Raw genomic sequence first — 56,268 nt, forward strand, 5'->3', positions numbered from 1 at the left:
GCGGTCGGCCCGGAGGCCGATCGTGGGGTGGCGGGTGTCGAGTCACGCGGTGGAGAGCTCATCACCTGCATTGTCGTCATACCCGTACAGGTGTGCCAGAGCACGGCCCAGATACCCGGGAGAAACAATTTTCTCCTTCTCCTGTATCTGGAGAACCAGACCCCACTCCTGAGCGTCGGAACACCTGAGGACACCGGGCGGGCGATCGAGCGACGTGGGGGTTCACTCGGCCGCACCGCCCGGTAGCCTCGCCCTCGTGTCTTCCCCCGCTGCCGCCCCGTTGACCGTCCGCACCATCACGCCCGACGAGCACCTGGCCTTCCTGCGTGAGCAACGCTCAGCGAGCTTCCTGCAGACGCCGGCCTGGGGCGCGGTGAAGGCCGAGTGGAGGCGGGAGTCGATCGGCTGGTTCCGCGGCGATGAGTTGGCCGGGGCCGCGCTGGTCCTCTACCGACAGCTGCCCAAGGTGAAGCGGTTCCTGGCGTACCTGCCCGAGGGTCCGGTGATCGACTGGAGCGACCCCAACCTGGCCGCCTGGTTGGCGCCGATGGTCACCCACGTGCGCAAGGCCGGCGCGTTCGGCGTCAGGATGGGGCCGCCCGTGGTGACCGTCCGCTGGTCCGCCGCGCAGGTCAAGGAGGGCATCGCCTCGGACGACGTACGCCGGCTCGGCGAGGTCGCTCCCCTCGAGCGCGGGATGGTCGGAGCCGGAGTGGTCAGCCAGCTGAACCAGCTCGGCTGGAGGCTCCAGGTCGCCGAGGGTGGCTTCGCGGCCGGCCAGCCGCAGTTCAACTTCGTGATCCCGCTGCGTCACGAGGACGGCACCCCCCGCACCGAGGACGAGGTCCTCACGGGGATGAACCAGCAGTGGCGGCGCAACATCAAGAAGGCGGCCAAGGAGGGCGTCGAGGTGGTGCGCGGCACGATCGACGACCTCGCCCTGTTCCACGAGCTCTACGTGCACACCGCCCAGCGCGACCACTTCACCCCGCGGCCCCTGGGCTACTTCCGGACCATGTTCGAGGCGCTGGGGAGTGAGGGTGGCGAGGACCCGACGGTCGAGATCCGCCTCTACCTGGCCCGGCACGAGGGCGCTCTCGTCGCCGCGACCATCTGGATCCGGGTCGGGACGCACAGCTGGTACTCCTACGGCGCCTCCTCCACCGAGAAGCGCGAGGTGCGCGGCTCGAACGCCGCCCAGTGGGCGATGATCCAGGACTCGCTGGCCGCCGGCTGCGACGTCTACGACCTGCGCGGCATCACCGACACGCTCGACTCCGACGACGCCCACGTCGGGCTGATCCAGTTCAAGGTCGGCACCGGCGGCGAGGCCGTGGAGTACGCCGGCGAGTGGGACTTCCCGATCAACCGGGCGCTCTACAAGGCGTTCGACCTCTACATGCGGAGGCGCTCATGAGCGTCACCCTCTACGTCGACGCGGCCCGGTTCCGCGCCAACCAGCACCGGATTCTGGCCACCCAGCCCGAGCTGGTGCCGGTCGCGAAGGGCAACGGCTACGGCCTGGGCAACGCCCGCCTCGCCGAAGAGGCCCGCGCCCTGGGCGTCGACACGCTCGCGGTCGGCACGTACGCCGAGCTGCCCGCGGTGGCCGACCACTTCCCCGCCTCGCTGCTGGTGCTGACCCCGTGGCGTGACTTCGAGGCACCCACCGAGCCGAACCCGCGGGTGATCCACACGGTCGGTCGGCTCGAGGACCTGAAGGGTCTGTTGGCCCGCGACCCCGAGGCCCGGTTCGTGCTCGAGCGGCTGACCTCGATGCTGCGCCACGGCTTCACCCCGCGCGAGCTGCGGGCCGCCGGTGACTTCCTGCAGAGCAACGAGTCGGCCGGCTTCGAGGGCATCGCCTTCCACCTGCCGATGGGCGGCGCCTCCCACCTCTCCGAGGTGCAACGGCTGATGACCGACGCCGTGGCCGCCGGGCTGCCCCCGACCACGATCTGGGTCAGCCACCTGACCGACGCCGAGCTGGCCCAGTTGGGGCGTTCCTGGCCCGACTACACGATCCGCCCGCGCATCGGCACCGACCTCTGGCTCGGTGACCGCGGCGCCTTCGCGGTGCGAGCCACCGTGCTCGACGCCCACGAGGTCGAGCGCGGCGACCTGTTCGGCTACCGCGGCCGGGCCGCGCCCAAGACCGGCACCGTCCTGGTGGTCAGCGGCGGTACCGCGCACGGCATCGGACTCGAGGCCCCGACTGGTGCGAGCACGATCAAGGCCCGAGCCGGGGCGATCGCCCGGGGTGGGCTCGACGCGGCCGGTTTCGTGCGGTCGCCGTACAGCATCGGCGGCAAGCAGCGACTCTTCGCCGAGCCGCCGCACATGCAGGCCAGCATGCTGTTCGTCCCGCAGGGGGCACCGGTCCCCGCCGTCGGCGACGAGATCGACGTGCGCGTGCGCTACACCGCGACCGCGTTCGACCGCGTCGTCATCTCCTGATCACGGGCCCGGACCGGGTCGTGGTGGGGGCGCAGGACGTCGCGCACCACGATCGCGACCAGATAGAGCTCGCACGCGATGCGCACCGCGATCGCCAGCCAGTAGAACCCCGGGTCGTCGCCGGAGCCCGGCTGCAGGTAGCCGCCGAGATACCACCACACGCTGGCGAAGTAGAGCAGCTCGCCGGACTGCCAGATGATCTGGTCACGCCAGCGCGGCCGGGCCAGCACTGCCAGCGGCAGGAGCCAGAGCACGTACTGCGGTGAGTAGACCTTGTTGACCAGCAGGAAGCCGGCCACGATCAGGAACCCGAGCTGGGCCAGCCGCGGCGTCTCCGGGGCGGCCAGTCCGATCAGCAGCACCAGGGCACACCAGGCGATGAAGAAGATCCAGGAGGACGTGTTGATCTCGTGCCAGCTGAAGGACAGGCCGGCCTGGTCGAGGACCATCCAGACACTGCCGAGGTCGGCCCCGCGCTTCTCGTTGAAGGTCCAGAACACCTTCCAGGCCGATTCCGAGGAGAGGTACGCCGGCGCGTTGGCCAGCACCCAGGCGAACCCGGCCGAGACGGTGACCTTGAGCAGGTCGGGCAACCTGCGTTGTCGCACGCAGATGATCAGCAGACCGCCGATCAGGAACAACGGGTAGAGCTTGGTGGCCGTGCCCAGGCCGATCATCACCCCGGTGAGCACCGGTCTGTCACGCGACCACGCCCAGAGCGCGCCGGCGACCAACGCCACCGCGAGCAGGTCCCAGTTCACCAGGGCGTTGAACAGCAACGCCGGTGACAGCGCGAAGAGGGCGGCGTCCCAGGGCCGGTGGCGATGGGTGCGGGCCAGGAACCAGGCGGTGAGCAGGGTGGCCAGGCCCAACAGCACCGCACTGACCGCGACGTACGTCGTGAGCTCGTCGAGCACGTCCGGGTCGGCGTACAGGTCCCCGAGCGGCAGCTGCGATCTCGCCGAGACGTCGGGGGAGCCACTGACCCAGTGCGTGGCCCAGGCCGCGCCCCACGCGAAGTAGGAGATGCCGACCGGGTACTCCATCACGTCGAAGCGGGCCCGGGACTCCTCGTCGGAGGTGTAGGGCCAGTTCAGCTCGACGAACCCGCGGCCGACGTACAGGTAGGGCAGGTCGGAGTAGCACATCTGGGCATACCGGTCCTGGCCGTTCATCCAGTTCTCGGAGTAGCAGGGACCCTTCTGCACCATGCCGAGCGCGAAGACCACCGCGGCCATCGCCAGGATCACCCGCACCGGGGTCCACCAGCGGTGCGGGGCCGCGTGCTCGCCGACGGGGCCGCCGACGCTCTCGCTCAGCGCCGCGGCGACCGAGTCCTCACGGGTCGGGGCAGCCACGTCCTGAGGGTGGGACTCAGAATCGGGAGGGCTCACCCTGGCTCATTCGCTCCGGGTGGCCGACTGCCGCGGCTTCGTGCCGTTTCCGTTGCCGTTGCCGGTGTCGCCACTCGCGGGATCGCTCGGGCAGTTGAGGACGGTGCAGGGCTCACCCGGGTCGCTCGTCGGCGGATCGGTGGTCGGCGGCGTCGTCGTCGGCGGGGTGGTGGTCGGCGGCGCGGACGTCGTCGGCTTGTCCGTCGGCTTCTCGGACTTCGTCTTCGACGGCTTCGGCTTCTCGGACTTCTTCGGCGGCGGGGGCGGCGGCGGCACGTAGGGGGCGTGGCCCTCGTCGGGCGCCTCACCGTCGACGAAGACCGGCTCCGGGAAGTACTCGACCTCCTTGCCGTCCATCAGGCGGCTCATGATCGCGGTCCAGGTCTGGGTCGGGTACGTCGCCCCGTAGAACGGCTCGAGGTAGCCCTCGAGACTCTCGTTGCCCTTGCCGCGCACGTACATCACGGCCGTGGCCATCTGCGGGGTGTAGCCCACGAACCACGAGGACGACACGTTGTCGTCGGCGTTCGTCGCCGTGCCGGTCTTGCCCGCGGCGGGACGGCCGAGCGACTGGGCGTTGGCACCGGTGCCGTTCGTGACCACCTCCTGCAGCGCGTAGGAGACGTCGGCGGCGATGTCCTCGTCGAGCACCCGCTTGGTGTGCACCTTGTGGCGGTAGAGCTCGGTGCCGTCGCGGTCCTCGACCCTCTCGATCATGTAGACCGGTGCGGCCTCACCGCCGTTGGCGATCGTGGCGTAGGCGTTGGCCATGTTGATCGGGCTGACCGTCGCCGAACCGAGCGCGATGCCGGAGTTGGCCTGCAGCCCCGGGGAGTCGCGCAGGTTGTCCATCGTCCCCTCGCGCTTCTTCCACTTCGGGATGCCCATCGCGTTGGCCATGTCGAGGATCTTCTGCGGGCCGTCGGGCATGGAGTCGGTCAGGTCGGCGTACACCGTGTTGATGGACTCCTCGGTGCCCTTGATCAGGTTGACCGACGACCCGTAGTCGGTGCCCTGGCCGTCAGGGCCGGTGCCCTCGTTGCGGGGGCCCTTGGTGCCGTTCTCGAAGTAGAACGGCGAGTTGCCGTCGAAGGTGTCCTTGAGGGAGAAGCCGGCCTGGATGCCCGCGGCCAGCGCGAACGGCTTGAACGACGACCCGGGCTGGCCGCCGGAGACGGCCCAGTTGATCTGGGACTTCAGGTAGTCCTGGCCGCCGTAGAAGCTGCGCAGGGCACCGGTTCCGGGTTCGACGCTGGCGCTCGCGACGTGGAGCTGCTTGAGGCCGTCGGGACGCGCCTCGGCGATGCCTTCCTCGGCAGCCGCCATCGCACTCTTGTCGAGGGTGGTGGTCACCTTCAGTCCACCGCCGTTGATCTGCTGCTCGTCGAAGCCGAGGCGGACCAGCTCCTTCTTGATCATCTCGAGCATGTGGCCGCGTTGGCCGGCGTAGGACCCTTCGGACTTGATCTTGGGGAACTTCGGCAGCCGGCGCTCGGCCCGGACGGCCTGCTCCTCGGTGATGGAGTTCATGTCGGCCATCTCGCCGAGGACGTAGTGGAACCGCTCCAGGAGCGCGGCCCGGTTGGCCTTGCCGTTGGCCGGGTCGAACAGGGTCGGGTTGTTGATCACCGAGGCGAGGACGGCGCTCTCTCGCAGCTTGAGCTTCTTGGCCGGCTTGTCGAAGAAGGCGTGCGCGGCGGCGTCGATCCCGTAGGCGCCGCGACCGAAGTAGATCGTGTTGAGGTAGCCCTCGAGGATCTCCTCCTTGCTCTGCTGACGCTGCAGCTTCAAGGAGACGATCGCCTCCTTGACCTTGCGGGTGTAGGAGCGCTCCTGGCTGAGGTAGAGAATCTTGACGTACTGCTGGGTGATCGTCGAGGCACCCTGCTGGGCGTTGCCCTTCGCGTTGCTGAACGCGGCCCGGAGGATGCCCTTGGGGTCGATCCCCTTGTCGGTCCAGAAGCTCTGGTTCTCGGCGGCGACGACGCCGTCCTTGATGCTGTCGGGCATCTCCTCGAGCGAGATCGAGTTGCGGTTCTGTCGGGCGTAGCGGCCCAGCTCGGTCTTGCCGTCCTGGTAGTAGACGTGGGTCGTCTCGGTCTGGAAGTCGGCGTTCGGGTCGGGGATGTCGATCGTGTTGTAGAGGACGACGAACGCGATCGCGCCGATCAGCACCAGCACGAGACCGCTGATCGAGGTCCACTTGAGCGTCTTCTTCACGCGTCGCTTCAGCGGTGTCTCCTCGGGCTTCTTCGCGGATGTCTGCTTCGGCGAAGAGGCACCGGCTTTGCGCTTTCCAGTCACGTGCGGGTCTCCGTGGGGGTGCGTCGTACCGCCGGGGGCACGGGTACGTCATGGGCCGATGGGAAAGAGTACGCGGCCCACCCTGGTTCACCCCGATCTGCGACGCGCAACACCCCGCGTTCACCCGCAGTTTCACGTGTCGGCGATATATCGCTACGATAGGTCGGTGGCAAGGCGCGGAGAGACGATCGAGCTGGCAGTCCTGGGACTGCTGCACGAGTCACCCATGCACGGATACGAGCTCCGCAAGCGCCTGAACCTGATGCTCGGATGGGGGCGGGTGCTCTCCTACGGCTCTCTCTACCCGGCGCTGAAGAAGATGCTGCGCTCCTCGTGGATCGAGGAACGCACCGTCACCGTCAAACCGGGAGCCGTGGTCAGCCGGCGGCCCCGGATCGTCTATCAGTTGACCGAGACCGGTGATCGCGAGTTCATCCGGTTGATGTCGGAGGTCGGTCCCACGGCGTGGGAGGACGACAACTTCGACATCCGGTTCGCCTTCTTCGGGCGCACCGACATGGAGATCCGTCTCCGCGTGCTGGAAGGTCGGCGTACCCGTCTCCAGGAGCGGCTCGACAGGGTCCAGTCCCAGCTGGCCCTGACCCAGAAGGAGATGGACCAGTACGCCTCCGAGCTGCAGCGTCACGGCGTCGAGTCGGTGGAACGCGAGGTCCGCTGGCTCTCCGACCTCATCAACGCCGAGCGGAACCAGCAGCAACCACCGGTCGAACCACAGACCTGAGCACCACCAGCACCACCCGAGCAAGACAGCACGAGCAGTCAGCAGGAACAAGCAGGACAGGCCCGAGGGCAGCATGCCCCGTCAAGAGCAGGAAGAGGAAACCGAATGGGTTCGGTACGCGTAGCAATCGTGGGAGTCGGCAACTGCGCCACCTCCCTGGTCCAGGGCGTCGAGTACTACAAGGACGCCGACCCGGAGAGCACGGTCCCCGGGCTGATGCACGTGAAGTTCGGCGACTACCACGTCTCGGACGTCGAGTTCGTCGCCGCCTTCGACGTCGACGCCAAGAAGGTCGGCTTCGACCTCTCCGAGGCCACCCAGGCCTCCGAGAACAACACCATCAAGATCGCCGACGTCCCGCCCACGGGCGTCATCGTCCAGCGTGGCCCGACGCTCGACGGTCTGGGCAAGTACTACCTCGAGACCATCGACCAGTCGGATGCCGAGCCGGTCGACGTGGTGCAGGTGCTCAAGGACAACAAGGTCGACGTCCTCGTCTCCTACCTGCCGGTCGGGTCCGAAGAGGCCGACAAGTTCTACGCCCAGTGCGCCATCGACGCGAAGGTCGCCTTCGTCAACGCGCTGCCGGTCTTCATCGCCTCCGACCCCGTGTGGGCCAAGAAGTTCGAGGACGCCGGCGTCCCGATCGTCGGTGACGACATCAAGTCGCAGGTCGGCGCGACCATCACGCACCGCGTGATGGCCAAGCTGTTCGAGGACCGCGGCGTGACGCTGGACCGCACCTACCAGCTCAACGTCGGCGGCAACATGGACTTCAAGAACATGCTCGAGCGCGAGCGCCTGGAGTCCAAGAAGGTCTCCAAGACCCAGGCCGTCACGTCCAACCTGACCGGCTCCCTGGCCGGCCTCAAGGACAGCCGCAACGTCCACATCGGTCCTTCGGACTACGTGGCCTGGCTCGACGACCGCAAGTGGGCCTACGTCCGCCTCGAGGGTCGCGCCTTCGGTGACGTTCCGCTGAACCTCGAGTACAAGCTCGAGGTCTGGGACTCCCCGAACAGCGCCGGCATCATCATCGACGCGGTGCGTGCCGCCAAGATCGCCAAGGACCGCGGTCACGGCGGTCCGGTGATCCCCGCCTCGGCCTACCTGATGAAGTCCCCGCCGGTCCAGATCGAGGACACCGAGGGTCGCATCCAGCTTGAGAAGTTCATCGCCGGCGAGTGACTCACTGACACCACAGAACCGCCGCTCATCCTTCGGGGTGGGCGGCGGTCCTCATTTCCCCACCACTCGTGCGTTCTGGTGTCGCGAGTTGTTGATTTTCGTTCTTCGAGTTGTTTGTTTTCGTACGTCGACGCGGTACGTCGTACCGATCGCGAACGGAAATCGCCGACTCAACTGACGAAGATCAACAACTCGACGCGCGAAACTCAACAACTCGTGACGTCACCCCACGACTCAGGCGAGCAGCTCGGCGAGCACCTCACCGAACTGCGTGAGCGCCCACTCGAGCTCGTCCTCGGTGATCACGATCGGCGGAGCCAGGCGCACGGTCTGACCGTGGGTGTCCTTGGCCAGGATGCCGCGCTCGAGCAGCCGCTGGCAGACCTCGCGGGCGGTGGCGACGTCCGGGTCGATGTCGATGCCGGCCCACAGGCCCTGGCAGCGGACCGCGGTCACGCCCTTGCCCTCGAAGCCGCGCAGCCCGGCGCCCAGGCGCTCACCCAGTCGACGGGCACGCTCCTGCATCTCGCCGGTCTCGAGCAGCTCGACGACGGCCAGCCCGACCGCGGCGGCCAGCGGGTTGCCGCCGAAGGTCGAGCCGTGCTGCCCGGGCTGGAGCACCCCGAGCACGTCCTTGTTGCCGACCACGGCGGAGACCGGGACGATGCCGGCGCCGAGGGCCTTGCCGAGCAGGTAGAGGTCGGGCACGACACCGACGTTGTCGCACTGGAAGGTGGCGCCGGTGCGGCCGAGCCCGGACTGGATCTCGTCGGCGATGAACAGGACGTTGTTCGCCGAGGTGATCTCGCGGACCCGAGGCAGGAAGTCGGCCGGTGGGATGCCCACCCCGGCCTCGCCCTGGATCGGCTCGACCAGCACTGCGACGGTGTTCTCGGTGATGGCCGCCTCGATCGCGTCGGCGTCGCCGTACGGCACGGTGGTGAAGCCGGGCGTGAACGGTCCGTAGTTGTCGTGCGCCTCCGGGTCGTCGCTGAAGCTGACGATGGTGGTGGTGCGGCCGTGGAAGTTGCCGGCCATCACGATGATGTCGGCCTGGTCGGCGGCCACGCCCTTGACCTCGTAGCCCCACTTGCGGGCCACCTTGATCGCGGACTCGACGGCCTCGGCGCCGGTGTTCATCGGCAGGATCATGTCCTTCTTGGCCAGGCGCGCCAGCGCCTCCGCGAAGGGACCCAGCGCGGCGGAGTGGAAGGCCCGGCTGGTCAGGGTGACCTTGTCGAGCTGCTCCTTGGCGACCTTGGTCAGCTGCGGGTTGCAGTGCCCGAAGTTCACCGCGGAGTACGCCGCCAGGCAGTCGAGGTAGACCTTGCCGTCGATGTCGGTGACGGTCGCGCCACTCGCCTCGGCGACCACCACCGGAAGCGGGTGGTAGTTGTGGGCTGCGTGGGCATCCACGACCGCGATGGCGGCCTGCTGTGCCTCACTGACTCCGGCGAGTTCGTCGTGGTTGGTCATGTCGGTGACGATAGTCACCCCGACCGGGAAATGACGAACCTGCGACCCGGCAAGATCAGCCCGCCGCCGCGCCACCCGTGACGGAACGCAACTGCCTCACGGAATCAGGTCGCCGATGCTGCCGAGGAGGCTGCCGCTCTTCTTCTCCGGGGCGGGCGGCGGACGCCACTCGTAGGCCTGGACCACGACGAAGCCCGGTCCGTGGAGAACCATCTGCAGCGCCTCACCCGAGCCACCGCGCAGCATCGAGCCCATGTTCATCGAGCTGTGCGTGGTGGGGGTCAGGTTGGCCGACCAGCAGACCGCGGCGTTGCGGTCGACGTACACGGGCTGTTGGGAGCAGTCGAGGACGATCGGCTTGCCGACCACGTTGATCGCCAGCGTGCCCGTGCCACCGACCGTGGTGTTGAACAGGCCGCCGGTCATCAGGCCGGCGCCCTTGACCCGGTTGATGTCCCAGGTCAGTGAGGAGTCGAAAGCGAGGAGGTTGCGGAAGTTGACGCTGATGCCCTCGTTCTCGAGGTGGAGCAGGTGGACGTAGCCGGCCTCGTCGGCGAAGTAGACCTCGCCCTGCCCGGAGACCCGCATCAACGAGACGTCCTCACCGGTGACGACCTTCTTGGCCAGCTTGCCCATCGAGCCGGACTTCTCGTGATGGAAGGCGAGCTGCCCCAGGAAGCCGACCATCGTGCCCTTGGTGGCCAGGACGTCGGGACCCAGGCCGACGCGCAGGGTGCGGTTGTTCTGCAGGGCCCAGCGCTCCTCGCTGCGCACCGGCAGGTTCTCGGCCTCGAAGATGCGGCTCTTCATGTCACTTGCCTCCGGCGGCGACCGGCGTCCACTCATAGGACTGGACGACGACGAACCCGGGCCCGTGGAAGACGTACTGGATGGCCTCGCCCGAGCCGCCGCGCAGCATCGAGCCCATGTTCATCGAGTTGTTGATGCCGGGGGCCAGGCCCGCGGACCAGCACACCGCCGAGTTGGGGTCGACGAAGACCGGTTGCTGCGAGCAGTCGAAGACGGTCGGCTTGCCGATGCACGCCACGGCCACGGTCCCGGACCCACCGACCGTGGTGTTGAACAGGCCACCGGTCATCAGGCCGGCGCCCTTGACCCGGTTGATGTCCCAGGTCAGTGAGGAGTCGAAAGCGAGCAGGTTGCGGTAGTTGAGGCTGATCCCCTCGTTCTCCAGCTCCATCAGGAAGACGTAGCCCGCGTCGGAGGCGAAGTAGACCTCCCCCTGCCCGGAGACCCGCATCAGTGAGACGTCCTCACTGGTGACGATCTTCTTGGCGAGCTTGGCCATCGAGCCGGACTTCTCGTGGGTGAACTGCACCTGGCCGGTGTAGGCCACCATCGCGCCCTTGGCCGCCAGAACGTCCGGGCCGAGGCCGACCCGCAGCATCTGGTCGTTCTGGAGGGTGAACCGCTCCTGGCTCTGCACGCGGAGGTTCGCCTGGTCGAAAAGGTCGCTCTTCATGGCGCCAAGCATGCCCCCATCGACCCCACCGACAAACCCTCGGTGCCCTCAGGCAGAGCGCTCGGCGTCGGCCTTGATCCGCTTCAGGGTCTGTCGCATGCCGCCACGCAGCTCCAGCTGGAAGGACTTCTGCCCGCCCATGACCGCCTTGATCAGGCTGTCGGAGATCTTCGTGGTCCCGTCCGGGACCTGACGCCGTTGCACCACCCGGGTGCCCCCGGCGATGGGCTCGAGCGTGAAGGACCAGACCGAGCGGTTGTCCTTGATCCGGAACGCGAACTCCCGCTCCGGCTCGAACCGGATCACCTTCGACCGGGTCGGCCAGACCAGGAGTCCGCGCCGGTTGATGTTGACCGTGCGGGTGCCCAGCGAGATGCCGTCCCCGCGGACGATCGTCTTCACCACCTGGGGGCTCCACGTCGCCATCCGCGGCAGGTCGGTGACCAGCGCCCACACGGCGGCCGGGTCGGCGTCGATCTCGATGGTCTCTTCGAGCAGTTCCAGAACCTCAGTCATGACGAGGGACGCTAGTGCAGGAACAGGAACGTGTTACCGGAGGGTCACAACGTGGGATCAACCCGCCGAGGCGACCAGCTCGTTCGGCACCACGGGGAGGTCGAGGGTGTCGGTCACCTTCCCCGACCCCAGGTCGACCACGTGGATCCTCGACGCGGCCGGGTCGGTGACGTACGCCGTCCCGTCGAGGACCTCGAGCGCCGGTCGCGGCTGCTGCCAGTCGACCGGCTCCCGCCACGCCTTGAGCACCGGGATCGCCGCGGTGATCTTCCCCGAGGTCACGTCGATGATGCGCAGCCTGCCGTCGGTGCCCAGCACCAGGCCCTCGCCGTCCGGCCCACGCCCGAGTGAACGGAACGTGTAGCTCGACGCCACGTCGACGAGTCGGACCCGCGCCGTGCGCGTGTCGATGAGGGAGACCCGGGTCGGTCGCTCGAGCTCGGCGTCCGGGTCGGTCTTGTAGTCGCCGAGCAGGACCGGCGAGGCCCCCGAGCCGGCCTGGTTGCCGATCCGGCCGTAGGCGTCGGGGCTGTCCGCCTTGGTGATCGTGCGGCCGTCGACGAGCAGCGCGCCGTCCTCGCAGCCGAAGACCGCGACGTCGCCGGCGAACGCCTCGCCGTGGACGCCCGGGCAGTCGTCGCTGGCGGCGAGCTCGTTGCCAGCCGCGGTCACCAGGCGTACGCCGGTGCGGGTCTCGCTGTCGCCGACGGTGTGGATCAGGTTGCCGTCCTCGAGTCGTACGGCGACACCGTGGTGCGCCTGGTCCGTGGCACCCGACTCGGTCTCGGGAGTGCCGTGCTCGAGGTCGTGGGGGTCGAGCTCGGTGAAGCTCCCGGTGCCGTCGTCGAAGAGCACCGTGTGGCCGCCGTGGTGCACGACGTGACCCGGCTCCTCGGCCTCGACGACGGTGCCGGTCAGGTGCGGCTCACCGGTGAAGGAGTGGCCGTGGTCGCCGTGACTGTGCGTCCAGCTGCCGAGGTCGAGGGCCTCGAAGCCGCGGCCGGTCGAGAGCAGGACGTGCCGGTCGTCGCCGGCCGGGTTGGCCCGCACGAACCCCTCGACGGGCTGGTCCAGGAGCACCTCGCCGTCCCGGGCCCGCAGGACCAGGACACCGCCGTCGTAGGTCACCGCAAGGCGTGGCTCGGGGCCGGCCACCTCGACCGAGCCGCGGTCGGGGTCCGACGAGGAGGCGGCCTCAGGCTCTCGCTCTCCGGTCGCGGTGCCACAGGCGCCAGCGATCAACGTGGCCAACAGGACGGGAATCATTCTCAACTTCTTCATGAGAATGATTCTCAGATTTGTTGAGAACGATTGTCAACTGAGGGGGTCGGGCGCCGGACGCCGGTGCGCCCGGCTCCCCCCGGTCTAGGAGGCAGGTTCGATCCCGGCCACCCGCCACGTCGACCCATCCCTGAGCATCACGAGGCTCACGTCCTTCGCGTCGGACCGAGCCTCGTCGGACGGCGAGCACTCCTCGGCGTCGGGCTCGTCGAAGCACTCCTGGGGAACGCTGACGTGACTGTCCTCGATGACGATCACCGCGACGTCGTCGAGACCGAGGCCGTCGAGGCCGGCCTGGCTCCCCACGCTCTCGACCTGGCTCTCGATGATGCCCACGTCATCGGCGCTCAACACCTTGTCCGGCTCCTCGGGCAACTTCAGGACGTCGTGCTCGAGCGCCCAGTGCTGGTCGTGCAGATAGTCCGCAACGTCGGTGCGCTTCGGGGAGAGGTCGGTCCAGAATCCCTCGGTGATGGTGTCCCGGTACGCATCCGCGTCGTCGTCACGCACGGCCGCAGCGAACGCTGTGTACGCCTCTTCGGCACTCGCGTGCCCGGCGCCGGTCTTGTCGTTCGAGTCGCCGTTGCCGCCGTCGTCGTCACCACACGCGGACAAGCCGAGGGCGAGGACGGCGCAGGCCAGCGCGGCGCCTGCCCGAGTGGAGGTACGGCGGGCTGGCACGGCGGCTCGATTGGTCACGAACGAAGGTTGTCCACACCGGACAGCGGTCAAACGCGGTCGGCCCACCACTGCACCAGCGCGGCGGTGGCGGCCTCCTCGGACTGCGGGCCCTCGTCCATGCGCAGCTCGAGCAGGAACTTGTAGGCCTCGCCGACCTCACGGCCGGGCGCGATCCCGAGGATCTCCATGATCTGGGTGCCGTCGAGGTCGGGCCGGATCGAGGCCAGCTCCTCCTCCTCGGAGAGCCGTTCGATGCGCTCCTCGAGGTCGTCGTACGCCTTGCGCAGCCGGGTCGCCTTGCGCTGGTTGCGGGTCGTGCAGTCGGCGCGGGTCAGGATGTGGAGTCGCTCGAGCTGGTCGCCGGCATCACGCACGTAGCGGCGTACGGCGGAGTCGGTCCACTCACCGTCGCCGTAGCCGTGGAACCGCAGGTGCAGCTCGACCAGCTTGGCGACCGCCTCGATCTGGTCGTTGGAGAAGCGCAGCGCCTTCATCCGCTTCCGGGTGATCTTGGCGCCCACCACGTCGTGGTGATGGAAGGTGACCACGCCACCGTCCTCGAAGCGACGGGTCTTCGGCTTGCCGACGTCGTGCATGAGCGCCGCGAACCGGGAGACGAAGTCGGGGCCCTGACCGAGCCGCGCCTCCTGGTCGATCGACTGCTCCAGCACGATCAACGTGTGCTCATAGACGTCCTTGTGGCGGTGGTGCTCGTCGCGCTCGAGGGCCAGCGCCGGCAGCTCAGGGAGGACGTACGCCGCCAGCCCGGTCTCCACGAGGAGGGTCAGCCCACGACGGGGGAACGGCGCACAGATCAGCTTGACCAGCTCGTCGCGCACCCGCTCGGCCGAGATGATCTCGATGCGGCCGGCCATCGCGGTCATCGCGGCGACCACGTCCGGCGCCACCTCGAAGCCGAGCTGGGCCGCGAAGCGCGCGGCGCGCATCATGCGCAGCGGGTCGTCGGAGAAGGAGTCCTCCGGGCGACCCGGCGTGCGCAGTGTGCGCGAGGCCAGGTCGACGATGCCGCCGAAGGGGTCCTCGAAGGCCCGCTCCGGCACGGTCAACGCCATCGAGTTCACGGTGAAGTCGCGGCGACCCAGGTCACCGACCAAGGAGTCGCCGTAGGCCACGTCAGGTTTGCGGGAGTCGGCGTCGTACTTCTCGGAGCGGTAGGTGGTGATCTCGACCTGCCACTCCCCCTTGCGGCAACCGATCGTGCCGAAGGCGCGGCCCAGGTCCCAGATCGCGTCAGCCCAGCCCTTGAGCAGCTTCTCGGTCACGTCCGGGTGGGCGGAGGTGGTGAAGTCGAGGTCCTCCTGAAGCCGCCCCAGCATCGCGTCGCGCACCGGCCCGCCGACCAGGGCGAGCTCGTGCCCGGCATCGCGGAAACGGGTGCCCAGCTCGTCGATGATCGGGGCGATCCGCTCGAGCTCCCGGGCGACGGTCTTCTCGACGTCACTGATCCGGATCGGGGAAGGCATGGCAGTTGGCACGGGAGACAGAGTAGTCGCCCGGCAGGCCGATAGAGTCGGCGCCGTGATCCGACCGCTGGCTGCCCTGAGCATGCCCGTGGTCTCTGTCGCGGCGGCCCTGATGCCCACACTGGCGCTGAGTGTTCCGGCCACGGCCACTCCCACCCACGCCTCCGCGACCACCCCCGCGACCACCCCCGCATCGGCGCCGGCTTCAGAGCCCGCGACGTCGCGGGTGTCCGGCGAATGGCCGACGCCCCAGCCCGCCGTGGAGCCCAGGCCGCCCGTGGTCTCTCGCACGGCCCAGGCTCGCGCGACCCCAGCCGTCGAGCCCGACCCTCTCCGCATCACGATCGACTCGATGACACCGTCGGTGATTCCGCGCAAGGGGCCGATCCGGCTCAGCGGCACAGTCACCAACACCAGCGACGACCTCTGGCGCGACGTCAAGATCTACCCGCGCATCTCCTCCTCGCCGTTCACCACCTCCGCAGAGGTCGGCCTGGCCGCGGAGTCCGACCCCCGGCTGCCGTTCGGCGATCGGATCACCACCGAGGGCAACTTCGACGAGCGCATCACCAGTCTCGAACCCGGGCAGTCGCGCACCTGGACGATCCGCGTCACGCGGGAGGTCTGGAGCTCACGGATCATCGGCACCGAAGGGATCTACCAGATCGGTGTCCAGGCCCTCGCCGCGACCGAGGACGGGGAGCGCCCGGCGAACGCGATCGGCCGGGCGCGCACGCTCATCCCCCTCGTCGACGCCGGCCACTCGGCCGTGCCGACCTCGCTGGTGGTTCCGGTGCGTGGCGCCGTACGCCGGCACGCGGACGGACGGGTCGCCGACCCTGAGAAGTGGGCCGCCATGCTCGAGAACGGGCGGCTCGCCCACCTCGCCGACATGATGGACGACTCCGCCTCCGCGCCGGTCACCTGGGCGGTGGACCCGGCCGTCGTCTCGGCCGTCGAACAGCTCGCCACCGGCAACCCCGCCCGCGAGCTCGGAGCACCCGACGAGGAGGAGCCCACCGGCGAGGACGAGGAGGCCGAGGCGGGGGCACCCACCACGTCCGCCCAGGCCTGGCTCGACGAGCTCACCTCGCTGTCCTCCACCAACGAGGTGCTCTCCCTCCCCTACGGCGATCTCGACGTCGCCGCCGCGTCGACGTACGACAGCCGGCTCTATCGCGTGGCCCGCAACCTGTCCGACGACGTGTTCAAGCGGTTGAAGATGTCGACCGTCCCTGCGGTGGTGCCGCCGTCCGGTCTGCTGCCCGCCGACGCGTTCGACGAGATCGAGCCGGCGACCACGATGCTGATGTCGGAGGAGGCGATCCCTGGGGTCGCGGAGGATCTCGAGGCCGACGAGTCGTTCGGCCCCTCACAGCTGACCTACGACGGTCACACCATGTCGTTGTACGACGCAGCCCTGCTCAACGTCCCCGAGGAGGAGGAGCAGAACGCGGTGACGGTGCGTCAGCGCATGCTGGCCGAGGCAGCGATCCGCTCGCTCTCCGGAAGCACCGAGCCCCTCGTGGTGAACCTGCCCACCGACTTCGACCCCGGGACATCGGGCGAGCAGCTCTTCGACGGACTCCAGCAGCCCTTCCTGGACCTGCGTCGGCTCTCGGCCAACACCGGCGGCACCACGCGCAACGTCCGGCACCTCGACTACCCGACCCGCCAGCAGGAGCGTGAGCTCGGCGGCGGCGCCTTCGGATCCGCACAGGCGCTGATCAACGCCGGCGCCACCCTCGACGACATCGTCGCCGGCAGCGACGGCATCGAGCGTCGCTCTGCCGAAGAGGCGCTGACCTACACCTCCTACATGGTGCGCGACGCCCAGGTCGCGGCCGAGCAGCTGGCCGGGAACGCCACCACCTGGTTGACCGCCCGGCTCCGGCTGATCACCATCGACGCACCGTCATTCGTGATCCTCTCCGCGGCCAGCGGACCGTTCGCGGTGAAGATCACCAACGGTCTCGACGTCCCGGTGACCCTGTCGCTCGAGGCCCGCACCCGCGACAACGTGGAGATCCGCGCCCCCGAGCGGATCGAGGTCGGCGCCAACGCGTCGCGCAGCATCCAGCTCAACGCGACCACCCACTCGATCGGGGTGCACCCGGTCGACCTGGTCGCCGTCGACAGCACGGGTCGCGCCCTGGGCAGCTCGGAGGAGATGAGTGTGCGCTCCAACTCGGTCGGCAAGGTGATCTGGGTGATCCTCGGGGTCGGGGTCGGCATCCTCTTCCTGGCCATCCCGGTCCGTCTGATCCGCCGCTACCGGAAGTCCCGCACTTCATGACCGCCTCGAAGTCCGTCCTCGGCAACAGCGCGATCATGGCGGCCGGGACGATGGTCTCCCGCTTCAGCGGACTGATTCGTTCGATCCTGCTGGCAGCGGCGCTCGGCACGGCCGGCCACGCCGACCTGTTCAACATCGCCAACACGATCCCGAACATGCTCTACATCCTGCTGGCGGGAGGCGTGTTCAACGCCGTCCTCGTCCCGCAGCTGATCCGGGCGATGAAGAACGACGCCGACGGTGGCGAGGCCTACACCAACCGCATCATCACCCTGGCCGGACTCTTCCTGGCCGGGGTCACGGCGGTGCTGGTCATCGCGGCGCCCTGGGTGATGGCGCTCTACCTCGACGCCGGCCATGCCGGGGCGGAGCGCGAGAGCGTGATCGACTTCGCCCGCTACTGCCTGCCGCAGGTGTTCTTCTACGGCATGTTCGTGCTGGTCGGGCAGGTGCTCAACGCCCGCGGCAGGTTCGGGCCGATGATGTGGGCCCCGATCGCCAACAACGTCATCTCGATGGTGGTGCTGGTGGCCTACCTCGTTGTCTTCGGCCCGTCGTCGACCGGCGCCTACAGCACTGGCGAGGAGCTGGTGCTCGGTCTCGGTTCGACCCTGGGCATCGCCGCCCAGTTCCTGATCCTCGTGCCCTACCTCAGGCAGGCCGGGTTCACCTACCGCCCCCGGTTCGACTTCCGCGGTTCCGGACTCGGCCACACGTTGAAGCTGGGCACGTGGACGGTGCTGTTCGTGATCGTCAACCAGATCGCCTACACGGTCGTCGTACGACTCGCGTCGGGCGGCACCGCCGACGGTGCCGGCGGCACCGGCTACACGATCTACTCCGGCGCGTTCCTGCTGACCATGGTGCCGCACGGCATCGTGACGGTCTCGCTGGCGACCGCCGTGCTGCCCGCACTGTCGGCCAGCGCCGCGGATGGGCGTCCGGCCGACCTGGCTCGCACCCTGTCCGACACCCTGCGCACCAGCCTGGCCTTCATCGTGCCGTTCACGATGCTTCTCCCCCTGCTCTCCCACGACATCGCCCGCGTCGTCTGGGGGTACGGCGCCGCGGCCGAGTCCTACGAGGACTACGCACCCACGGTGGCCCTCTTCGCCCCGGGCATCCTCTTCTTCACCGTGCACTACCTGATGCTGCGCGGGTTCTACGCCATCGAACGCACCCGCACCGTGTTCTGGGTGCAGTGCGTGATCGCGGTGGTCAACATCGCCCTGGCCGTCGTGCTCGTCGCGGCCACCGGCGCCGTCTTCACCGCCCCCGCCCTGGCCCTGGCCTACGCCGGTGCGTACGGCGTCGGCGCGTGCGGGTCCTACCTGCTGCTGCGTCACCTGCTCGGCGGCATGCAGACCCCGCGACTCGTGCGGTTCCTGGTGCGGATCGTCCTCGCCGGCGGCGGGGCGGCCCTGGCGGCGTACGCCGTGGCCCGTGGTTTCGAGGCGCTCTTCGGCGCCGGTGACGGACTCGTCTCGTCGGTGCTGTTCCTTGCCCTGGTCGCGGCCGTCGACGGCGTGGTCTTCCTCGTCGTGTCCCGCCTGATGCACATTCACGAGGTCAACGAGCTCGTCGAGACCGTGACGCGGCGCCTGCCGCTCCCCCGTCGCGGCTGACTTGCGTCCTACGATGAGTCCGTGCCCACGAGGGCACCCGCGATGAGGAGGGAGTCGTGATGGAGGGGTCGAGGCGGCCGGGCGACGTGATCGCCGAGCGCTACCGCCTGATCGACCTCCTCAACGAGGCGCGCGGCGCGTTGTTCTGGCTGGCCTGGGACAACGTCCTGGCCCGGCACGTCGCCGTCCACATCATCAGCGAGGACGACCCGCGGGCCGACGAGCTGCGGGCCGCCGCTCGCCGCTCGGCCCGCATCCTCGACCCGCGACTGCTCCGCGTCCTCGACATCGGCACCACATCGGGCGCCTGCTACGTGGTCAACGAGTGGGGTGAGGGCGTCTCACTGAACAACATGCTGGCCGAGGGACCACTGGCCCCGCGCCGGGCGGCCTGGCTGATCGGCGAGGTCAGCGAGATGATCGCCCACGCCCACGCCGCCGGTGTTGCGCACGGCCGGTTGGTGCCCGAGAACGTCATGATCGACAACCGCGGCACCGTCAAGGTGATCGGCTTCGCCGTCGACGCCGCGCTGCACGGACTGCCCGAGGGTCGTACGTCGACCGAGGTCGTCGACCTGGCCGGGCTGCTCTATGCGGCCCTGACCGGCAAATGGCCGGGCATCTCGACCTCGTCGGTGAAGTCGGCGCCGCAGCAGCACGGTCGCGCGCTGCGGCCCCGGCAGGTGCGTGCCGGGGTTCCGCGCACCCTCGACACCCTCTGCGACGAGGTGCTCAGCCCCTATCCGGGCCCGCACGACCACGGCTACGACTCGGCCGGAGCCATCGCCGCGGCCTTGATGGACTACGTCGGTGACCCGACCGCGATGGCCGAGGCCGAAGCCGCTCGTCACCGCGGCAACACCAACCCGCGGCTGCCCCGCATCGAGGCGCTGGTGCTCGCCCCCGATCCCGAACCGGAACCGGAACCCGAACCCGAGCCCGAACCCGGGCCGGTCACCGCGCCCGAGCCGGCGGAGGAGACCGTGGCCGGAGTCCCCGTGTTCTACGACGACGACGTGGACGATGTCGGCTGGGCCAGCCCGAACCCGGTCCCGCCGCCGCCCCCACCGCCCTTCGAGGAGACCCCCGAACGACCGCTCTTCGCACCCGACCCACCCGAGGGGCGGGCGACGCGGACGCCGCGCCCCCACGAGAACCACGACTCCGCCGCCTACTGGCCGTGGGAGACCGGCACCGGGACCGTTCCTCCGTCGCTGGATGCCGAGCACGACCACGAGGACGACGACTCCGTCCCCGGACGCAACTGGATGCGGACCGCCTGGATCATCGCGGCCTCGCTCCTGATCCTGGTCGCGATGCTCTACGCCTTCAACCGTGGCCGCGACTCGGGTGATGACTCCGACGCCGACGACGACGGGCGGGCCACGGGCACCACCGCCGGCAACGTGGTCCTGAAGCCGGTCGGGATCTCCGATCTCGACCCGTTCGGCGACCCGCCTGAGGAGAACCCCGACCTGGCCCGACTGGCCATCGACGGCAAGCCGTCCACGGTCTGGCAGACCTCGGGCTATCGGCAGGACTTCGGCCCCGGCGGTCTCAAGCCGGGCGTCGGACTCGTCATCGACCTGGGATCGAACAAGAGCATCGCCTCGGTGAGCGTCGAGGTGGGCGCCGACCCCACCGCCCTCGAGCTGTACGTCGCCTCCGGCCCCGAGGCGCCCGCGTCCGTCGACGGACTGGATCGTGTGGCCGGGGCCACCTCGGCCGACGGGCGCGCTCTCCTGCGGCCGAAGGAGGCCGCGCCCGGCCGCTGGGTCGTGCTCTGGCTGACCTCGATCCCCGGCGGCGAGGGCCAGCACCGCGGACAGATCTCCGAGATCCAGGTACGCGAATGACCCTGCCCGGCCCCCGCAGCGACCACGATCTGCTGCGCGCCCATGTCGACGGCGACCCGGACGCCTTCGGTGAGCTGTTCGGCCGGCACCGTGACCGGCTGTGGGCGGTGGCACTGCGCACCATGGGCAACCCCGAGGAGGCCGCCGATGCCCTGCAGGACGGCCTGATCGCCGCCTTCCGGCGTGCCGCCAGCTTCCGTGGAGAGGCCGCCGTGACCACCTGGTTGCACCGGGTGGTGGTCAACGCCTGCCTCGACCGGATCAGGGCCAACAAGGTGCGTGCCGCCGGAGCCCTTCCCGACGATCTCGAGACCTACGCCGGTCGCGGCTCGCTGAGCACGTCCGACCAGGGGCCCCTGCCCGAGGAGGCGGCCGACGTCTCGGAGCGCCGCCGAGTCGTGATCGAGGCCCTGCTGACCCTCCCCGAGGAGCAGCGAGCCGCGTTGGTGCTCGTCGACATGGAGGGCTACGGGGTCGCCGAGGCAGCCGAGATCCTCGACTGCGCCGTGGGCACGATCAAGTCACGATGCGCCCGTGGACGAGCCCGCCTGGCCCCACTGCTCGGGGTGCTGCGTCACCCGGAGGTGAGCCCGGACACCTCACGGAACCCACCGGCCACCTCGCCCGTCTCATCCTCGGACCCGCCGCGCGGTCCACCCGCCTGACTCCCGGTCTCTCGTCCACCCCAACCGTCCACGCCACCCGTGCCCGCCCTTCCCGTCCAGGAGGTGAATCGCCATGACCGAGCCGGAGCTCACTCCCGCCCAGAACGAGGCGGTACGCCGTCTCCTGTCCGACGCACGCCACGACCAACCCCTGCCCGACGACGTCGCCGCCCGGATGGACGACGTGCTCGCCGGACTGGCCCGCGAGCGCGCCGGTGGCTCCCCTGCCGAGACCGCGGACGGCTCCCGGGCTGACGACACTGGCGGCGCCCGTGCCGGAGTCGCTGCCGGCCCGGTCGTCGTACCCCTCGCCGAGCGGCGTGAGCAGGCCCAGCGGCGGCGCTGGCCGGCCGTCCTCCTCTCCGCAGCGGCCGTGGCCGCCATCGCCTTCGGGGTCACCCAGATGCTGCCCGGCTCCACCGACAACGACGGTGCCCAGGCGCCCGACGTCCAGAGCAACTCCGCCGAGGGGCACGCGAACGGCGACTCGGCCCCCGACATGTCGGCGTCCGAGGGACCACCGCGGGCGACGCCGTCAGAGGACGCCGGTCGCAGCCCCCTGGCGTCGGGTCCGATGCCCCGGGCGATGGACCTCAAGGAGGCCGAGGCCGAGCTCCGCGTCGAGCTGGGCAACGTCGAGTTGCGGGCCGGCAAGGCCTACAAGTCCGAGGTCACCGACAACAGCTCGTCGTTGAGGATCCGGAACTGTGGACCCACGCCACCTGTGCCCGACAGCTGGCTGCAGCCCGCGACCTACCGCGGCCGTGACGCCCTCGTGGTCTTCCACTCGCCCACCTCCAGCGGCCGCACCGTCGACCTCTACACCTGCGGCACCGGCGGCGGCCGATTCGTCGATTCGGTCACCCTGCCCGCCGGGGAATGACCCGCCCGTAGGATCGGTTGCACCCGACGTACCCAGATCGACCACCAGGATCGACCAACGGCCAGGGAGGCCTGCGCACCATGAGCACCGACGTCCGCAACGTGATCATCATCGGCTCCGGCCCGACCGGCTACACCGCAGCCGTGTACGCCGCCCGCGCCAACCTCGAGCCGCTCGTCTTCGAGGGCTCGGTGACCGCCGGTGGCGCGCTGATGAACACCACCGAGGTGGAGAACTTCCCCGGCTTCCGTGACGGGATCATGGGCCCGGCCCTGATGGACGAGATGCGTGCCCAGGCCGAACGCTTCGGAGCCGAGCTGATCCCCGACGACGTGGTCTCGGTCGACCTGACATCCTCCCCCAAGGTGGTCCGCACCGCCGACGGCGAGTTCCGTGCTCGCTCGGTGATCCTCGCCACCGGTTCGGGCTACCGCAAGCTCGGTCTGCCCAACGAGGAGGAGCTCTCCGGACGCGGCGTCTCCTGGTGCGCCACCTGCGACGGCTTCTTCTTCCGTGAGCAGAACATCGCCGTGGTCGGCGGTGGCGACTCCGCGATCGAGGAGGCCACCTTCCTGACCCGCTTCGGCTCCAAGGTGACCCTGATCCACCGCCGTGACGAGCTGCGCGCCTCCAAGATCATGCAGGAGCGCGCCTTCGCCGACCCGAAGCTCGACATCGCCTGGAACTCCGAGGTCGCCTCGATCAACGGCACCGACTCGCTCGAGTCGCTGACCCTGCGCGACACGGTCACCGGCGAGGAGCGCACCCTCGAGGCGACCGGCCTGTTCATCGCCGTCGGCCACGACCCCCGCTCGGAGCTGTTGACCGGCCAGGTCGACCTCGACGAGAACGGCTACGTCCTGGTCGACCAGCCCTCCACCCGCACGAACGTCGAGGGCGTCTTCGCCGCCGGCGACCTGGTCGACCACCACTACCGTCAGGCGATCACCGCGGCAGGCACGGGCTGCTCGGCCGCCCTGGACGCCGAGCGCTACATCGCCGCCCTCGACCACGCCGCGGCCACCGGTGCGGCGTCCGCCGAGGCCGAGACGATCACCCAGGAAGTCCAGACCGCCGGAGCCTGAACGCGCTCCTGACGCGACGGGCACCCGCCGTACGCCGATCCCTTCCGGACCGGGAATGATCGTCGGTGGGGTCGTGTTGAACCAGGTGCACGAACCCAGTCCAAGCTTCCAGCCCGGACAGCCCGGGAACCATGAAAGGGATAACCGTGGGCAACATTGCAGCCGTGACCGACGCCGAGTTCGACGCCGAGGTCCTCAAGTCAGACAAGCCCGTCCTCGTGGACTTCTGGGCCGAGTGGTGCGGTCCCTGCCGCCAGGTCGCCCCGATCCTCGACGAGATCGCCGGTCAGCACGGCGACAAGATCGGCTTCTTCAAGCTCAACGTCGACGAGAACCCGGTCACCCCGGCGACCTACCGAGTCACCGGCATCCCGACGATCAACGTCTACCAGAACGGCGAGGTCGTGAAGTCCATCGTCGGCGCGAAGCCCAAGGCCGCGCTGCTGAAGGAACTCGACCAGTTCATCAACTGACCCACGGGTCAGGTCAACGGTCGTTGATCATCAGCTCACTCCGCCACGCGCCGGAGGCATCCCCCCAGGGGCGGCCTTCGGCGCTGGTCGTTTCGGGCGCACCACGCCCAGGAGGCGCTCCACCGCCTGCTCGACCTCGTCCTTCCAGGTGAGCACCGAGCGAAGCTCCATCCGGAGTCGCGGATTGGCCGGGTGTGCCCGCTGCGTCTTGAAGCCCACGCTGGTCAGGAAGGCTGAGGGCACGACGCAGTGGCCCACGGGCCGCTCCCTGGTCGAGCCGAACGCCTCGACGGCCCGCACCACGTCCCGCTTGATCAGGTCCTTGGCCAGGCCCTGAATCAGCAGCCGACCGATGCCGTGCCGACGCCAGGCCGGGTCGACGTACACCGTGGTCAGCACCAGCGCGTCGGGAGAGATCGGGGCCGTCGGGAACGACAGGACGCCCGGCACGTAGGCGGTCGGGGCGTAGATCAGGTAGCCCACCGCACAGTCGTCGACCATCGCGACCCGCCCGCACGACCCCCAGTCGCGGAGCACCTCGGAGACCCATGCCTCCTTCTGCAGGGCGGACTCGACCTCGTCGAGTCGTTCGCGGCGCACCGGATCGAGCTGCCAGAACAGACAGTGCTGACAGGGGTTGGGCAGCCCGGCAAGGTTGTCCAGCGTCAGGGGCACCGTCCTGCGCGACATCACCACCCGATTCCGGCCGCGTCGCCGCTCCAGGGCTCCCTGGTGGTGCGCAACCCACGTCTGTCCTTCATGCTAGGGGCAACACGACCCGCTGAGGAGCCCCCGTTGCGCGACATCACCTATCCGCCGATCATCACCACCGCGAAGGGTCTCTTCCGCGCGCTGGGGCTTCGCTTCACGTTGAGCGGCACCGAGCACGTCCCGCGCACGGGCGGCGTCCTGCTGGCCTGCAACCACATCGGGTACGCCGACTTCGTGTTCGGTGGTCTGGCCGCCAACCCGTCCAAGCGGCTGGTGCGCTTCATGGCCAAGCGCGAGATCTTCGACCACAAGATCGCCGGGCCGGTGATGCGCTCGATGCACCACATTCGCGTCGACCGCGGCGACGGCGTCCAGTCCTTCCACGACGCGGTCCAGTACCTCCGCGACGGCGAGGCGGTGGGCATCTTCCCCGAGGCAACGATCTCGCGTTCCTTCCAGATCAAGGAGATCAAGACCGGCGCCGTGCGCATCGCGGCCGAGGCCGGCGTTCCCGTGCTCCCGGTGATCATGTGGGGCACCCATCGCATCATCACCAAGGACCACCCCAAGGACTTCACGCGCGGCAAGACCATTGCGCTCGCGGTCGGTGAACCGCTCCACCCGACCGGGGAGGACCCGGTCGCCGAGACCGCGGAACTCAAGGCGGCCCTGGAGAAGCTGCTCGACGAGACGATCCGCGCCTACCCGGCCGACGAGCAACCGGAGGGCTCATGGTGGCTGCCCGCCGCGTACGGGGGATCCGCGCCGACTCCCGAGGAGGCCGAGGTGCTCGACGCGAACGAGAAGCGCGAGCGCGCCGCCCGCAGGGCCGCCAAGCGCGCCGAGAAGTCCTGACCCGCGAGTCGATGAGTCAGGAGCTCCGGGCGCGCAGGACCTCCTGGAACCAGCGGTAGGAGTCCTTGGGCGTGCGTGCCTGCGTCTCGTAGTCGACGTGCACCATCCCGAAGCGCTTCGAGTAGCCCTCGGCCCACTCGAAGTTGTCCATCAACGACCACGCGAAGTAGCCGCGCACGTCCACCCCGCCCGCGATCGCCTCGGCCACCGCCCCCACGTGCTGGGCGTGGTAGTCGATCCTGCCCTGGTCGTGCACGGCGCCGTCGGGCCCGACGTTGTCGTCGAAGGAACAGCCCGACTCGGTGACGTAGACCGGTGGCAACGCGTCGCCGTACCGTTCCTTGAACTGGGTGAGGATCCCGCGCAGGCCCTCGGGAGCAATCGCCCACCCGAAGCCGGTGGTGGGGTAGCCGGCGAGCTGCCGCATCTCGAACGGCAGTCCCTCGGGCAGCGCCGCCCCCTCGAGGGCGGGTGACTCGGCGTCTCCGCCGCCCGGCTCACCCACCACCACCGGCTGGTAGTAGTTGATGCCGTAGAAGTCCAACGGAGTGTTCATCACGGCCAGGTCCTCGGCCACCGGCCCGGGCATCAGCTCGGCGAACAGGGGGTCGGGGTACTCCCCTCTCAGCAGTGGGTCGGCGAAGAGCCAGTTCACCAGATCGTCGTACGACGCCGCAGCCTCGGTGTCGGCGGGCGAGTCACTGGCCGGCCAGGACGGCTGGTGGTTGGAGGCGATCCCGATGTTCGAGGCACCGACCGCACGCAGGGCCCGCGTCGCCAGACCGTGACCGAGCAGCAGGTGGTGGGCCACCGGCAGCGCCCCGAACCCGAGCGCCTTGCCGGGTGCGTGGGTGCCGACCGCGTGCCCGAACATCGTCGCGACCACCGGTTCGTTGAGCGGCATCCACATGTCCACCCGGTCGGCGAGGCGGTCGGCGACCACCGTGGCGTAGTCGGCAAAGCGCAGCGAGGTCTCCCGGTTCTCCCACCCACCCGCGTCCTGCAGGGCCTGGGGAAGGTCCCAGTGATACAGCGTCGCCGCGGGCTTGATCCCCGCTTCCAGCAACGCATCAACGAGCCGGTCGTAGAAGGCGAGCCCCTTCTCGTTCACCTCACCCGCGCCGGTCGGCATGATCCGGGGCCAGGCGATCGAGAACCGGTAGGCGTCGATGCCGAGGTCGGCCATCAGCCCGACGTCCTCGCGCCAACGGTGGTAGTGGTCGCAGGCCACGGCTCCGGTGTCGCCGTCCTTGATCCGGCCCGGCTCGGCGCAGAACGTGTCCCAGATGGACGGCCCGCGGCCGTCCTCGGCGACGGCGCCCTCGATCTGGTACGACGCGGTCGCCACACCGAATCGGAAGTCGGCGGGCAGGGTGGGCAGGTCAGGCATCGGAAGGCCTCTCGGGTGTGGGTGGGTCATCGGAGGGACGGTCGGTGCACGGAACGGATGCGGTGGACCAGGAGTCCACCGAGGAGAGCGAGCAGACTCGACACCCGGAACAGTGCCTGACAGCCGGACAGGTGACCAGCGGTGCGGCGAGGGCGGGTGCGATCACCTGCGGCAGCGCGCTGGCGATGTTGTGCACGCCCAGGTCCTTCCCGCGGGCCTCGGCGTGGTCACGGTCGAGCCCGGTCACCAGACCGAGGCCGTACTCCTTGTGGTCGGGGCCAAGGATTCGACACGGGTTGGGCAGCAGCACCTGGATCGGCCCCACACAGAGCGATCGCGACATCTGGTTTTGTCGACAAAACGATATGACGACAAAGCTATGTATCGTCATGTCGCTGTGGTGACATGTCGCCTGCGAGGTCGGTTGGCGGTGCCATCACAGCGGCCGCCGCTCCCCACCGGGTCAGATCGGGCGGTCCTGACGGTTGCGCGGGTCCATGATGTCGACGATGCGACGCAGGTCGTCCATCGAGGCGAACTCGACCGTGATCTTGCCCTTGCTGCGGCCCAGATCGACCTTGACCCGGGTCTCGAAACGGTCTGAGAGGCGCTCGGCAAGGTCGGCCAGCCCGGGAGCGGTCGGCTTGTTGCGTGCCGTGCGACTGCCCTTGCTGCCGTGGTCCCCGACCGCGACGATCTCCTCGAGGCCGCGCACACTGATCCCCTCGGAGACCACGCGCTGAGCCAGTCGGTCCTGGAGGTCTCCGTCGTCGACGGCGAGCAGCGACCGGGCATGCCCGGCGGAGAGCACACCCGCGGCCACCCGGCGTTGGACGGGCGCGGAGAGCTTGAGCAGGCGCAGCGTGTTGCTGATCTGCGGTCGCGAGCGTCCGATCCGCCCGGCGAGCTCGTCGTGGGTGCAGCCGAAGTCCTCCAGCATCTGCTGGTAGGCCGCGGCCTCTTCGAGTGGGTTGAGCTGCGAGCGGTGCAGGTTCTCCAGGAGGGCGTCGCGCAGCATGTCGTTGTCGCCGGTCTGGCGCACGATCGCCGGGATGAGCTCCTGGCCGGCTTCCTGGGAGGCCCGCCACCGACGCTCACCCATGATCAGCTCGTACGCCGGCTCACCGTCACTGCCGGTGGCCCGCTCGCCCTCGAGCCGTCGTACGACGATCGGCTGGAGCAGGCCGACTTCGCGGATCGAGTGGACCAGCTCGGCCATCGCCTCCTCCTCGAAGACCTGGCGTGGCTGGCGGGCGTTCGGGGTGATGCTCGTCAGTGGCAGCTCGGCGAAGTAGGCGCCGGCCACCTCGGCGGGTGTCGAGGAACTCCCCGCGTCGCCCGGAGCGTCGCCCTGGGCAGTCGAGGAGCCAGTCCCGGCGTCACCGACCGGCGTGTCGCCGGAGTATGCGGCCCCGGCGGAGTAGGAAGGAAGCGACGACGCGTCAATCAGCGAGCCGGCACGGTCCCGCGCGGCCGGCGACTCGGGCTCCGCGGGAGCCGTCGGGATCAACGCGCCGAGACCACGCCCGAGACCGCGGCGCTGTGTGTGCTTCTGGTTCATGCCTTCGCTCCCTTGCTCGCCATCTCGCGAGCGGCTTCGAGATAGCTGAGTGCCCCCGGTGAACCTGGATCGTAGGACATCACGGTCTGCCCGTAGGAAGGCGCCTCCGAGACCCGCACCGAGCGGGGGATCGAGGTCTTCAGCACCGTGTCTCCGAAGTGCTCGCGCACCTCGTCGGCCACTCCTGCGGCGAGACGGGTGCGGGCGTCGTACATCGTGATCAAGATGGTGGTGACATCGAGACGGTTGTTGAGGTGCTTCTTGACCATCTCGACCGTCTCGAGCAGCTGCCCCAGGCCTTCGAGCGCGTAGTACTCGGCCTGGATCGGGATCAGCATCTCCGCACCGGCCACCAGGGCGTTGAGCGTGAGCAGGCCCAAGGACGGTGGGCAGTCGATGAGGACGTAGTCGAAGCGATCGTCGCCGACCTCGGACTCGGTCCCGACCAGCGGGTGGGCAGCGATCGCCTTCTGCAGCCGACTCTCGCGCGCCACCACGGAGACCAGCTCGATCTCCGCGCCAGCCAGGTCGATCGTGGCCGGGACGACGTAGAGATTCTCCTGCTCCGGGCTCTGCTGGGCGACCTCCTCCAGCGACGAGCCCTCGACGAGCATGTCGTACGTCGAGGGGACTCCGCGGTGATGCTCGACCGAGAGTGCCGTGGACGCATTGCCCTGCGGGTCGAGGTCGATGACCAGCACCTTCTGACCGAGCTGCACCAGCGCTGCGGCCAGGTTCACCGTCGAGGTCGTCTTGCCGACGCCGCCCTTCTGGTTCGCCACGACCATCACGCGGGTGTGACCGGGTCGGCCCACCAGGGGGCGGCCGTACGCCGTCCGTCGGGCCAGGATCGAGTGCTCCGCGGCACGCGCCAGTGGCGTCGTCTCGTCCGGGAACGCGGGCTCCGTGTCGGCCAGTTCGGCGGCCGTCCGGACCACGAATCCGGGGCTGGAGGCCGATGTTTCACGTGAAACCACGGAATCCTCTTCCTGTGGAGAATGGACCTGAGTCTGTGGACAACCACGCTCAGGGGAGGGGTTGTCACCGGTGGATAACTCCGAAACGACCCGCTGCTCAGGCTCCTCGGCCTGATTCACGATCGGCCCGGGGAACGCCGATGGGAGTTCTTGCGGGCACTGTCGCTCGGAACGTCCCAACGTACCTTCGGAGGGCCGTCCCATGCCACTCTCACCGCATAGGTCTGTGGATCGACGATGCCCTCGCCCAGCACCACGGGCACGGGGGACGAGCAGCCGAACCCGGTCAGCACGGCGGAGGCATCATCGATCTCGGCCGTGAGTGAGGAACCCTTCATCGCGACCAGCTCACCTGAAGCGGCGACAAGTGGCATCGACCACTCGAGAAGGCGTCCCAAGGGAGCCACCGCACGCGAGGTCACCACGTCGAAGGTGCGGAGGCCGTGCACGGCGTCGGCTCGGCCCCGAATCACCTCGACATTGGTCAGCTCCAGCTCGGCGACCACCTCGTCCAGATAGGTCGTGCGTCGGAGCAGAGGCTCGACCAGAGTGAGGCTGAGATCTGGGCGGGCGATCGCCAGCACGATGCCGGGGAGACCGGCCCCGCTGCCGATGTCACAGACTGTGGACCCGGCCGGGATCGCCTCGCCGAGCACCGCACAGTTGAGCAGGTGCCGTTCCCACAGGCGGGGCGCCTCACGGGGTCCGATCAGTCCCCGCACCACGCCGGCATCGGCCAGCGAGGCGGCGTAGGCCTCGGCCAGGGGAAGACGATCAGCTGAGAACACCCTCCGCGCCGCCTCCGGAGTTTCGGGGGGCGCGGAGGGTGTTTCACGTGAAACCACGATCAGGCGACCATCACGAGGGGAGCACCACGACGAAGCGACGCGGCTCCGCACCTTCGGATTCCGACTGCAGGCCAGCGCCGGCCACCGCATCGTGCACGACCTTGCGCTCGAAGGGAGACATCGGCTCGAGCGAGACCGCTTCGCCGGACTCCTTGACCTGGGCGATGGTCTCCTCGGCCAGCTTGACCAGGCGGGTCTTCTGGTCGGCCCGATAGCCGCTGATGTCGAGCATCAGACGGGAGCGGTCCCCGGTCTCGCGGTAGACGGCCAGCCGGGTGAGTTCCTGGAGCGCCTCGAGCACCTCGCCGTTGGCGCCGACCAGCTGGTTCAGGTCAGCCCCGACGATCGAGACCGCCGCACGGTCGCCCTCGACGTCCATGTCCAGGTCGCCATCCAGATCGGCGATGTCGAGCAGTTCCTCGAGGTAGTCGGCGGCAATGTCGCCCTCCTGCTCGAGGCGCTGGATGCGGGAGGGACGCTCGGCGTCCTGGGTCACTTCATCAGTCACGGTGTGGAGCTCCTTGGTGCTATGGATAGGTCAGGGACGCTTCTTCGGCGGACTCTTCTTCTTGTTCGTCCGCTGGCTGCGAGGCTGCTTCTTCGGCTGCACGCGCGGCGCGGCCTTCGGCTCCTCTGCGGCCTCGGTGAGCGTGTCGGTGGACACCTCGGCGTCGGTCTTCAGGCCCTTGCGGGCGGCGCGCGCACTGTCTCGCTCCGCCTTGGCGGCGGCCGCGGGAGTGCCGGGCACGGGGTTGTTGCGGATCACGTAGAACTGCTGACCCATGGTCCACAGGTTCGAGACGGTCCAGTAGATGAGCACGCCGATCGGGAACGCGATGCCACCGACCGCGAAGACGACCGGCAGCACGTAGAGCATCATCTTCTGCTGCTGCGCGTAGGGGCCGCTCATCGCACTGGCCGGCATGTTCTTGGTCATCAGCTGGCGCTGGGTGGTGAAGGTGGTGACCAGCATGGCGAGCACGAAGAACAGGGCCAGGACCTGCAGGCCGTGGTCTCCGTCCGCCTTGAGGAAGGTGCCCGCGATCGGCACGTCGAACAGCTTGGAGGCACCGAACTGCTTGGCGGCGGTCTCGTCGAGAACGCCGTGCGCCTTGCCGTGCTTGGCGGCCTGGTCGAGCAGCCGGAACAGCGCCAGGAAGATCGGCATCTGCAGCAGGATCGGCAGGCAGGAGGCGAACGGGTTGGTGCCGGCCTCCTTGTAGAGCGCCATCGTCTCCTGAGCCAGCCGCTCACGGTCGTGGCCGTACTTCTTCTGCAGCTCCTTCACCTTGGGCTGCAGGAGCTGCATGTTGCGCGAAGACTTGATCTGCTTGACGAAGAGCGGGATCAGGGCCGCGCGGATCACCAAGGTGAGCCCGACGATCGACAACGCCCACGAGGCCCCGGATGCCGGGTCCAGGAAGGTGCTGAACAGCTTGTGGAAACCGACCAGTACGACGGAGATCACGTAGTACAGCGGGACCATGATGAAGTGGCCGATGTCGCCGAGGAAGGACACTCAGGCTCCTTGGAGAGGGGCGGGTGATGCAGGACGTTGGGTGGCGGCCTCCGGGGCCTGAGGCTCGGCGGACCGGGCCGGTGGCACGGGGTCGTAGCCGCCGGCAGCCCACGGGTGACAGCGTGACAGACGCCGCACAGCCAACCAGGAGCCACGGATGCTGCCGTGCACGGTCACGGCTTCCAGTGCGTACGCCGAACAGGAGGGGTGGTAGCGGCACACCTGACCGTAGAGCGGGCTGATCAACAGCCGATAGGCCTTGAGGAACCAGATCAGGGGGTACTTCACGCCTTCACCCGGCCCAGGGTGTGTGCCAGGTCGGCGGCCAGGTCGGCGTACGACGCCCCCGCGGAGGCCGGCAGTGCGCGCACCACGAGCACGCCAGAATCCGGGAGCAGCGATAGCCGTTCCCGGATCAGGTGTCGAAGTCGACGCTTCACGCGATTGCGGATGACCGCATTCCCGACTGCCTTGCTCACCACGAACCCGACTCGCACCGGCGCGTCGTGCGACGCAGCGGGATCCTCGGGCGTCCAGAGGTGGACGACCAGGGTCCGCGAACCGGCACGGCGGCCGTTGCGTGATGCGGAACGGAAGTCAGCGCCAGTGGTGAGACGGTGCTCCCGGGGCAGCACGGCCGCGCAGATTCAGCAGCGGGCTCAGACAGCGAGCTTGCTGCGGCCCTTGCGACGGCGGGTGGAAAGGATGGCGCGGCCGGCGCGGGTGCGCATGCGCAGACGGAACCCGTGCACCTTGTGACGGCGGCGGTTGTTCGGCTGGTAGGTACGCTTGCTCACGAGCTTTATCTCCCCTGGAGGATGGGTTCAGGACTGGTCGGTCCGCTGGTCTTTCACCACCGGCGCCCAACGCGACGGGCAGCAATTCGGCTGGCACCGCCCACCCACGCAAGGCCCTGTGTCCGTAGGAACGGTCAGGGCAGTCGTGGACATGCGGCACCGGTCGACACCGGGGTGACCAAGTCACGGTACGCGTTGGGCGAAGAGGGGGTCAAACTCACCCACCCCCAGCCTGTGGATGACGGGTTGATCCGGGAGCCCTTCGCTTGTTACGTTCGCCCCTACCCCGCCCCCGAAGTCCCCTTCTCCGGCGCCCCGCGCAACCCAGCGTGACCTCGGTCACAAAGTCGCTGAAAATGCCTCTGAGCAGGGAAAACGCATGAGCACCGAGGCCACGGGAGTGACCTTGAGCAGGGTTCTCCACAAGAGATACCCTGCGTTCACAGCCTGTGGACAAAGCTGTGGACAGAATTTTCCCGGCAACGACCGGGGTAGCGCGACGGCACGATGTGATGTAACACGCGGCTCCGGCCGCCCCGCGAGCGACGAAGTTGGGGAGAACCACTGGTGGACAACAGCGACGGAGCCACGGCCGAGGCACAGCCCACGCTGCACGAGGTCTGGCGCACACTGGTCGATGACCTCCAGCCCAACCAGCGGGCCTGGCTGAGATCGAGCGAGCCGGTCACCCTGCACGAGCAGACGGCGATCATCGCGGTGCCCAACGAGTTCACTCGCGGCCAGCTCGAGGGGCGGCTTCGCACGCGGCTCGAGGACTCACTCACCGACGCCCTGGGCCACCGGGTCCGGATCGCGGTCACCGTCGACCCCCAGTTGGACGACGCCAGCTTCGACGAGCCGGCGCCGTCGGAGGTCGACCACCGGGAACCCGTCGACCGGGCCCCCGACCCCCAGCACCTGCCCGACACCATGGAGGCAAGTCGACTTGTCGACATGTCGACAAGTCAGCAGCTGGGTAGCGTGTTGGAGACCCGGCTCAACCCCAAGTACACCTTCGAGACCTTCGTCATCGGATCGTCCAACCGGTTCCCCCACGCTGCCGCCGTTGCCGTCGCCGAGGCACCCGGCAAGGCCTACAACCCGCTCCTGGTCTACGGCGACTCCGGGCTCGGCAAGACCCACCTGCTGCACGCGATCGGCCATTACGTGCGCTCGCTCTACCGCGGAGCGAAGGTCCGCTACGTCTCGTCGGAGGAGTTCACCAACGAGTTCATCAACGCGATCAAGGACAAGCGGCCCGAGACCTTCCAGCGCCGCTACCGCGAGGTCGACGTCCTGCTCATCGACGACATTCAGTTCCTCGAGGGCAAGACGCAGACGCAGGAGGAGTTCTTCCACACCTTCAACGCGCTGCACAACGCCAACAAGCAGATCGTGCTGACCTCCGACCGGGCCCCGAAACGACTCGAGGCGCTCGAGGACCGGTTGCGCAGCCGGTTCGAGTGGGGCCTGATCACCGATGTCCAGCCGCCCGACCTCGAGACCCGCATCGCGATCCTGCGCAAGAAGGCTGCCATCGAGCGGATGACCGCGCCGCCCGAGGTGCTCGAGTTCATCGCCAGCAAGATCCAGACCAACATCCGCGAGCTCGAGGGCGCGCTGATCCGCGTCACCGCCTTCGCCAGCCTGAACCGCCAGGAGGTCGACCTGACCCTGGCCGAGATCGTGCTCAAGGACCTGATCCCAGAAGGCGGCGAGCCCGAGATCACCGCGGCGTCGATCATCGCCCAGACCGCGGCGTACTTCGGGGTCTCCATCGAGGACCTCACCGGCCCCAGCCGCAGCCGCCACCTGGTCACCGGCCGTCAGATCGCGATGTACCTGTGCCGCGAGCTGACCGACCTGTCCCTGCCCAAGATCGGCGCCCAGTTCGGCAACCGCGACCACACCACCGTGATGTACGCCGACCGCAAGATGAAGACGCTGCTCGCCGAACGGCGCTCGGTCTTCAACCAGGTGAGCGAGCTGACCAACCGCATCAAGATGCAGGCGCGTCAGAGCTGAGTCGCAGCACCCAGGAGCCCCCAGGCTGTGGAGAAACCCCGTCGGAACCCCCGAATCACACGTGAGTGACTTGTGGAACCGCACGTGGACTTGTCATTCACACCGTCGTGATTCCACACCGGCCGGCCGTCCGTCCCGATTTCCCTCACAGGGCATGTGCACTCGAAAACAGCCGCTGACCTGCGACGACACGACTTGTCCACAATTTCCACCGAACCTACGACAACGATGAGACCTCTATGGACTCCCGATGCCCGTCAACCTCTTGCGAGCGGCTTGCCTGGGGAGAACCACACCGGCCGATGCCATGACCACCGGCGTCATGGCAGGATGCACAGTCCAGACTTGTCATGACATCCCCCGGAGGCAGAAGAACCGTGAAGTTCCGCGTCGAGCGTGATGCTCTCGCCGATGCCGTGGCCTGGGCTGCCCGCAGCCTCCCGGTCCGGCCCAGCGTCCCCGTCCTGGCTGGTCTGCTCATCGAAGCCGGCCACGAGGGCCTGGTCCTCTCCACCTTCGATTACGAGACGTCGGCCAGGGCCACCCTGCAGGCCGACGTCGCCGACGAAGGCACCGCCCTGGTCAGCGGCCGACTGCTCGCCGACATCTGCCGGAGCCTGCCCAACAAGCCGGTCGAGATGACCATCGAGGGCGCCCGGGTCTCGCTGACCTGCGGCTCCGCGCGATTCAGCCTCCAGACGATGCCGGTCGAGGACTACCCCTCGTTGCCCGACATGCCCTCCGCGACCGGCACCGTGCAGAGCGACGTCTTCGCCCACGCGGTGGCCCAGGCCGTCACCGCCGCCGGCCGCGACGACATGCTCCCGGTGCTGACCGGTGTGCGCATCGAGATCGAAGGCTCGGGCATCTCCCTGCTGGCCACCGACCGTTTCCGGCTCTCGCACCGCGAGCTCGGCTGGTCGCCGCGCACGCCCGACGAGAGCGTCGCCGCGCTGATCCCGGCCAAGGTCCTGGCCGACACCGCCAAGTCGCTCACCTCCGGCAGCGAGGTCACCATCGCCCTGGCCGCCAGCGGATCCGGCGACGGCATCATCGGCTTCGAGGGTGCGGCCCCCGGCGGCGTGCGTCGTACGACGACTCGACTGCTCGACGGTGAGTTCCCGAAGGTCCGCAGCCTGTTCCCCAACGAGCACCTCACGGTGGCGAAGGTCGACAAGGCGGCGTTGGTCGAGTCGGTCAAGCGCGTGGCCCTGGTTGCCGAGCGCAACACTGCCGTCCAGCTCGCCTTCAGCGACGGCGTGCTGACCCTCGACGCCGGTTCCGGCGACGAGGCCCAGGCCAGTGAGTCGATCGAGGCGACCATCGACGGCGACGACATCACCACCGGGTTCAACCCGCAGTTCCTGCTCGACGGCCTGACCGCCATCGAGGAGCCGGTCGTCGAGCTCGCCTTCACCCAGGCCTCCAAGCCCGTGGTGATGAGCGGCACCCCCGGCGACGGTGTGGACGGCAAGGACAGCGGCTTCCGCTACCTCCTCATGCCGCGCCGCCTGCTGTCCTGACGGTCCTTGACCAGCGGGCCGGTTGACCGGCACGGTGCTTGACTGAGCAGCAGGAACTCCCACCACGACTGAGGAGAAGGCATGGACATCGGACTCATCGGCCTCGGCAAGATGGGCGGCAACATGCGCGAGCGGTTGCGTCGCGCCGGCCACACGGTGGTGGGCTTCGACCGCAACCCCGACGTGAGTGACGTTGCCTCGCTCGAGGAGCTCGTCGAGAAGCTGCCCACTCCCAAGGTGGTCTGGGTGATGGTGCCCGCCGGCGATCCCACCCGCGAGACGGTGACCGCACTGGGCGAGCTGCTCGGCGAGGGTGACGTCGTCGTTGACGGCGGCAACTCCCGGTGGACCGATGACCTGGCGCACGCCGAGCTGCTGGCCGAGAAGAAGATCGGGTACGTCGACTGTGGCGTCTCGGGCGGGGTCTGGGGCCTCGAGAACGGCTATGCCCTGATGTACGGCGGCGCGGCCGCCGACGTCGAGAAGGTGCAGCCGGCCTTCGACGCGCTCAAGCCGGAGGGCGAGTTCGGCTCGGTCCACGCCGGCAAGGTCGGCGCCGGCCACTTCTCCAAGATGGTCCACAACGGCATCGAGTACGCCATCATGCAGGCCTACGCCGAGGGCTGGGAGCTGCTCGAGAAGGTCGAGTCGGTCGACAACGTGACCGAGGTCTTGCGCTCCTGGCGCGAGGGCACCGTGATCCGCTCGTGGTTGCTCGACCTGCTGGTCGCCGCGCTCGACGACGCCCCCAACCTCGAGGGAATCGCGGGCTACGCCGAGGACTCCGGCGAGGGCCGCTGGACCGTCGAGGCCGGTATCGAGAACGCCGTGGCGACCCCGGCGATCACCGCTGCGCTCTACGCCCGGTTCGTCTCCCGTCAGGACGACTCCCCCGCGATGAAGGCGGTGGCCGCGATGCGCAACCAGTTCGGCGGTCACGCCATGAAGACCGAACCGCCCAAGGGCGGGGACGCCGCGAAGGCCTAGACGTCCGTGCACGTTGCGCACCTGACTCTGCACAACTTCCGGTCGTACGCCGATGTCGACGTACCCCTCGAGCCCGGGGTCTGTGCATTCATCGGCCGCAACGGCCAGGGCAAGACCAACCTGGTGGAGGCGATCGACTACCTCTCGCGGCTCTCGTCGCACCGGGTCGCCAGCGAGGCGCCGATGATCCGCGCCGGCGCGGAGCGGGCGATCGTGCGGGCGGCGGTGGTCCGTGACGGGCGCACCGCCGTGCTCGAGGTGGAGCTCAACCCGGGCAAGGCGAACCGGGCGCGGGTCAACCGCTCGCCGCTCCCCCGTGCGCGCGAGATCGTGGGCCTGGTGCGCACGGTGGTCTTCTCACCCGAGGACCTCACCCTGGTCAAGGGTGATCCGTCGGACCGGCGACGCTTCCTCGACGACCTGCTGATCCTCCGGACGCCCCGGCTGGCCGGCATGCGCGCCGACTACGACCGGGTGCTCAAACAGCGCAACTCCCTGCTCAAGACCGCCGGCAACGCCCGCCGCGGATCGAGCTCCCAGGAAGGTGCCCTGGCCACCCTCGTCGTGTGGGACGAGCACCTGGCCCGGCTCGGCGCCGAGCTGCTGCTCGAGCGGATGCGTCTGGTCGACGCCCTGCGCCCCTACGTCGGCAAGGCCTACGAGACGGTGGCCCGAGGCGCCTCGCGCGACGACGCCGACATCACCTACCGCCCGTCTCTCGACCTGGACGGGGTGCTGGTCGAGCAGTCGAGTCTCGAGGGAGCGTTGCTGGCCGGCATCGAGGCACGGCGCAAGGACGAGCTCGATCGCGGCATCTCCCTGGTCGGCCCGCACCGCGACGAGCTCGGGCTCACTCTCGGCAGCTCGGAGGCCCGCCTCCCGGTGAAGGGCTACGCCTCCCACGGGGAGTCCTGGTCCTTCGCCCTCGCGCTCAAGCTGGCGTCGTACGACCTGTTGCGCAGTGACGGCGACGACCCGATCCTGATCCTCGACGACGTCTTCGCCGAGCTCGACGTCCAACGCCGACGCCAGCTCGCCGAGCTGGTTGCCGGCGCCGAGCAGGTGCTGGTCACGGCCGCGGTTCCCGAGGACGTGCCCGACGCCCTGGCCGGGGCGCGGTACGTCGTTGCCGACGGCACGGTCACACGTCAGGGGGACGCTGGCGAGGCCGTTGGCACAGACGTTGTCGCGCCGGAGAGTGCCGGGCCGCACACGACCGAGGACTCCGTCGGCACCGCCCTGGAAGACGGCGCCGGCGTGGAGGACAGTGTTTCCCGTGAAACCTGAACCGGAGGGTGGGCCGCTCGGCACCGAGCCGTCTGTGGTGGTCGAGCCTGTCGAGACCACGGCTTCCTCGGCGGTCGAGTCGGTGGACTCGGTGGAGTCCGGCGGGACACCCGACTCGACCTTCTGGGTCAGCGAGGACCACGACGACACGGGGTTGGAGCTGGCCCGGTCGATCGCGAAGTCGGTCGCCGGATCGGCGCTCTCCCCGGCCCGCAAGAAGCGTCGCCGCCGCGACCTGCCGGAGGGGATGCCGCGCGGTCGCCGACCCAAGACCTCGGGTGCCTTCCCCGACGAGCGTGACCCGCAGACGCTCGACACCACCCTGGGACGACTGGTCTCCGACCACGGCTGGGCCCTCGACCTCAAGGTGCACGGTGTGTTCGGCCGGTGGCCCAGCATCGTCGGTGACGAGGTCGCCCAGCACTGCTCCCCCACGTCGTACGTCGACGGCCGGCTCACCGTCCGCGCCGACTCGACCGCCTGGGCCACCCAGCTGCGCCTGCTCGCGCCGACCCTGGTGCGTCGCCTCAACGAGGAGCTGGGCCATGGCTCGGTGACGCTGATCGAGGTCGAGGGGCCCAACCTGCCCTCCTGGAAGAAGGGTCGACTCGGTGTCCGAGACGGCCGGGGTCCCCGCGACACCTACGGCTGATTCCCTCCGCCCTCCCCCGTGCAACGCGGGTCACCCGTCGCTGCACACGCGCCATACGACCGCGCATCCGACCACAACACCGCACACGTCGAAGCGCGTACGTCGAGCGCCGCCGCCGGCGACGAAATGCCGATCTGCGGGGGCGTCGTGCGTATGGGGACCCAGCCGACCCCCTGCCAACGCGTCCGCGCCGCCCTGCAGAGCCGGGAAATGGGCACTTTCATCCACAGATCCCCCGATTCCAGGGGTCACACCGTGGATTCCCGGCTTCTGGCGGGTAATATGACAGGTGGGTCGCACGCTCCAGAAGCAGCGACCTTCTGCATGTCGAGGACGAACAGAAGAGGTACGCGTGCCGGACAACGACGAGGTCGTCGAGACCACTGAGGCAACCATTCCCCCGGAGTCGGAGGCCCGCACAGTTTCCCACGACGCAGTCAACACGGCACCCGCCGAGGGCACGACGTACGACGCCTCGGCGATCACCGTGCTCGAGGGCCTCGAGGCGGTGCGCAAGCGCCCGGGCATGTACATCGGGTCGACCGGCGAACGCGGCCTGCACCACCTGATCTGGGAGATCGTGGACAACGCGGTCGACGAGTCCCTGGCCGGCTACTGCACGCGCATCGTGCTCACGCTGCAGGCCGACGGCGGCGTCCGTGTCGAGGACGACGGTCGCGGCATCCCCACCGACACCGCACCCGGCCAGGAGCTGCCGGCCGCCACGATGGCGCTGACCATGCTCCACGCGGGCGGCAAGTTCGGTGGCGGCGGCTACAAGGTGTCCGGTGGCCTGCACGGCGTCGGCGTCTCGGTGGTCAACGCGCTCTCGAGCCGCCTCGTGCTCCACGTCAAGAACCGCGGCAGCCTGTGGGAGCAGAGCTTCCAGCTCGGTGTCCCCGACGCCGACCTGTTCGAGGTGCGCAAGCTCGAGGCCGACGAGGGCACCGGTACGACGGTCACGTACTACGCCTCGGAGGACATCTTCGAGACCACGACGTACTCCCTCGAGACGATCACCCACCGCATCCGTGAGATGGCCTTCCTCAACAAGGGCCTCGAGATCGTGATCCGCGACGAGCGCCCCTCGGCCGACGACGTCGCCGACGCGGTCGCCGACGACACGATCAGCAACGACATCGACCAGGCCGGCGCCGACGCGATCAAGCGGCACGAGGGCGGGGGCATCGAGCAGGTCTTCAAGTACGACCGCGGTCTCGTCGACTACGTCGAACACCTCAACCGTCGCAAGGACAAGGCGAACCCGACGATCATCGCGTTCGAGGCCGAGAGCCCGGAGAACGCGACGAACCACATGTCGCTCGAGATGGCGATGCAGTGGAACACCTCCTACACCGAGTCGGTGCACACCTTCGCCAACGCGATCAACACGCATGAGGGCGGCACCCACGAAGAGGGCTTCCGCTCCGCGCTGACCAGCCTGGTCAACCACTGGGGTGAGGAGTGGGGCCTGATCAAGAAGCGTGAGGACCGGGTTTCGGGCGACGACATCCGCGAGGGCCTGACCGCGATCATCTCGATCAAGATGGGCGAGCCGCAGTTCGAGGGCCAGACCAAGACCAAGCTGGGCAACACCGAGGCCAAGGGCTTCGTGCAGCGCACGGTCAACGAAGAGCTCGGTGCCTGGTTCGAGGAGAACCCCGCCGAGGGTCGCGACATCGTCCGCAAGTCGCAGGCGGCGGCGTCCGCCCGCATCGCGGCCCGCAAGGCGCGTGACCTGGCCCGCGGTCGCAAGGGTCTGCTCGGGGGCGGCGGCCTCCCCGGCAAGCTGGCCGACTGCCAGTCGACCAACCCCGCCGAGTGCGAGGTCTTCATCGTCGAGGGTGACTCGGCCGGCGGCTCCGCCAAGCAGGGCCGCGACCCGCGGATCCAGGCGATCCTGCCGATTCGCGGAAAGATCCTGAACGTCGAGAAGGCCCGCATCGACAAGGTCTTGGCCAACCAGGAGGTCCAGGCGATCATCTCGGCGCTCGGAACGGGCATCCTCCAGGAAGAGTTCAACCTGGACAAGCTGCGCTACCACAAGGTCGTCCTGATGGCTGATGCCGACGTCGACGGCCACCACATCAACACCCTGTTGCTGACGCTGCTGTTCCGCTTCATGAAGCCGCTGATCGAGCACGGTTACGTCTACATGGCCCAGCCGCCGCTCTACCGCCTGCGGTGGAACAAGCCGGCCGAGCACGAGTTCGTCTACTCCGACTCCGAGCGTGACGCGTTGATGAAGGACGGTCTGGCGGCCGGCAAGAAGCTGCCCAAGGAGAACCCGGTCCAGCGCTACAAGGGTCTCGGTGAGATGAACGCCGACGAGCTGTGGGAGACCACGATGAACCCCGACCAGCGGCTGATGCTGCAGGTCACGCTCGACGACGCCGCGCAGGCCGACGAGATCTTCTCGATCCTGATGGGCGAGGACGTCGAACAACGTCGCTCGTTCATCCAGCGCAATGCCAAGGACGTCCGATTCCTCGATATCTAGATCTCTAACACAGTTCCTAGATTCGGGTAGAAGCGACGAGAGAGACAAGAGACAGTCATGACCGAGACACCCACGGGCACCCACGGCGGCGGCAACGACGGCGGACGGATCCAGCCGATCGAGCTGCAGACCTCCATGCAGCGCTCCTACATCGACTACGCCATGGCGGTCATCGTCGGGCGCGCCCTGCCCGACGTACGCGACGGCCTGAAACCGGTGCACCGCCGCGTGCTCTATGCGATGTACGACGGCGGCTACCGTCCGGACCGGGGGTTCTCCAAGTGCTCGCGCGTCGTCGGTGACGTGATGGGTCAGTACCACCCCCACGGGGACACCGCGATCTACGACACCCTGGTGCGCCTCGCGCAGCCGTGGGTGATGCGGGCGCCGCTGATCCTGGGCCAGGGCAACTTCGGTTCGCCGGGCAACGACCCCGCGGCCGCCATGCGGTACACCGAGTGCAAGATGGCGCCGTTGGCCATGGAGATGGTCCGCGACATCGACGAGGAGACCGTCGACTTCCAGCCCAACTACGACGGCCGCTCCTCCGAACCGACCATCCTGCCCAGCCGGTTCCCGAACCTCCTGGTCAACGGTTCGGCCGGCATCGCGGTCGGCATGGCGACCAGCATCCCGCCGCACAACCTGGTCGAGGTGGCCGAGGGCGCGACGTGGGCCCTCGAGCACCCCGACGCCACGCGCGAGGAGCTCCTCGAGGCGTTGCTCGCGCGGATCAAGGGCCCCGACTTCCCCAACGGCGCCCTGATCGTCGGGCGCCAGGGCATCGAGCAGGCCTACCGCACCGGTCGCGGCTCGGTCACCCAGCGCGCGGTCATCGAGATCGACGAGGACGCCAAGGGCCGCACCTGCCTGGTGATCAAAGAGCTGCCCTACATGGTCAACCCGGACAACCTGGCGCTCAAGATCGCCGAGCTGGCCGACTCCGGCAAGGTGCAGGGCATCTCCGACGTACGCGATGACACCTCCTCGCGCACGGGTCAGAGCCTGGTCGTCGTACTCCGTCGCGACGCGGTGGCCCGCGTCGTCCTCAACAACCTGCTCAAGCACACCGAGCTGCAGACCAACTTCAGCGCCAACATGCTGGCCCTGGTCGACGGCGTGCCGCGCACGCTGAGCATCGACCAGTTCATCAGCAACTGGGTCACCCACCAGGTCGAGGTCATCCAGCGGCGGACCAGGTACCGCCTGCGCAAGGCCGAAGAGGCCGCCCACATCTACCGTGGTCTCGGCAAGGCGCTCGACGCCCTCGACGAGGTCATCGCGTTGATCCGCCGCTCCCCCGACGTCGACGAAGCCCGCGCCGGGCTGATCGCTCTGCTCGAGATCGACGAGATCCAGGCGCAGGCCATCCTCGACATGCAGCTGCGTCGTCTGGCCGCCCTCGAGCGCCAGAAGATCCTCGACCGGTTGGCCGAGCTCGAGCGCGAGATCGCCGACCTCGAGGACATCCTCGCCGACGAGGCCCGGCAGCGGCGGATCATCTCCGAGGAGCTCGCCGAGATCGTCGAGAAGTACGGCACCGCCCGTCGCTCGCAGATCATCGCCGCCGACGGCGACCTGTCGATGGAAGACCTCATCCCCGATGAGGAGCTGGTCGTCTCGATCACCCGCGGCGGCTACGCGAAGCGCACCCTGCGTCACCAGTACCGCACCCAGAAGCGCGGCGGCAAGGGCGTGCGGGGTGCGACCCTGCGCGGCGACGACGTGGTCGACCACTTCATTTCCACGACCAACCACCACTGGCTGCTGTTCTTCACCACCGCCGGGCGGGTCTACCGCACCAAGGCCTACAACCTGCCCGAGGCATCGCGTGACGCCAAGGGCGGTCACGTGGCGGGGCTGCTCAGCTTCCAGCCCGACGAGTCGATCGCCCAGGTGTTGGCGATCCGCGACTACGAGCAGGCGCCGTACCTCGTGCTGGCCACCCGCAACGGGCTGGTCAAGAAGACCCGCCTGGGTGACTACAACAGCCCGCGGCAGGCAGGCGTCATCGCGATCAACTTCCGCGAGGACGACGACGAGCTGATCGGTGCCGAGCTGGTCAACAGTGAGGACCACATCCTGCTGGTCTCTCGCAAGGGCCAGGCCATCCGCTTCCCGGCCGACGACTCGCAGTTGCGGCCGATGGGGCGTGCCACCTCCGGCGTCTCGGGGATGAAGTTCCGCGACGGCGACTCCGTGCTGTCGATGTCGGTGATCCGCGCGGCGCAGGTCGAGGCCGAGTCCGAGGCCGGACTCGACGCCGACGGTGCCGCCGGTGCCGAAGCGGTGGAGGCCGCCGAGGCCGAAGCCGCTGCACCGGGTGCTTACTTCGGCGTCCATCCGCAGTACGTCTTCACCATCACCGCCGCCGGGTTCGCCAAGCGCACCCGCATCACCGAGTACCGCCTGCAGTCCCGTGGCGGCATCGGGATCAAGGCGATGTCGCTGGCCAACGAGGACCGCGGCGGCCTGGTCGGCGCGTTCATCGTGGAAGAGGGCGACGAGGTCCTGTCGATCACCAACTCCGGCCAGGTCGTCCGCAGCCCGATCAACGAGAACTTCCGGTCGACCGGGCGCTCGACCATGGGGGTCAAGTTCGTCACTCCAAAGAAGGGCGACTCGGTGGCCGTGGTGGCCCGTTCGGTCGAGGCCCAGGAGGACGAGGAGCTCGCCGACGAGTCGGATTCTGAGGCTCAGGGTGCAACAATCGAGGCCGACGTTCCTGTGGAAACCTCCACGGACACCGACCCCGCCGAGGCAGAACCCGCCTCCGAGGAGAGTGATGACTGATGGCCGAGAGCCAGAAGCCCGCGACGTTGGGCGCCCGGATCAGCACCGCCATCTCCTCCGCAGCCGACGAGATGAGGGCCAGCGCGAACCCCGAGTCGTCGAAGGCCGCCGACGCGGCGGCCAAGACGTCGGGCGGACGCCGTCCGCGTAGGGCGCGTCTGCGCCTGACCCGGATTGACCCCTGGTCGGTGATGAAGACGGCGTTCCTGCTCTCGGTGGCCTTCGGCATCGTCACCGTGGTCGCGGTGACCATCGTGTGGGGCGTGCTCGGCATGGCCGGCATCTGGGACTCGGTCAACCAGATGGTCGAGACCGTCATCGGTGAGGACAGCTCCACGTTCGACGTGCAGGACTACCTCGGCATGTCGCGGGTCCTCGGCTTCACGATGCTCGTTGCGGTCATCGACGTCGTACTCCTCACCGCCATGGCGACCCTCGGTGCGTTCCTCTACAACATGGCCGCGGCGCTGCTCGGCGGCATCGAGCTCACTCTGGCCGAGGACGAGCGCTGACCCCTTGATTCCGTTGGTCGAGTCGGACGGCGCTTTTGTTCGGTGGTCGAGTAGGTCGCGCAGCGACCGTATCGAGACCGGGACCGCCCCGTTTTGTACCCCGCCCAGCGGGTGGGGTAATCTTCCCCGTCGGTTGGCCTTGGTCGACCGGAGCAGCACGGGCCTATAGCTCAGACGGTTAGAGCGCTTCCCTGATAAGGAAGAGGTCAGAGGTTCAAGTCCTCTTAGGCCCACCCACAGATCCCACGTCGCTACGAAGGGGAACACATCCCATGAAGAAGATCCTGCTTGTCGTCCTGGCCGCTGCCGGCGCCGTCTTCGCGAAGAAGAAGCTCGACGAGTCGAAGAACGAGCAGGCCCTCTGGGCCGCGGCGACCGACGACGTCAAGAAGAACTGACCCACCTCTGATCGATCCGGCCCCGACCGGCTCGGTCGTTCGGGGCCTTGGCGCAATTGGTAGCGCACCTGCTTTGCAAGCAGGGGGTTAGGGGTTCGAGTCCCCTAGGCTCCACCACGAGAAACCGCAGGTCAGGCTACAGTTTCTACTCACTTCGGGGCCGGCGATAGGTGCCAGATCGACCGGGCTGGTGCCAGATTGGTGCCAGATCGGCCAAGGAGTTGTCGGGCGGCTACCGCAAACACTTCTGTCATGACGAACCGGAGAAATGACCTTCCTCGGCGATGGACGGCTGATGGCCAACATCGACGACTCGCCTCTGCTGGGTGCACCATGCATCGCAGCGGCCGCTGAACACGGCGTCGGTCTCCTGCGACGAGCAGCGTCGCCAGGCGTTCCGGAGGTGCGAGCACGGAACAATGCTCCGTGACTCCGGACTACCGGGAGTGGACCCCTGCGGAGTCCGGTCGAAGTGTCCCAACCAGACAGGGGCCTGGTGTCCGGTCGGGGGCAAACGCGGTCCGGCCTACCCGTCTAGCGGATGCAGCGCGCCCGGCGTCCGGGACGAGCCACACCTCGATGCCGAGGGCGCGGCGAACCCGGTCCGGCACACGCGCAACGGCTGGCCGACTATCTCGGCGCGCAGCTGCTCGACGCGAGGCTGGTGCTGTGCGGAGCGGCGGTTGGCGGCACGCCGGGAGTGTTTGCCACGGGCCATCAGGAGCCGCCGCCCTTACTTGTGCCAGCGGAGCCCTCCACGCAAATGACGAAACTTGATGAAAGCCGGGAGGGCTGGCCCATGCGTCAGCCGGGTTGCCCGGGCACCACCGCACCAATCTGCCGGGCCCGGGCGCACCTGTGACCTACGCCGTACGAACGGCCCGACTACGACTCCTGGTGGCTCTTCCGGGGGCGTGGTCCTGGGCTGGGCGGCTCGAACTTAAGGACGTTACCGTCCTCCACGTCGGTTGCCAACGGAGCGTCTCGGACCAGGGCGGTTCGGTACGTGCGCAGTAGCTCACGAAGTTCCTCACCGTCGTACTCCGCAGCCAACAGAAGTGCGGCGATGAGCTCGCGCCGATTGGTCCGCTCTCCAGCGTCCTCCGCCCGGTCGAGCAGATCGTCCAGTCGACGATCGAGCGCGACCGGCCACCTCAAACCCACCTGCCGGTCCTGGGAGCTACACAGGCGCGCATCCAACGGCACGGAGTGTCGGTCGCGAGTCATGTCGGCGGTCGTTCCTAGAATAAAGATATGTCTGTCAGAGGTCTATCTGACCTCATCGTCACCATCATGGCTGCCGGCGAGGTCGCCGCGCTACCTGCCCGGGAGCTCCGTGCCCTTCACGAGGTCCTGGCGTCGCTGCACGCCGACACCGGCGACGACGCCGACGCGATCTGGCTCCGGTTCGGTGGTCGGCCACCGGTACACCGAGATGCCGACGTCCAACGCCGGGTCGAGGGCGTCACCGATGCCCTGTGGGACGCGGTGACGCGCGGAATGATGACCACCTCCGAGGACCCGGACGGATCAAACGCCGAGTTCGTCCTCGGCCACGAATCGTCGACGAACGCCCGACGCCGCTTGTTGCGGCTCCCCGTCGAGCAGGCCACGTCGGTCTACCGGACGGGGGCGTCGCTCGCTGCCGCCTCGACGGCACGGAAGAAGGCCGCCAGTTTCCCGGCGTCGTCGGCGTCAACGCGACGAGTCAGACTTCGGTAACCTCGCCACTGACGGCCAGCAGTCCGCCAGGCCGCGGTCAGCTTCACCTTCCCCTTGTACTGACCGGACCCGACCGGTTCGGCCACGACCCGATACTGGCGTGAACGACTGGCGGGCGCGTTCGGCGGCCACCGACCCTCCCACCGGCCGACGAAACCCTCCCCGCTCTCACGTCGCCAGTCCACGCAGGCGGCGTCTTCGAAGAGCCGCATAGCGTCGGCGGCCGTGTCCGGGCGGCGCTCGGGGTCTCGAGCGCAGAGGGTACGCACGATCCGGGCTACCTTCGGTGCCACCCATGGGGCGGGCTGAAAGTAGCGGTCCGGTTGCGACCGGCGCCGCTCGGCGAGCCGCTTGTCGATCACCCGATAGTCCAGATCGTCGATGGGGAGCGGTCCGTTGAGCATCTCCAGCAAGACCATGCCAACGCCGTAGAGGTCGGCGCGCACGTCGAGCCCCCCGTCGACTGCCTCCGGAGCGGTGTACGGCCGCGTCTGGCCACCGGCCGGAACCCTTCCAGCGGCAAGCCGGGCGGCGGAGCCGAAGTCGCCGAGGTAGCCGCGCCGGCGGTCCGCGTCCAGCATCACGTTGTCGGGCTTGACGTCGCGATGCACCAGCTCGTGTTCGACGTGCACGTAGTCGAGGGCGTCGAGGATGTCGTAGGCGATCTGGAGCGCCCCGCTGACCGAGAACCTGTAACCCTCCTCCAAGGCCCTGTACACGGTGCGGCCCTCGCAGTACTCCGTCGTGAACGTGACGACCTTGCGCTCCGGCGGGTACCGCCCGTCCCACTGTGCCTCGAAGATGCGGACCACCCGGTCATGGCGTAACCCCATGAGGATGCGCGGCTCGCTGCGGGCCACACCACCGGGAACGCCGAAAAGGTCGATGGTCTTGGACACCACCTGGCGGCCGTGTACCTCGTTGACCCAGAGAATCGACTTACCCTCGGCCCCGACACCCACCGTGTGCAGCAGCGAGTAGGTCGGCCGCTCGAGGTACTCACCATGCAGCGTCGCCTGCTGGGGCTCAGACATCGCGCCCGCCCTCCTTCAGGCCGGCCAGTGCGGTCATGGCAGCGAGGTCACGCTTGTCCGGCCCCCAGTGCGGGTCCTGACGGGTCACGACCTTCGAGGCGTGGGCGGACATCTTGTTCTCGTCCGGGATGCCCAGGACGTTCCGGGCGGTCTTTCGCGCAACCCGGCGAAACTCAATGTCACGGGATGCTGCGGCGAACGCGACCACGGTCTCCATCGTGATCCGGTCCACCAGCTCGTTGTAGGTGTACTTGAACCGCTTGGAGTACTCGGCGGACAGCAGCCAGACGCGGTCGATCTCGTGGGTTCGGACGAGGCGAGCGATCGCGTCGCGTGCACGCTCGAGCGCGGCCCCGGACTCGAGAGCCGTGGGCAGCGTGACCTTGTAGTCCTTCCCCAGGTCGACCGGCCCGTCGGCGTCAGCGCAGGCAAGCCACAGGGTGGACGCGGTGGCGTGCACTCCCAGTACCCGCATACGCACCTCCAGCTCCCATGCCGCAATCAGGATCAACGATAGGCGGAGGCGAAGGGAGACGGACCCCGGTTGCCGGAACGGGGCACACAACGTCACCGCCATGGTCCACGCGTCCCGTCGCGCTGGGCCTGCTCGGGGTCGTCGACGAGCGGCCGCCCCTGCTGTCAGCGACCATGACGGTCGACCGGCCCTTGGCCGCACACCGCAGCTTGTCGGGGCCGATCCCTACGATCATGCGTTACGGACGGCGCAGCCCTGAGGAGACTGCGCGACTGACCGGGGGAAATGTGGATGGAACCCCACCTGGCGCTGAGCTGCTCGTTCAGACCGGTCTCATCAGGTTGTCGAGGTCCTCGCGGAGTACTCGCAGCCCGCGCTTACCGCAGACGTAGGCCGGCAGGTCACCGCTGGCGATGCGCCGGCGGACGGTCTTGACGGACGTCGCGATGTAGACCGCGGCCTCTTGGAGGGTCATCCAGTGCTTGTCGCCAGGGATCGGCTGGCCGGTCCGTCGCAATGAAGGCATGTCACCGGCCTCCTCTCAGGAAGCGTCGCAGCTCCGCGACCGTGATGTAGAGCCGGCCGTTGCCGTTGAACCGGTGCCAGGTCGGGCCTCGACCGCAACGGTGCCACTCGCGTACCGCGCGTTGCGGCGTACGGGTGAGGGCGCAGAACTCCTCGAACAGGATGATGCCGTTGTCGTCCCACTCATCGGGGACTCGGATCGGGGCGATGGTCACGGCCCAACTCCTTTCGTGAATCGACCGCAGGTTGCTGTCTGTTTGGAGAAGCAACCGCGATCGTGGAATTTCGGACACCTGCCGTCGGACGTTCTCGATCACCTTTAGGTCACGCAGCGGTGCCGGCGATCACGCGCCAGTGCCACATTCCGCATTCGCTCGGCCTGGCCCGCAAGGCTCGACGTGAGGCCCTACAGAGTTGGGTGGCAACATCGGTCAGGTCCAACTCGTCGGGTTGCGAGGCCGACGCAGGTTTCCAACTCGCTGGTCGCAACGACGGGGCGGCGGTAGGCCTCTGTCGGTGTCGACTTCGAGTGGCGCCAGGGTGGATGCCGCCCGCGCCACAGGCAGAGCGCGTAACGCCACCTCGTCGTCCGTGACCAGCAAGTGTCGACGACCAGTCCGCCCGGGCGGAAGACCTCGGACCTTCTCCCCCGCTGGGTCGTGTTCGGTCAGGTTGTTCTGACTCGGCTGTCCGATCGAGGACGCGACCGGTTGCTTCTCCGCGGCAGAGCACACATCTCACGAGGAGGGCAGCCCGATGAACCAGTTCCCGAACAACTCGACCGGCTCCGCCGGCATCACCCAGGCTCACCCAGTAGTTGCGCTGCGCGACCAGCTGACGCAGACCAGGATGGCGGCGAAACAGCTCAGGTCGATCCTCGCCACGGTCGATGACCCCGGGCGCAGGTTCGGTGAGATCCGATGAAGGAGTGCGAGGTGCTCGCGGCCGCCGACGCCGTCTTCGACGCGGAGCGAGCGCTGCGGCTGGCCGCTGACACCGTCGACGAGCTCGGCGACCTTGCCGCGTCGTCTCTGCGGGTCCTCGATGATGCGGCAACCGACGCCTTCTACGCGCACCAGGAGGAGCGGCGGGACTTCCACCTGGAGTCCGCCGGCGACCAACTGGCGCGGCTGCGCAACAGGTCCGGTCTGATGAACGAGCTCGGCGAGGACCTCACCCGCCACCTCACCGCCGCCGGCAGCGCCATCGAGCGCGCTGGCGACGAGCTCGCGCGCGGCATCGACGGGGATGACCGTGACACGGACGTCCGGGCACTGCGCACCCAGATCGACATCCTGACCGAGGTCGTCACGCTGGCGCGGACGGTCGCGGAACAGATCACCCGCCACGCCCAGCACGCCGCTGAGTCAGCGGCCGCGACCGATGCACTGATGCTCCTCGACTCGCGGGTCCACCACGCCGGGCAGGAGGTGACCCGGGCCGACGAGGGCGTGTCGATGATGCGCTCGGTGATCGAGAGCGCACAGTCCCGGGCGCGGACCTCAGCGGCGCTCGCCGGTTCCCTCAGCTACGCGGCCACGCACACGAGCCGCCAGTCGTGGTCCAGCGGTCCTCAGCAGACCCACCAGCCCGACAAGCCGGCCGACCCCGGCATCGCCATCTGAAAGGAAAGGTGCACGCGCCATGGGTGATCGCACACCGATCGAAGTCATCGTCTACTCCTGCCCACCGGAGAGAGTGAACGCCGTCCTCGAGCTCTTCGAGGAGTTCGGCCTGGGAGACAAGTCGGGCTTCCTGGTGACCCCCGTGCCAGGCCCGAGCGACCAGCGGAGCCTCGAGTTGGGCCGGGAGTACATCCACAGCGACATCTCCGTGGGTTCCAGTGCGGAGATCGCGGCGGCCCTGCCCGCCGAGGCGGCCTGGAAGGTCTGGGAGGACCTATTGACCGCACCAGCCCGGCCCGTATCCGGGAGTGTTCGTCGCGGACTGCGACGCGCAGGGTCGCTCGGTGTTCACCAGCGAGGAGGTCGACCGCCTCATCGAACGCACCGACGCAGACCGCGTTCAGCTCGGGCACCTGACGGGCCGCACCTGGGAGACCGCGCTCGAGCAGCTCGACGAGGCGAACAAGGGGATCGTGATCCCAAGCGACACTCCGCCCGGCACCGCTGCAAGCCGTCGCGCTCAACCAGCTCGTTTCCGGACCGTCGCGGTGGATGCCCGCCGACGCGCCGGGTCAGGCTCGTTCGACGTCGGCCCCAGATCGGTAGCCGCCCGGCTGTCCGATCCGCCGGTTCGCCGGTTGCTTCTCCAGAAAACGTCCGCGCCAACTTGAACAGGTGGGTCCTCGATGAACAACACGCTCACGATCCGATCGCATGACGAGCTGATCGCCTACGTCCCGCACCTGCTGGGCTTCCAGCGAATCGAGTCGAGCATGGTGTGCCTCGCAATCGGCGGCGGACCGACCGCGCGCCTTGACCTTCCGGACTCGCCCGAGGCGATGAGGCTGTTCCTGGACCAGATGTCCGACGTCTACCTCCGTCGGCACCCGACTCGCGGTGTCGCACTCATCGCGTTCGGCGAGGACGGGCGGGCCTGCATCGAGGCTCTTGCCGCCCTGGGCGAGACCTTGGTCGACAGCGACCGCGGTCCCGACGTCGGCCCGATGCTATGGGTCAACGGCGAGGAGTGGTTCGACGTCCTCGACGGCACCAGCGGGACTGTCGACCCGGCGACCCGCGTCCGGATGGCCGCAGAGTTCGCCCTGATGGGCCGGGCCATGCCGGTCGCCACGCGGGAGGATCTCGCCGCCGCGATGCAGGGCGACCCCACTGCGGTCGCCGAGCATCTGCCGGCTGCCGAGGCCCGTGTTCTGGACATGGACGCCGCTGCCCTTCGTGCCGAGGTCGGGTGGCTGGGAACTCGGCTTGACCAGTTCCGGAGCGATCGGGAGTACCTCTCCGACGTCGACGCGGCCCGCGTCCTGGCTGTGATCCACGACAGCGGAGCTAGGAACGTGGCCGAGATGCGGATGACGCGTGAGAATGCGCCGGTCTACTCGGAGTTCTGGCACGACCTCGTCCGTCGCGCGCCGGACGAGGTGCGTGATACTCCGGCGGCGATGCTGGCACTCAGCTCGTACCTGGAGGGCAATGGCGCGCAGGCGTGGGTGGCGCTCGATCAGATCTCCGAGCCGCGTCCGCCGCTGGCTGACCTCGTGGCGACCGCCCTTGAGCAGGCGATCGACCCGCGGGAGTGGGAGCGTGCGCTGCAACCACAGGCCGCGGGCTCGCTGATGCAGCAGGCAGCCCTGCGCGACAGGACCGCGCCGGAGCGCCGCACCCACGACCAGGACGCCCACAACACCCACGGCGTCGACGGCCCGGAGTCGTCGACCCCTGGCCGCTGAGAAGGACGGAGACCAGACCCGTGCAGAACACTCGCTCTCGACTGGAGAAGCGCCTCGCGCAGCTCCTCACCACCACTCCCCCACTCGCTGCGCGACCCGCGCCGGGACAGCCCCGGATCGACGTCGTCCACCTCTCCCTGGCCGACCAGGATCGCCTGGACATGTGCCTGCGCGAGTAGGCGTCCGGGGCACTTGTCAAGGATCCGACCTGCAACCTGTGGATAGTTGACCGGTATCCACAGGCCGACGGCGCTGCGGTTGCGCTGTCGGTGGTTCGGTACACACTCAGAGTGGAAGTGTCGGCGCGTTCGGGTCGTGCCGGCTGGCGCGGATTCATGAAGAGTCCCGCCACGAGGGGACGTGAGGAACATGCGGATGTCGACCAAGTTGATCCGCCTGTGCGCCGTCGTGCCGGCTGGTCTCGCTGGCAGCTTTGTCGCGGTCATCGGCCTGGGCTTCCTGCCCGGCGAGGGCCTGGTGTTCGCGTTCCTGGGCACGCTGCTGGTTTCGCTCATCTTGGCGTGTGGCTGGCTGGAGGCTCCCGTTGCCCGGATCTTCGGGTTTGCCCGCGGCCTTCGTCCCGGGCAACGCTCCGTCCTCGACCCGACGCTGGCCCTCCTCGAGAAGCTCGACCTCGCCCCCGGGCGGGTCCTGGTGCGGCTCGACGACGACGCGAGGCTGCCCGCAACACCGATCGGGCGCCGTACGGTGATCGTGGAGCCGTGGCTGGTGCAGGGCCTGTACGAGCGTCGACTGACGACCGAGGACGCCGCGATGGCGATCGGGCACGCGGTCGCGAGCCAGCGAGTCGGCCCGTCCCGGTTCGACCTGGCGGCGCGGCTGTGGGCGCTGCCTTGGATGCTTGTGTTCGTGGTTGTGCGGCAGATCGCGCGCCTGTTCTCGTGGGTGCCCGCCGGCGGGTTCGCGTGGCATCTTCGGGTCGTGGTCGGTGTCCTCGCCGTCTTCCAGGGCTTCCAACCGGGCGGCGATCCTGCGATCGGGGTCGCGGCCGGCGTGCTGGTGGCGGTCAGCTACATCGCACCGGCTGCCGATCGGGCCTGGCGCTCGGTGGTACAGCGCGACGCCGACTGCATCGTCGCCCAGCGCGGGCTCGCTGGCTCGCTGATCCAGCTCGCGCAGTGGCAGCACGGCTCCGCCTCGCTGGAGCGGGTGCACCGCATCAGCGCAGCCGCGGAGGAACGCAAGCAGGCATGCGCGCAGGGAGAGTCCGTGCCGGCCGGACACGAGGGGAACGGCCTAGTGCTGGCACATCCGACCGCGCTCCGCTGAAAACAAAGAAGGGATATCGACCGTGGATGACCTCCACCTCGAGGCCGACCTGTTCTTCGGGCCGTGCAACGACCCTGACTGTCCCGCCGTCCACTTGATCGAGAACGCACGGTTGCGGGTCGATCACGGGTGGCCAAACCGCGACCACCTGCGTCTCATCGCCGGTGAGGATCCATACGGCGAAACCGAGTAGTCAGCGCGAGCGCTCCACCGCGGTAACCAGCGGCGAACAACGTCAAAGCAAGGTTCGGGCTTGGTCGAGGTGGGCTGCGAACTGCTTCGTCTTCCGTTTGCGACCGAAGGTCTGCAGCGTCGCGGCGTCGAGGTCGACGCTGCTGATGCTCGGGGTGCCGTTCTTGAGGAGGCGCATAGCGTTCGCGATCTCGACTGGGCTGATCTCCATGAAGGGCCTGCCGACGGTGCTGTCATTGGGGCGGAACTCGCCCCACCTGTTCGGGTCGAGGTCGGTCGGCCACACAAACTTGTCGTCGTCGACCAGCAGACCGGCCTGCCGGATCTGGTAGGTCATCTTCTTCTCACGAGCCGGCCAGAGGCGTTGGACTCCGAAAGAGGCGGCGGTGAGCTGGGCGAGCCGGTCGATGTGGATCGGTCCCTCAAACTCTGCGATCTCTGTGGCAACGGCGCGGACCTTCTCCTTGGCAACCTTCTTGGGGAGGTCATCGAGCACCGAGACATCGCCCACGGGGACCACGGCCCAGGGCTCGAACTCGAGGCGACCCGATCCGATGGTCGGGGTGGCGCTCGCGTCGGCGCGGGTGAGTACGCCAGGGTCGGGGCGGACCACGTCCGCGGCGGCGAGCGCTTTCGCGGGGGGGGGGTTGCCGGCACGATGGGCTCAGGGCTCACCGGGCCGCCGTATGGAGTGACGCCCTTCTCCTCGGCGAGCGCGTGGAACGCCTCCTCTCTTAGCCTGCTCGCTCCCGCGACTCCCTCGCTGTCGTCGAAGTGCTCCAGCAGCCGCACGGCGAAGTCGTGGGCACGCCACGCATCCAGGGTCGTCAGCTCGTCGTGGTGCGCCCAGCGGTTGCGGACGATCCGCAGCTCACTGCCGAGCGCACTGACCAGGCGTGTGTGGTCATCGAAGGGGAAGCCCAGGTTGCCGAGGCGCTCGGTGATCGCCTTGAGCTGCGACTGAAGGTCGGTCGCGACGCACGACTTCGGCGGCCTGCCGCGCATCTTGTCCAGCTCGGTGAGCACTGTCGGCCACGGCAGCCCACCGAGGCTCGGCGCCAGCCTGGCGCCGATGATCGGGTCGAGTCGCTGAGCGAGGTGGTGCAGACCCCTGTCGACGGAGTAGCGAGCGTCGAAGGCCATCAGAAGAGCTCGCCCGAGAGTTTCGTTCCGGGAATCTGGTCCAGCGCCTCTTCCTGGCCGCGGGTTCCCTTGACCGCCATCCACGTCACGAGCCGAACCTCGTGCTTCTCGATGTCCGGCAGTGGTTCGCGAGGTGGTGGGGCGGTGATGCCAGCCTCGTCGAGGACCTCGGTGACGAGTCCGATGCGCTGTTCGTCGGTGGCGCCCTGGTTGAGTGCACCGCGCACCTGCCGGGCGACCTTGGCCGAGGGCACGCTGCGCAGCCGGTTGGCGAGGGAGATCTGTGCGTCCTTGCCGAGGTAGCCGCCCTTGCGGAGCACCAGCGCGTAGGCATCGCGGAAGGACAGCGGCAGGTCGGGCTGGAACGCGTTGGGGTCGGTCAGTTCCTGCCACGCTGCGTAGACGCTGTCGCGAGCGATCTCCCACGCGTCGAACGCGTGGTCGTAGACGTCATCGGGCAGCCAGCGCTCCGCGTTGGAGTTCTCCGGGTCTGCGACACGCAGCGAGATGAGGGTGTCCGAGGAGACGATCGGTTCGCCGTCTTCGGTGAGGCGGAGCGTCCAGTCGTCGGTGGCGGGGACGTAGCGGAACCAGGGCTTGGAGCTCTTGCCGATCTTGACACAGAAGACGTAGCCGTTGCCGTGGACGACCGGGTTCACGAACCCGCTGCCGGATCCGTAGGGAAGGGACAGGACGTCGGACTTGAGGACCGGCTCCATGCTGAAGGCCCCGAAGAGGCGCCGGCGGTACTCCTCACCGGACAGCGAAGCGCTTGAGCCGCCCGAGTCGAGAAGTTTCTCAAACTCGTCGATGACCCGGTCGTCGGCGAGGTTGACATCGTGTCCCGGACCGCGCCCCGGGAGGACCTCCCCGGCACCGACTGCGGCGTCTGCGAGCGCGAGCTTCGCCTCCAGGCGTGACTCCAGCGCGAGGAGGGCATCGAGGCGCTCGGCGGGGAAGAACAGGCCGAGGAAGACGTAGTCGTGCTTGGAGCCGATGCGGTCGACGCGGCCGTGGCGCTGGACGATGCGCATGGGGTTCCACGGCAGGTCGTAGTTGATCATCTGCCCGGCCTGCTGGAGGTTCACGCCCTCGGCCAGCACGTCGGTGGTGAACAGGATGTCGAACTCGTCCTTGGCCGAGGGCTCGCCCGCGGCGTTGCGCGGCCCAGCTGTGGCCGGGGCGAATCCGGCGATCGTCGAGGCACGGCCGCCCTGGTCGACGCCGCCGCTCGCGCCGCGCTCGTGGGTCTTGGCGTAGGAGCCCATGATCGGCGGGGCAACGCGCCCG

The 56,268-nt window shown here is 68.6% G+C and carries 55 protein-coding genes, 2 tRNA genes and 1 pseudogene; 31 read left to right on the forward strand and 27 right to left on the reverse strand.

Annotated features, from left to right (window positions below; all coding sequences use genetic code 11):
* The 3 genes from NJ4_RS26330 to NJ4_RS05165 all read left to right on the forward strand — a co-directional run.
* A partial coding sequence (locus NJ4_RS26330) for a hypothetical protein (protein WP_217996762.1) occupies window positions 1–246 on the forward strand: 246 nt, incomplete at its 5' end.
* 10 nt (window positions 247–256) lie between these two features.
* Window positions 257–1,417: a lipid II:glycine glycyltransferase FemX gene (locus NJ4_RS05160; RefSeq protein WP_067431356.1), complete on the forward strand. Its 1,161-nt coding sequence runs from the start codon at window positions 257–259 to the stop codon at window positions 1,415–1,417.
* Window positions 1,414–2,457 (forward strand): alanine racemase, encoded by a 1,044-nt coding sequence (locus tag NJ4_RS05165; RefSeq protein ID WP_067431230.1) that lies wholly within the window; start codon window positions 1,414–1,416, stop codon window positions 2,455–2,457. Before NJ4_RS05160 ends, NJ4_RS05165 begins: the two co-directional genes overlap by 4 nt.
* Here NJ4_RS05165 and NJ4_RS05170 read toward each other — a convergent pair.
* A complete protein-coding gene (locus NJ4_RS05170; RefSeq protein WP_067431232.1) occupies window positions 2,418–3,815 on the reverse strand; it encodes a glycosyltransferase family 87 protein in 1,398 nt (465 codons plus the stop codon). The genes NJ4_RS05165 and NJ4_RS05170 overlap by 40 nt on opposite strands.
* A gap of 42 nt (window positions 3,816–3,857) precedes the next feature.
* Entirely contained in the window at window positions 3,858–6,155 is a 2,298-nt protein-coding gene (locus NJ4_RS05175; protein ID WP_067431235.1) for a transglycosylase domain-containing protein, read from the reverse strand.
* A gap of 166 nt (window positions 6,156–6,321) precedes the next feature.
* On the opposite strand from NJ4_RS05175, the gene NJ4_RS05180 reads away from it, so the two are divergent.
* Both NJ4_RS05180 and NJ4_RS05185 read left to right on the forward strand, forming a co-directional pair.
* Window positions 6,322–6,897 (forward strand): PadR family transcriptional regulator, encoded by a 576-nt coding sequence (locus NJ4_RS05180; protein WP_067431238.1) that lies wholly within the window; start codon window positions 6,322–6,324, stop codon window positions 6,895–6,897.
* Between the two features lie 105 nt (window positions 6,898–7,002).
* Window positions 7,003–8,085, forward strand: coding sequence for an inositol-3-phosphate synthase (locus NJ4_RS05185; RefSeq protein WP_067431241.1), 1,083 nt, complete (start codon window positions 7,003–7,005; stop codon window positions 8,083–8,085).
* A gap of 234 nt (window positions 8,086–8,319) precedes the next feature.
* Here the strand turns inward: NJ4_RS05185 and rocD are convergent, their stop codons facing one another.
* From rocD to NJ4_RS05220, 7 genes are all read right to left on the reverse strand, one after another.
* Window positions 8,320–9,561: an ornithine--oxo-acid transaminase gene (gene rocD, locus NJ4_RS05190; protein ID WP_067431244.1), complete on the reverse strand. Its 1,242-nt coding sequence runs from the start codon at window positions 9,559–9,561 to the stop codon at window positions 8,320–8,322.
* A 96-nt stretch (window positions 9,562–9,657) separates the two neighbouring features.
* Complete coding sequence (locus tag NJ4_RS05195) at window positions 9,658–10,371, reverse strand: AIM24 family protein (RefSeq protein WP_067431247.1); 714 nt, start codon at window positions 10,369–10,371, stop codon at window positions 9,658–9,660.
* A gap of 1 nt (window position 10,372) precedes the next feature.
* A complete protein-coding gene (locus NJ4_RS05200; protein ID WP_067431359.1) occupies window positions 10,373–11,044 on the reverse strand; it encodes an AIM24 family protein in 672 nt (223 codons plus the stop codon).
* Between the two features lie 48 nt (window positions 11,045–11,092).
* Window positions 11,093–11,560, reverse strand: coding sequence for an SRPBCC family protein (locus NJ4_RS05205; protein WP_067431250.1), 468 nt, complete (start codon window positions 11,558–11,560; stop codon window positions 11,093–11,095).
* 57 nt (window positions 11,561–11,617) lie between these two features.
* Window positions 11,618–12,841 carry a zinc metallochaperone AztD gene (gene aztD, locus NJ4_RS05210; protein WP_067431252.1) on the reverse strand — a complete coding sequence of 408 codons (1,224 nt, stop codon included), beginning with the start codon at window positions 12,839–12,841 and terminating at the stop codon, window positions 11,618–11,620.
* 84 nt (window positions 12,842–12,925) lie between these two features.
* On the reverse strand, window positions 12,926–13,540 hold the full coding sequence (locus NJ4_RS05215) for a hypothetical protein (RefSeq protein ID WP_067431254.1): 615 nt from the start codon (window positions 13,538–13,540) through the stop codon (window positions 12,926–12,928).
* Window positions 13,541–13,569: 29 nt separating this feature from the next.
* Complete coding sequence (locus NJ4_RS05220; protein WP_067431257.1) at window positions 13,570–15,006, reverse strand: CCA tRNA nucleotidyltransferase; 1,437 nt, start codon at window positions 15,004–15,006, stop codon at window positions 13,570–13,572.
* A gap of 55 nt (window positions 15,007–15,061) precedes the next feature.
* Here NJ4_RS05220 and NJ4_RS05225 point away from each other — a divergent pair, with 55 nt between their 5' ends.
* The 7 genes from NJ4_RS05225 (at window position 15,062) to trxA (ending at window position 23,889) form a co-directional block, all read left to right on the forward strand.
* The gene (locus NJ4_RS05225) at window positions 15,062–17,302 is read left to right on the forward strand and encodes a hypothetical protein (protein WP_157550761.1); all 2,241 of its coding nucleotides are present in this window, start codon (window positions 15,062–15,064) and stop codon (window positions 17,300–17,302) included.
* Complete coding sequence (murJ, locus tag NJ4_RS05230) at window positions 17,299–18,927, forward strand: murein biosynthesis integral membrane protein MurJ (RefSeq protein ID WP_067431264.1); 1,629 nt, start codon at window positions 17,299–17,301, stop codon at window positions 18,925–18,927. Before NJ4_RS05225 ends, murJ begins: the two co-directional genes overlap by 4 nt.
* A 59-nt stretch (window positions 18,928–18,986) precedes the next feature.
* Window positions 18,987–20,783 (forward strand): protein kinase family protein, encoded by a 1,797-nt coding sequence (locus NJ4_RS05235; protein ID WP_067431267.1) that lies wholly within the window; start codon window positions 18,987–18,989, stop codon window positions 20,781–20,783.
* Window positions 20,780–21,448: an RNA polymerase sigma factor SigM gene (gene sigM, locus NJ4_RS05240; protein WP_067431270.1), complete on the forward strand. Its 669-nt coding sequence runs from the start codon at window positions 20,780–20,782 to the stop codon at window positions 21,446–21,448. The genes NJ4_RS05235 and sigM overlap by 4 nt, the downstream gene beginning before the upstream one ends.
* A gap of 73 nt (window positions 21,449–21,521) precedes the next feature.
* Entirely contained in the window at window positions 21,522–22,331 is an 810-nt protein-coding gene (locus NJ4_RS05245; RefSeq protein WP_067431273.1) for a hypothetical protein, read from the forward strand.
* 80 nt (window positions 22,332–22,411) lie between these two features.
* Window positions 22,412–23,416, forward strand: coding sequence for a thioredoxin-disulfide reductase (trxB, locus tag NJ4_RS05250; protein WP_067431276.1), 1,005 nt, complete (start codon window positions 22,412–22,414; stop codon window positions 23,414–23,416).
* Window positions 23,417–23,562: 146 nt separating this feature from the next.
* A complete protein-coding gene (gene trxA / locus NJ4_RS05255; protein WP_056684178.1) occupies window positions 23,563–23,889 on the forward strand; it encodes a thioredoxin in 327 nt (108 codons plus the stop codon).
* A gap of 30 nt (window positions 23,890–23,919) precedes the next feature.
* On the opposite strand, the gene NJ4_RS05260 is transcribed toward trxA, so the two are convergent.
* On the reverse strand, window positions 23,920–24,579 hold the full coding sequence (locus tag NJ4_RS05260) for a GNAT family N-acetyltransferase (RefSeq protein ID WP_067431281.1): 660 nt from the start codon (window positions 24,577–24,579) through the stop codon (window positions 23,920–23,922).
* Window positions 24,580–24,684: 105 nt separating this feature from the next.
* On the opposite strand from NJ4_RS05260, the gene NJ4_RS05265 reads away from it, so the two are divergent.
* Window positions 24,685–25,455, forward strand: a complete 771-nt coding sequence (locus NJ4_RS05265) for a lysophospholipid acyltransferase family protein (protein WP_067431285.1) — start codon at window positions 24,685–24,687, stop codon at window positions 25,453–25,455.
* Window positions 25,456–25,471: 16 nt separating this feature from the next.
* On the opposite strand, the gene NJ4_RS05270 is transcribed toward NJ4_RS05265, so the two are convergent.
* The 10 genes from NJ4_RS05270 to rpmH form a co-directional block, all read right to left on the reverse strand.
* On the reverse strand, window positions 25,472–26,845 hold the full coding sequence (locus NJ4_RS05270; RefSeq protein WP_067431288.1) for a GH1 family beta-glucosidase: 1,374 nt from the start codon (window positions 26,843–26,845) through the stop codon (window positions 25,472–25,474).
* Window positions 26,838–27,188 carry a hypothetical protein gene (locus tag NJ4_RS05275; protein ID WP_067431291.1) on the reverse strand — a complete coding sequence of 117 codons (351 nt, stop codon included), beginning with the start codon at window positions 27,186–27,188 and terminating at the stop codon, window positions 26,838–26,840. The genes NJ4_RS05270 and NJ4_RS05275 overlap by 8 nt, the downstream gene beginning before the upstream one ends.
* 120 nt (window positions 27,189–27,308) lie before the next feature.
* Window positions 27,309–28,406, reverse strand: coding sequence for a ParB/RepB/Spo0J family partition protein (locus NJ4_RS05280; RefSeq protein WP_067431294.1), 1,098 nt, complete (start codon window positions 28,404–28,406; stop codon window positions 27,309–27,311).
* A complete protein-coding gene (locus tag NJ4_RS05285) occupies window positions 28,403–29,383 on the reverse strand; it encodes a ParA family protein (RefSeq protein ID WP_281178256.1) in 981 nt (326 codons plus the stop codon). The genes NJ4_RS05280 and NJ4_RS05285 overlap by 4 nt, the downstream gene beginning before the upstream one ends.
* A gap of 116 nt (window positions 29,384–29,499) precedes the next feature.
* On the reverse strand, window positions 29,500–30,171 hold the full coding sequence (gene rsmG / locus NJ4_RS05290; protein WP_067431302.1) for a 16S rRNA (guanine(527)-N(7))-methyltransferase RsmG: 672 nt from the start codon (window positions 30,169–30,171) through the stop codon (window positions 29,500–29,502).
* Window positions 30,172–30,241: 70 nt separating this feature from the next.
* Window positions 30,242–30,739 (reverse strand): Jag family protein, encoded by a 498-nt coding sequence (locus NJ4_RS05295; protein ID WP_067431305.1) that lies wholly within the window; start codon window positions 30,737–30,739, stop codon window positions 30,242–30,244.
* A 30-nt stretch (window positions 30,740–30,769) separates the two neighbouring features.
* A complete protein-coding gene (gene yidC / locus NJ4_RS05300; protein WP_067431362.1) occupies window positions 30,770–31,717 on the reverse strand; it encodes a membrane protein insertase YidC in 948 nt (315 codons plus the stop codon).
* Window positions 31,718–31,750: 33 nt separating this feature from the next.
* A complete protein-coding gene (gene yidD / locus NJ4_RS05305; RefSeq protein ID WP_067431308.1) occupies window positions 31,751–32,038 on the reverse strand; it encodes a membrane protein insertion efficiency factor YidD in 288 nt (95 codons plus the stop codon).
* The gene (gene rnpA / locus NJ4_RS05310; protein WP_067431311.1) at window positions 32,035–32,385 is read right to left on the reverse strand and encodes a ribonuclease P protein component; all 351 of its coding nucleotides are present in this window, start codon (window positions 32,383–32,385) and stop codon (window positions 32,035–32,037) included. The genes yidD and rnpA overlap by 4 nt, the downstream gene beginning before the upstream one ends.
* Before the next feature lie 24 nt (window positions 32,386–32,409).
* Window positions 32,410–32,547, reverse strand: coding sequence for a 50S ribosomal protein L34 (gene rpmH / locus NJ4_RS05315; RefSeq protein ID WP_056684200.1), 138 nt, complete (start codon window positions 32,545–32,547; stop codon window positions 32,410–32,412).
* Between the two features lie 567 nt (window positions 32,548–33,114).
* Here rpmH and dnaA point away from each other — a divergent pair.
* The 12 genes from dnaA (at window position 33,115) to NJ4_RS25030 (ending at window position 46,946) form a co-directional block, all read left to right on the forward strand.
* Complete coding sequence (gene dnaA / locus NJ4_RS05320; RefSeq protein WP_067431314.1) at window positions 33,115–34,572, forward strand: chromosomal replication initiator protein DnaA; 1,458 nt, start codon at window positions 33,115–33,117, stop codon at window positions 34,570–34,572.
* A 377-nt stretch (window positions 34,573–34,949) separates the two neighbouring features.
* On the forward strand, window positions 34,950–36,095 hold the full coding sequence (gene dnaN, locus NJ4_RS05325; protein WP_067431317.1) for a DNA polymerase III subunit beta: 1,146 nt from the start codon (window positions 34,950–34,952) through the stop codon (window positions 36,093–36,095).
* A gap of 81 nt (window positions 36,096–36,176) precedes the next feature.
* Entirely contained in the window at window positions 36,177–37,082 is a 906-nt protein-coding gene (gene gnd / locus NJ4_RS05330; protein ID WP_067431321.1) for a phosphogluconate dehydrogenase (NAD(+)-dependent, decarboxylating), read from the forward strand.
* Between the two features lie 6 nt (window positions 37,083–37,088).
* Window positions 37,089–38,369 carry a DNA replication/repair protein RecF gene (gene recF / locus NJ4_RS05335; RefSeq protein WP_082748196.1) on the forward strand — a complete coding sequence of 427 codons (1,281 nt, stop codon included), beginning with the start codon at window positions 37,089–37,091 and terminating at the stop codon, window positions 38,367–38,369.
* The gene (locus NJ4_RS05340; RefSeq protein ID WP_322787603.1) at window positions 38,359–39,021 is read left to right on the forward strand and encodes a DUF721 domain-containing protein; all 663 of its coding nucleotides are present in this window, start codon (window positions 38,359–38,361) and stop codon (window positions 39,019–39,021) included. Before recF ends, NJ4_RS05340 begins: the two co-directional genes overlap by 11 nt.
* Window positions 39,022–39,373: 352 nt before the next feature.
* Entirely contained in the window at window positions 39,374–41,521 is a 2,148-nt protein-coding gene (gene gyrB / locus NJ4_RS05345) for a DNA topoisomerase (ATP-hydrolyzing) subunit B (protein WP_281178257.1), read from the forward strand.
* A 57-nt stretch (window positions 41,522–41,578) separates the two neighbouring features.
* Window positions 41,579–44,314: a DNA gyrase subunit A gene (gene gyrA / locus NJ4_RS05350; protein ID WP_067431324.1), complete on the forward strand. Its 2,736-nt coding sequence runs from the start codon at window positions 41,579–41,581 to the stop codon at window positions 44,312–44,314.
* Window positions 44,314–44,826 (forward strand): DUF3566 domain-containing protein, encoded by a 513-nt coding sequence (locus NJ4_RS05355; RefSeq protein WP_067431327.1) that lies wholly within the window; start codon window positions 44,314–44,316, stop codon window positions 44,824–44,826. The genes gyrA and NJ4_RS05355 overlap by 1 nt, the downstream gene beginning before the upstream one ends.
* A gap of 159 nt (window positions 44,827–44,985) precedes the next feature.
* Window positions 44,986–45,059: transfer RNA gene (locus tag NJ4_RS05360), tRNA-Ile, on the forward strand.
* Window positions 45,060–45,098: 39 nt separating this feature from the next.
* Complete coding sequence (locus NJ4_RS26335; RefSeq protein ID WP_217996763.1) at window positions 45,099–45,224, forward strand: DLW-39 family protein; 126 nt, start codon at window positions 45,099–45,101, stop codon at window positions 45,222–45,224.
* Between the two features lie 41 nt (window positions 45,225–45,265).
* Window positions 45,266–45,341, forward strand: a tRNA-Ala gene (locus NJ4_RS05365).
* A gap of 1,137 nt (window positions 45,342–46,478) precedes the next feature.
* Entirely contained in the window at window positions 46,479–46,946 is a 468-nt protein-coding gene (locus tag NJ4_RS25030) for a hypothetical protein (RefSeq protein WP_157550770.1), read from the forward strand.
* Here the strand turns inward: NJ4_RS25030 and NJ4_RS05375 are convergent.
* The 4 genes from NJ4_RS05375 to NJ4_RS05390 all read right to left on the reverse strand — a co-directional run bounded on the left by NJ4_RS05375 (window position 46,844) and on the right by NJ4_RS05390 (window position 49,195).
* Window positions 46,844–47,980 (reverse strand): serine/threonine-protein kinase, encoded by a 1,137-nt coding sequence (locus tag NJ4_RS05375; protein ID WP_067431333.1) that lies wholly within the window; start codon window positions 47,978–47,980, stop codon window positions 46,844–46,846. The two genes, NJ4_RS25030 and NJ4_RS05375, sit on opposite strands and share 103 nt — an antisense overlap.
* The gene (locus NJ4_RS05380; protein ID WP_067431336.1) at window positions 47,973–48,455 is read right to left on the reverse strand and encodes a hypothetical protein; all 483 of its coding nucleotides are present in this window, start codon (window positions 48,453–48,455) and stop codon (window positions 47,973–47,975) included. The genes NJ4_RS05375 and NJ4_RS05380 overlap by 8 nt, the downstream gene beginning before the upstream one ends.
* A 322-nt stretch (window positions 48,456–48,777) precedes the next feature.
* Window positions 48,778–48,981, reverse strand: a complete 204-nt coding sequence (locus NJ4_RS05385; RefSeq protein ID WP_067431339.1) for a helix-turn-helix domain-containing protein — start codon at window positions 48,979–48,981, stop codon at window positions 48,778–48,780.
* Window position 48,982: 1 nt separating this feature from the next.
* Window positions 48,983–49,195, reverse strand: coding sequence for a hypothetical protein (locus NJ4_RS05390; protein WP_067431341.1), 213 nt, complete (start codon window positions 49,193–49,195; stop codon window positions 48,983–48,985).
* 541 nt (window positions 49,196–49,736) lie between these two features.
* Here NJ4_RS05390 and NJ4_RS25920 point away from each other — a divergent pair.
* The 6 genes from NJ4_RS25920 (at window position 49,737) to NJ4_RS05410 (ending at window position 53,643) form a co-directional block, all read left to right on the forward strand.
* Entirely contained in the window at window positions 49,737–49,904 is a 168-nt protein-coding gene (locus tag NJ4_RS25920; RefSeq protein ID WP_169799216.1) for a hypothetical protein, read from the forward strand.
* The gene (locus NJ4_RS05395; RefSeq protein WP_067431344.1) at window positions 49,901–50,605 is read left to right on the forward strand and encodes a hypothetical protein; all 705 of its coding nucleotides are present in this window, start codon (window positions 49,901–49,903) and stop codon (window positions 50,603–50,605) included. The genes NJ4_RS25920 and NJ4_RS05395 overlap by 4 nt, the downstream gene beginning before the upstream one ends.
* A 344-nt stretch (window positions 50,606–50,949) precedes the next feature.
* The gene (locus NJ4_RS05400; RefSeq protein WP_157550773.1) at window positions 50,950–51,276 is read left to right on the forward strand and encodes a hypothetical protein; all 327 of its coding nucleotides are present in this window, start codon (window positions 50,950–50,952) and stop codon (window positions 51,274–51,276) included.
* Between the two features lie 15 nt (window positions 51,277–51,291).
* Window positions 51,292–52,353: a DUF4192 domain-containing protein gene (locus NJ4_RS05405; protein ID WP_067431350.1), complete on the forward strand. Its 1,062-nt coding sequence runs from the start codon at window positions 51,292–51,294 to the stop codon at window positions 52,351–52,353.
* Window positions 52,354–52,373: 20 nt separating this feature from the next.
* On the forward strand, window positions 52,374–52,532 hold the full coding sequence (locus tag NJ4_RS25540) for a hypothetical protein (protein WP_157550776.1): 159 nt from the start codon (window positions 52,374–52,376) through the stop codon (window positions 52,530–52,532).
* Between the two features lie 196 nt (window positions 52,533–52,728).
* Entirely contained in the window at window positions 52,729–53,643 is a 915-nt protein-coding gene (locus NJ4_RS05410; RefSeq protein ID WP_067431353.1) for a hypothetical protein, read from the forward strand.
* A 235-nt stretch (window positions 53,644–53,878) separates the two neighbouring features.
* Here NJ4_RS05410 and NJ4_RS26510 read toward each other — a convergent pair whose 3' ends face one another.
* From NJ4_RS26510 to NJ4_RS05420, 3 genes and pseudogenes are all read right to left on the reverse strand, one after another.
* On the reverse strand, window positions 53,879–54,448 hold the full coding sequence (locus tag NJ4_RS26510) for a DUF3320 domain-containing protein (RefSeq protein ID WP_245644466.1): 570 nt from the start codon (window positions 54,446–54,448) through the stop codon (window positions 53,879–53,881).
* Between the two features lie 173 nt (window positions 54,449–54,621).
* Window positions 54,622–54,978, reverse strand: a pseudogene (locus tag NJ4_RS27135) (Swt1 family HEPN domain-containing protein); the annotation flags it as partial.
* The coding region (locus NJ4_RS05420) for a helicase-related protein (protein ID WP_281178258.1) at window positions 54,978–56,268 on the reverse strand (1,291 nt) is incomplete at its 5' end. The pseudogene NJ4_RS27135 and the gene NJ4_RS05420, both read right to left, overlap by 1 nt.

It is taken from the genome of Nocardioides jensenii JCM 1364 = NBRC 14755 (assembly GCF_001552535.1).
Taxonomy (GTDB): Bacteria; Actinomycetota; Actinomycetes; order Propionibacteriales; family Nocardioidaceae; genus Nocardioides; species Nocardioides jensenii.

Coding starts and splice junctions, on each gene's coding strand:
- NJ4_RS05165 (WP_067431230.1), top strand. CDS start 1,414: ATGAGCGTCACCCTCTACGTCGACGCGGCCCGGTTCCGCGCCAACCAG.
- NJ4_RS05185 (WP_067431241.1), top strand. CDS start 7,003: ATGGGTTCGGTACGCGTAGCAATCGTGGGAGTCGGCAACTGCGCCACC.
- rocD (WP_067431244.1), bottom strand. CDS start 9,561: ATGACCAACCACGACGAACTCGCCGGAGTCAGTGAGGCACAGCAGGCC.
- NJ4_RS05195 (WP_067431247.1), bottom strand. CDS start 10,371: ATGAAGAGCCGCATCTTCGAGGCCGAGAACCTGCCGGTGCGCAGCGAG.
- NJ4_RS05200 (WP_067431359.1), bottom strand. CDS start 11,044: ATGAAGAGCGACCTTTTCGACCAGGCGAACCTCCGCGTGCAGAGCCAG.
- NJ4_RS05205 (WP_067431250.1), bottom strand. CDS start 11,560: ATGACTGAGGTTCTGGAACTGCTCGAAGAGACCATCGAGATCGACGCC.
- aztD (WP_067431252.1), bottom strand. CDS start 12,841: ATGAAGAAGTTGAGAATGATTCCCGTCCTGTTGGCCACGTTGATCGCT.
- NJ4_RS05220 (WP_067431257.1), bottom strand. CDS start 15,006: ATGCCTTCCCCGATCCGGATCAGTGACGTCGAGAAGACCGTCGCCCGG.
- murJ (WP_067431264.1), top strand. CDS start 17,299: ATGACCGCCTCGAAGTCCGTCCTCGGCAACAGCGCGATCATGGCGGCC.
- NJ4_RS05235 (WP_067431267.1), top strand. CDS start 18,987: ATGGAGGGGTCGAGGCGGCCGGGCGACGTGATCGCCGAGCGCTACCGC.
- sigM (WP_067431270.1), top strand. CDS start 20,780: ATGACCCTGCCCGGCCCCCGCAGCGACCACGATCTGCTGCGCGCCCAT.
- NJ4_RS05245 (WP_067431273.1), top strand. CDS start 21,522: ATGACCGAGCCGGAGCTCACTCCCGCCCAGAACGAGGCGGTACGCCGT.
- trxB (WP_067431276.1), top strand. CDS start 22,412: ATGAGCACCGACGTCCGCAACGTGATCATCATCGGCTCCGGCCCGACC.
- NJ4_RS05260 (WP_067431281.1), bottom strand. CDS start 24,579: ATGTCGCGCAGGACGGTGCCCCTGACGCTGGACAACCTTGCCGGGCTG.
- NJ4_RS05270 (WP_067431288.1), bottom strand. CDS start 26,845: ATGCCTGACCTGCCCACCCTGCCCGCCGACTTCCGATTCGGTGTGGCG.
- NJ4_RS05275 (WP_067431291.1), bottom strand. CDS start 27,188: ATGTCGCGATCGCTCTGTGTGGGGCCGATCCAGGTGCTGCTGCCCAAC.
- NJ4_RS05280 (WP_067431294.1), bottom strand. CDS start 28,406: ATGAACCAGAAGCACACACAGCGCCGCGGTCTCGGGCGTGGTCTCGGC.
- yidC (WP_067431362.1), bottom strand. CDS start 31,717: ATGGTCCCGCTGTACTACGTGATCTCCGTCGTACTGGTCGGTTTCCAC.
- gnd (WP_067431321.1), top strand. CDS start 36,177: ATGGACATCGGACTCATCGGCCTCGGCAAGATGGGCGGCAACATGCGC.
- gyrA (WP_067431324.1), top strand. CDS start 41,579: ATGACCGAGACACCCACGGGCACCCACGGCGGCGGCAACGACGGCGGA.
- NJ4_RS05355 (WP_067431327.1), top strand. CDS start 44,314: ATGGCCGAGAGCCAGAAGCCCGCGACGTTGGGCGCCCGGATCAGCACC.
- NJ4_RS26335 (WP_217996763.1), top strand. CDS start 45,099: ATGAAGAAGATCCTGCTTGTCGTCCTGGCCGCTGCCGGCGCCGTCTTC.
- NJ4_RS25030 (WP_157550770.1), top strand. CDS start 46,479: ATGTCTGTCAGAGGTCTATCTGACCTCATCGTCACCATCATGGCTGCC.
- NJ4_RS05375 (WP_067431333.1), bottom strand. CDS start 47,980: ATGTCTGAGCCCCAGCAGGCGACGCTGCATGGTGAGTACCTCGAGCGG.
- NJ4_RS05380 (WP_067431336.1), bottom strand. CDS start 48,455: ATGCGGGTACTGGGAGTGCACGCCACCGCGTCCACCCTGTGGCTTGCC.
- NJ4_RS05385 (WP_067431339.1), bottom strand. CDS start 48,981: ATGCCTTCATTGCGACGGACCGGCCAGCCGATCCCTGGCGACAAGCAC.
- NJ4_RS25920 (WP_169799216.1), top strand. CDS start 49,737: ATGAACCAGTTCCCGAACAACTCGACCGGCTCCGCCGGCATCACCCAG.
- NJ4_RS05395 (WP_067431344.1), top strand. CDS start 49,901: ATGAAGGAGTGCGAGGTGCTCGCGGCCGCCGACGCCGTCTTCGACGCG.
- NJ4_RS05405 (WP_067431350.1), top strand. CDS start 51,292: ATGAACAACACGCTCACGATCCGATCGCATGACGAGCTGATCGCCTAC.
- NJ4_RS05410 (WP_067431353.1), top strand. CDS start 52,729: ATGTCGACCAAGTTGATCCGCCTGTGCGCCGTCGTGCCGGCTGGTCTC.